Origin of the sequence: Pseudomonas sp. UYIF39, from assembly GCF_029963765.1 — a bacterium.
Taxonomy (GTDB): Bacteria; Pseudomonadota; Gammaproteobacteria; order Pseudomonadales; family Pseudomonadaceae; genus Aquipseudomonas.
In genome coordinates, this window is the sequence record NZ_JALBYU010000013.1 from 1 (window position 1) to 57,671 (window position 57,671).

The 57,671-nt window shown below is 56.3% G+C and carries 52 protein-coding genes and 1 pseudogene (1 of these 53 running past the window's edge); 31 read left to right on the plus strand and 22 right to left on the minus strand.

Features of this window, described 5'->3' with window-relative positions; genetic code table 11:
- Window positions 1-43 precede the first annotated feature (43 nt).
- From MO767_RS18090 to MO767_RS18105, 4 genes are all read right to left on the minus strand, one after another.
- The gene (locus MO767_RS18090) at window positions 44-862 is read right to left on the minus strand and encodes a relaxase/mobilization nuclease domain-containing protein (RefSeq protein ID WP_282481606.1); all 819 of its coding nucleotides are present in this window, start codon (window positions 860-862) and stop codon (window positions 44-46) included.
- Window positions 859-1,152, minus strand: a complete 294-nt coding sequence (locus MO767_RS18095) for a hypothetical protein (RefSeq protein ID WP_282481607.1) — start codon at window positions 1,150-1,152, stop codon at window positions 859-861. The genes MO767_RS18090 and MO767_RS18095 overlap by 4 nt, the downstream gene beginning before the upstream one ends.
- A gap of 357 nt (window positions 1,153-1,509) precedes the next feature.
- Window positions 1,510-3,375, minus strand: a complete 1,866-nt coding sequence (locus tag MO767_RS18100) for a hypothetical protein (protein ID WP_282481608.1) — start codon at window positions 3,373-3,375, stop codon at window positions 1,510-1,512.
- Window positions 3,376-3,741: 366 nt separating this feature from the next.
- Window positions 3,742-4,011 (minus strand): short-chain dehydrogenase, encoded by a 270-nt coding sequence (locus MO767_RS18105; RefSeq protein WP_149417122.1) that lies wholly within the window; start codon window positions 4,009-4,011, stop codon window positions 3,742-3,744.
- A 473-nt stretch (window positions 4,012-4,484) separates the two neighbouring features.
- Here MO767_RS18105 and MO767_RS18110 point away from each other — a divergent pair, with 473 nt between their 5' ends.
- Window positions 4,485-4,703: a hypothetical protein gene (locus MO767_RS18110; protein WP_282481609.1), complete on the plus strand. Its 219-nt coding sequence runs from the start codon at window positions 4,485-4,487 to the stop codon at window positions 4,701-4,703.
- A gap of 134 nt (window positions 4,704-4,837) precedes the next feature.
- On the opposite strand, the gene MO767_RS18115 is transcribed toward MO767_RS18110, so the two are convergent.
- The 8 genes from MO767_RS18115 to MO767_RS18150 all read right to left on the minus strand — a co-directional run bounded on the left by MO767_RS18115 (window position 4,838) and on the right by MO767_RS18150 (window position 11,533).
- Entirely contained in the window at window positions 4,838-5,623 is a 786-nt protein-coding gene (locus MO767_RS18115; protein ID WP_282481610.1) for a transporter substrate-binding domain-containing protein, read from the minus strand.
- An 84-nt stretch (window positions 5,624-5,707) separates the two neighbouring features.
- Window positions 5,708-5,977, minus strand: a complete 270-nt coding sequence (locus MO767_RS18120) for a heavy metal-associated domain-containing protein (RefSeq protein ID WP_282481611.1) — start codon at window positions 5,975-5,977, stop codon at window positions 5,708-5,710.
- A 100-nt stretch (window positions 5,978-6,077) separates the two neighbouring features.
- The gene (locus MO767_RS18125; protein ID WP_282481612.1) at window positions 6,078-6,470 is read right to left on the minus strand and encodes a hypothetical protein; all 393 of its coding nucleotides are present in this window, start codon (window positions 6,468-6,470) and stop codon (window positions 6,078-6,080) included.
- 287 nt (window positions 6,471-6,757) lie between these two features.
- Entirely contained in the window at window positions 6,758-7,693 is a 936-nt protein-coding gene (gene copD, locus MO767_RS18130) for a copper homeostasis membrane protein CopD (protein WP_282481613.1), read from the minus strand.
- Between the two features lie 3 nt (window positions 7,694-7,696).
- Complete coding sequence (gene copC, locus MO767_RS18135; RefSeq protein ID WP_282481614.1) at window positions 7,697-8,068, minus strand: copper homeostasis periplasmic binding protein CopC; 372 nt, start codon at window positions 8,066-8,068, stop codon at window positions 7,697-7,699.
- 55 nt (window positions 8,069-8,123) lie between these two features.
- Window positions 8,124-9,011, minus strand: coding sequence for a copper resistance protein B (locus tag MO767_RS18140; protein ID WP_282481615.1), 888 nt, complete (start codon window positions 9,009-9,011; stop codon window positions 8,124-8,126).
- An 11-nt stretch (window positions 9,012-9,022) separates the two neighbouring features.
- A complete protein-coding gene (locus MO767_RS18145) occupies window positions 9,023-10,720 on the minus strand; it encodes a copper resistance system multicopper oxidase (protein ID WP_282481616.1) in 1,698 nt (565 codons plus the stop codon).
- Between the two features lie 108 nt (window positions 10,721-10,828).
- Window positions 10,829-11,533 (minus strand): murein L,D-transpeptidase catalytic domain family protein, encoded by a 705-nt coding sequence (locus MO767_RS18150; RefSeq protein WP_282481617.1) that lies wholly within the window; start codon window positions 11,531-11,533, stop codon window positions 10,829-10,831.
- Window positions 11,534-11,614: 81 nt separating this feature from the next.
- On the opposite strand from MO767_RS18150, the gene MO767_RS18155 reads away from it, so the two are divergent.
- The 3 genes from MO767_RS18155 (at window position 11,615) to MO767_RS18165 (ending at window position 14,922) form a co-directional block, all read left to right on the plus strand.
- The gene (locus MO767_RS18155) at window positions 11,615-13,372 is read left to right on the plus strand and encodes a L,D-transpeptidase family protein (protein WP_282481618.1); all 1,758 of its coding nucleotides are present in this window, start codon (window positions 11,615-11,617) and stop codon (window positions 13,370-13,372) included.
- Window positions 13,373-13,571: 199 nt separating this feature from the next.
- Complete coding sequence (locus tag MO767_RS18160; protein WP_282481619.1) at window positions 13,572-14,360, plus strand: lipopolysaccharide biosynthesis protein; 789 nt, start codon at window positions 13,572-13,574, stop codon at window positions 14,358-14,360.
- A gap of 166 nt (window positions 14,361-14,526) precedes the next feature.
- Window positions 14,527-14,922: a hypothetical protein gene (locus MO767_RS18165; protein WP_282481620.1), complete on the plus strand. Its 396-nt coding sequence runs from the start codon at window positions 14,527-14,529 to the stop codon at window positions 14,920-14,922.
- A gap of 51 nt (window positions 14,923-14,973) precedes the next feature.
- Here the strand turns inward: MO767_RS18165 and MO767_RS18170 are convergent, their stop codons facing one another.
- Complete coding sequence (locus tag MO767_RS18170) at window positions 14,974-15,132, minus strand: hypothetical protein (protein ID WP_282481621.1); 159 nt, start codon at window positions 15,130-15,132, stop codon at window positions 14,974-14,976.
- Here MO767_RS18170 and MO767_RS18175 point away from each other — a divergent pair.
- From MO767_RS18175 to MO767_RS18185, 3 genes are all read left to right on the plus strand, one after another.
- Window positions 15,131-15,508, plus strand: coding sequence for a hypothetical protein (locus tag MO767_RS18175; RefSeq protein WP_282481622.1), 378 nt, complete (start codon window positions 15,131-15,133; stop codon window positions 15,506-15,508). The two genes, MO767_RS18170 and MO767_RS18175, sit on opposite strands and share 2 nt — an antisense overlap.
- Before the next feature lie 65 nt (window positions 15,509-15,573).
- The gene (locus MO767_RS18180; protein WP_282481623.1) at window positions 15,574-17,145 is read left to right on the plus strand and encodes a GGDEF domain-containing protein; all 1,572 of its coding nucleotides are present in this window, start codon (window positions 15,574-15,576) and stop codon (window positions 17,143-17,145) included.
- 144 nt (window positions 17,146-17,289) lie between these two features.
- Window positions 17,290-18,696: a DUF1254 domain-containing protein gene (locus MO767_RS18185; protein ID WP_282481624.1), complete on the plus strand. Its 1,407-nt coding sequence runs from the start codon at window positions 17,290-17,292 to the stop codon at window positions 18,694-18,696.
- Window positions 18,697-18,728: 32 nt separating this feature from the next.
- On the opposite strand, the gene MO767_RS18190 is transcribed toward MO767_RS18185, so the two are convergent.
- On the minus strand, window positions 18,729-19,067 hold the full coding sequence (locus tag MO767_RS18190; protein WP_282481625.1) for a hypothetical protein: 339 nt from the start codon (window positions 19,065-19,067) through the stop codon (window positions 18,729-18,731).
- A 242-nt stretch (window positions 19,068-19,309) separates the two neighbouring features.
- Between MO767_RS18190 and MO767_RS18195 the strand changes: the two genes are divergently transcribed.
- From MO767_RS18195 to MO767_RS18205, 3 genes are all read left to right on the plus strand, one after another.
- The gene (locus MO767_RS18195; RefSeq protein WP_282481626.1) at window positions 19,310-21,880 is read left to right on the plus strand and encodes an EAL domain-containing protein; all 2,571 of its coding nucleotides are present in this window, start codon (window positions 19,310-19,312) and stop codon (window positions 21,878-21,880) included.
- A 16-nt stretch (window positions 21,881-21,896) separates the two neighbouring features.
- Window positions 21,897-22,691, plus strand: a complete 795-nt coding sequence (locus MO767_RS18200; protein ID WP_282481627.1) for an exodeoxyribonuclease III — start codon at window positions 21,897-21,899, stop codon at window positions 22,689-22,691.
- 110 nt (window positions 22,692-22,801) lie between these two features.
- Entirely contained in the window at window positions 22,802-23,629 is an 828-nt protein-coding gene (locus MO767_RS18205; protein ID WP_282481628.1) for an arylamine N-acetyltransferase, read from the plus strand.
- A 21-nt stretch (window positions 23,630-23,650) separates the two neighbouring features.
- Here MO767_RS18205 and MO767_RS18210 read toward each other — a convergent pair whose 3' ends face one another.
- The 3 genes from MO767_RS18210 to MO767_RS18220 all read right to left on the minus strand — a co-directional run bounded on the left by MO767_RS18210 (window position 23,651) and on the right by MO767_RS18220 (window position 25,156).
- Window positions 23,651-24,130 carry a hypothetical protein gene (locus MO767_RS18210; RefSeq protein ID WP_282481629.1) on the minus strand — a complete coding sequence of 160 codons (480 nt, stop codon included), beginning with the start codon at window positions 24,128-24,130 and terminating at the stop codon, window positions 23,651-23,653.
- Between the two features lie 130 nt (window positions 24,131-24,260).
- On the minus strand, window positions 24,261-24,713 hold the full coding sequence (locus MO767_RS18215) for a hypothetical protein (RefSeq protein ID WP_282481630.1): 453 nt from the start codon (window positions 24,711-24,713) through the stop codon (window positions 24,261-24,263).
- Window positions 24,710-25,156, minus strand: a complete 447-nt coding sequence (locus MO767_RS18220) for a hypothetical protein (protein WP_282481631.1) — start codon at window positions 25,154-25,156, stop codon at window positions 24,710-24,712. The genes MO767_RS18215 and MO767_RS18220 overlap by 4 nt, the downstream gene beginning before the upstream one ends.
- A 201-nt stretch (window positions 25,157-25,357) precedes the next feature.
- Between MO767_RS18220 and MO767_RS18225 the strand changes: the two genes are divergently transcribed.
- From MO767_RS18225 to MO767_RS18260, 8 genes are all read left to right on the plus strand, one after another.
- Complete coding sequence (locus tag MO767_RS18225; protein WP_282481632.1) at window positions 25,358-26,875, plus strand: nucleobase:cation symporter-2 family protein; 1,518 nt, start codon at window positions 25,358-25,360, stop codon at window positions 26,873-26,875.
- 558 nt (window positions 26,876-27,433) lie between these two features.
- A complete protein-coding gene (locus MO767_RS18230; protein ID WP_282481633.1) occupies window positions 27,434-28,633 on the plus strand; it encodes a tyrosine-type recombinase/integrase in 1,200 nt (399 codons plus the stop codon).
- Between the two features lie 1,028 nt (window positions 28,634-29,661).
- Complete coding sequence (locus tag MO767_RS18235) at window positions 29,662-29,964, plus strand: hypothetical protein (protein WP_282481634.1); 303 nt, start codon at window positions 29,662-29,664, stop codon at window positions 29,962-29,964.
- A gap of 116 nt (window positions 29,965-30,080) precedes the next feature.
- A complete protein-coding gene (locus MO767_RS18240; RefSeq protein ID WP_282481635.1) occupies window positions 30,081-30,491 on the plus strand; it encodes a hypothetical protein in 411 nt (136 codons plus the stop codon).
- Window positions 30,492-30,665: 174 nt separating this feature from the next.
- The gene (locus MO767_RS18245) at window positions 30,666-30,851 is read left to right on the plus strand and encodes a helix-turn-helix domain-containing protein (RefSeq protein ID WP_282481636.1); all 186 of its coding nucleotides are present in this window, start codon (window positions 30,666-30,668) and stop codon (window positions 30,849-30,851) included.
- Window positions 30,836-31,354 (plus strand): hypothetical protein, encoded by a 519-nt coding sequence (locus tag MO767_RS18250; RefSeq protein WP_282481637.1) that lies wholly within the window; start codon window positions 30,836-30,838, stop codon window positions 31,352-31,354. Before MO767_RS18245 ends, MO767_RS18250 begins: the two co-directional genes overlap by 16 nt.
- Window positions 31,351-33,972, plus strand: coding sequence for a phage/plasmid primase, P4 family (locus MO767_RS18255; RefSeq protein ID WP_282481638.1), 2,622 nt, complete (start codon window positions 31,351-31,353; stop codon window positions 33,970-33,972). Before MO767_RS18250 ends, MO767_RS18255 begins: the two co-directional genes overlap by 4 nt.
- 307 nt (window positions 33,973-34,279) lie before the next feature.
- Window positions 34,280-34,801: a hypothetical protein gene (locus MO767_RS18260; protein ID WP_282481639.1), complete on the plus strand. Its 522-nt coding sequence runs from the start codon at window positions 34,280-34,282 to the stop codon at window positions 34,799-34,801.
- A gap of 269 nt (window positions 34,802-35,070) precedes the next feature.
- Here the strand turns inward: MO767_RS18260 and MO767_RS18265 are convergent, their stop codons facing one another.
- Window positions 35,071-35,877 (minus strand): class I SAM-dependent methyltransferase, encoded by an 807-nt coding sequence (locus tag MO767_RS18265; RefSeq protein ID WP_282481640.1) that lies wholly within the window; start codon window positions 35,875-35,877, stop codon window positions 35,071-35,073.
- Between the two features lie 438 nt (window positions 35,878-36,315).
- Window positions 36,316-37,440 (minus strand): sensor histidine kinase, encoded by a 1,125-nt coding sequence (locus MO767_RS18270; protein WP_282481641.1) that lies wholly within the window; start codon window positions 37,438-37,440, stop codon window positions 36,316-36,318.
- 183 nt (window positions 37,441-37,623) lie between these two features.
- Here MO767_RS18270 and MO767_RS18275 point away from each other — a divergent pair, with 183 nt between their 5' ends.
- The 5 genes from MO767_RS18275 to MO767_RS18295 all read left to right on the plus strand — a co-directional run bounded on the left by MO767_RS18275 (window position 37,624) and on the right by MO767_RS18295 (window position 43,346).
- Window positions 37,624-37,983, plus strand: a complete 360-nt coding sequence (locus tag MO767_RS18275; RefSeq protein ID WP_282481642.1) for a response regulator — start codon at window positions 37,624-37,626, stop codon at window positions 37,981-37,983.
- Window positions 37,984-38,200: 217 nt separating this feature from the next.
- A complete protein-coding gene (locus MO767_RS18280; protein ID WP_282481643.1) occupies window positions 38,201-40,408 on the plus strand; it encodes a type VI secretion system tip protein VgrG in 2,208 nt (735 codons plus the stop codon).
- Window positions 40,405-41,403: a hypothetical protein gene (locus MO767_RS18285; RefSeq protein ID WP_282481644.1), complete on the plus strand. Its 999-nt coding sequence runs from the start codon at window positions 40,405-40,407 to the stop codon at window positions 41,401-41,403. The genes MO767_RS18280 and MO767_RS18285 overlap by 4 nt, the downstream gene beginning before the upstream one ends.
- Window positions 41,400-42,290: a hypothetical protein gene (locus MO767_RS18290; protein WP_282481645.1), complete on the plus strand. Its 891-nt coding sequence runs from the start codon at window positions 41,400-41,402 to the stop codon at window positions 42,288-42,290. The genes MO767_RS18285 and MO767_RS18290 overlap by 4 nt, the downstream gene beginning before the upstream one ends.
- Before the next feature lie 495 nt (window positions 42,291-42,785).
- On the plus strand, window positions 42,786-43,346 hold the full coding sequence (locus MO767_RS18295; protein ID WP_282481646.1) for a recombinase family protein: 561 nt from the start codon (window positions 42,786-42,788) through the stop codon (window positions 43,344-43,346).
- Window positions 43,347-43,707: 361 nt separating this feature from the next.
- Here the strand turns inward: MO767_RS18295 and MO767_RS18300 are convergent, their stop codons facing one another.
- The 3 genes and pseudogenes from MO767_RS18300 to MO767_RS30845 form a co-directional block, all read right to left on the minus strand.
- Entirely contained in the window at window positions 43,708-44,115 is a 408-nt protein-coding gene (locus MO767_RS18300; RefSeq protein WP_282481647.1) for a hypothetical protein, read from the minus strand.
- A gap of 168 nt (window positions 44,116-44,283) precedes the next feature.
- Window positions 44,284-44,571, minus strand: a pseudogene (locus MO767_RS18305) (transposase); the annotation flags it as partial.
- A gap of 139 nt (window positions 44,572-44,710) precedes the next feature.
- On the minus strand, window positions 44,711-45,208 hold the full coding sequence (locus tag MO767_RS30845) for a YkgJ family cysteine cluster protein (protein ID WP_349016930.1): 498 nt from the start codon (window positions 45,206-45,208) through the stop codon (window positions 44,711-44,713).
- Between MO767_RS30845 and MO767_RS18315 the strand changes: the two genes are divergently transcribed.
- The 8 genes from MO767_RS18315 to MO767_RS18350 form a co-directional block, all read left to right on the plus strand.
- Window positions 45,120-46,337, plus strand: coding sequence for an MFS transporter (locus MO767_RS18315; protein ID WP_282481649.1), 1,218 nt, complete (start codon window positions 45,120-45,122; stop codon window positions 46,335-46,337). The genes MO767_RS30845 and MO767_RS18315 overlap by 89 nt on opposite strands.
- Before the next feature lie 53 nt (window positions 46,338-46,390).
- Window positions 46,391-47,860 (plus strand): carbohydrate porin, encoded by a 1,470-nt coding sequence (locus MO767_RS18320; protein WP_282481650.1) that lies wholly within the window; start codon window positions 46,391-46,393, stop codon window positions 47,858-47,860.
- A gap of 300 nt (window positions 47,861-48,160) precedes the next feature.
- Window positions 48,161-50,089, plus strand: a complete 1,929-nt coding sequence (locus MO767_RS18325) for a methyl-accepting chemotaxis protein (protein ID WP_282481651.1) — start codon at window positions 48,161-48,163, stop codon at window positions 50,087-50,089.
- A gap of 133 nt (window positions 50,090-50,222) precedes the next feature.
- Window positions 50,223-52,907, plus strand: coding sequence for an alpha-ketoglutarate dehydrogenase (gene mdeB / locus MO767_RS18330; RefSeq protein ID WP_282481652.1), 2,685 nt, complete (start codon window positions 50,223-50,225; stop codon window positions 52,905-52,907).
- 84 nt (window positions 52,908-52,991) lie between these two features.
- Window positions 52,992-54,299: a dihydrolipoyllysine-residue acetyltransferase gene (gene aceF / locus MO767_RS18335; protein WP_282481653.1), complete on the plus strand. Its 1,308-nt coding sequence runs from the start codon at window positions 52,992-52,994 to the stop codon at window positions 54,297-54,299.
- A gap of 10 nt (window positions 54,300-54,309) precedes the next feature.
- Complete coding sequence (lpdA, locus tag MO767_RS18340) at window positions 54,310-56,100, plus strand: dihydrolipoyl dehydrogenase (protein ID WP_282481654.1); 1,791 nt, start codon at window positions 54,310-54,312, stop codon at window positions 56,098-56,100.
- A gap of 66 nt (window positions 56,101-56,166) precedes the next feature.
- Entirely contained in the window at window positions 56,167-57,060 is an 894-nt protein-coding gene (locus MO767_RS18345) for an NmrA family NAD(P)-binding protein (protein WP_282481655.1), read from the plus strand.
- A gap of 92 nt (window positions 57,061-57,152) precedes the next feature.
- Window positions 57,153-57,671, plus strand: partial view of an aldo/keto reductase family oxidoreductase gene (locus MO767_RS18350; protein WP_282481656.1) — the 5' portion only. 372 nt of this gene lie beyond the right edge of the window; only the first 519 of its 891 coding nucleotides appear in the window; its start codon is at window positions 57,153-57,155; the stop codon falls past the right edge of the window.

The window sequence follows — 57,671 nt, forward strand, 5'->3', positions numbered from 1 at the left end:
AGTTTTCAGTCGGCAGAACAGCCTCTACTGGGTCAGTTTTCGGTCAGCGGCAACACCTGGTGCGTTTGAGCTGCCGCCCACTAATGTATTTGCCATCAAACTCGAAGCTGATGCCTTTCGGCTGGCCTTCTTCATTGAGTGTGAGGTGGATGTAGACCTTTTGCTTTCTTAGCAGCCTGGTGAACGTGAACATATCGCCATTGACCGCGTTGGTAGCCTCAATGGCCCCGGCAATTTTGGCGATCATGCGGTGTTTGAATGGCAGCTCGTCATCCTTCAAAGAGGCCTGGAGCTCTGCGTGTGTGATGGAGACGCCCCAGGTGTCCTTGGGCCTTGGAGCCTTCCACAGTCCGAACATATCTTCCAGGTCGGAGACAGAGTCCATGCTGATCGAACGCTCGTTGCTGTCCTTAACCATCGGGAATCCCTCGTCGAGAGAAATCCTGTTCGCAACGATATGGACGTGCTCGTGATCCTTGTCCCTGTGCATCACAGCAATGTATTTCGTATTTTCGTTGAAGCTGAGGTCATCTAAGTATTTGCGGACTGCCATGCGCCACTGTGGGCCTGTGAGTGACTCACCGGGACGAAGAGAGAGCATGGCGTGAAAGACCGGCTTTATCGCCTTCTCGGAGTCCAGAGACATGCGCCGAAGGATCTCCACCTGGTCGAATTCACGAACCATCTCAAGTACATCATCCTCTCTGCCTGCCAGGAGCGCCGGTAGTGGGTCGTTAGAAATGCAGTTTGAATCTATCGTGACGATCTGGCTGATCTCGTGGTCGTGCTTTGTGCAGCCGAAGATGTACCGAATTCTGCCTTTGAACGAACCTACTGACTTTGGGAAGATTTTTCCGATCATACAAGGCCACCCACATTGATCCTTGCGATGTGTTTAACCTTCTCAAGGAGCTGAGAGCCAGGCTTCTCCGCGTTGATCATTGAGGCCAAGCTCATCAATTCACGTGCGATATGAACCACGTCTGAGACAACCTTGGGCTTGACGCTATTGTTCGCCACGAAGTCCCTAATGAAGGCTCCTGCGGCCTTGTAGCCAGCCTCGGACATCTTGCTCTCAAGTGACTCCATCTCGGACTTACTCAGCCTTATAGTGATCCTGGTGTCCTTGTTTTGCTTCTCAATAGTTTTCATCTTGTCTCATCTTTTATTGTTATTTTAGGAGAGCCTTTAATACGCAACACCCGAAGGGGTGTGAGTAGCCGCTTAATTGTCTGACATAGACACAACTGGCTATAAACAAGCTCTAGACCTATTATACAAAAGGAGATTTAGATGGATCTAGTGAGTTTGTAAGTTATTTTGATTTGTTTGCTTGTATACCTAAACCTTCGCAAGGTGTGAATGCGAAATCGCAGCATGGGAGTGCGAAATTACTCTGGGTGAGTGCGGATTCGCTTTCATGCAGTGCGATTTCACAGTGAGCATAAGCGAAGTCACTATATATGAGTGCGACTTCGCAGTGAGTGCTTGCGAATTGGATTCTCTTGGTTAGAGCGTTAGGGCTCGGGTTGCGCTCGCAATGTGCGTTTCCCACCGCTTCAATAGTGGCCGACAGGTAATGTGATAAATTAGCCAGCATGCGTAGACGCACGATGGGTTAAAGCAATCACTTGCTGATGACTTTCCATGGGCCATTTCGTGCCTCAACATTGGCCCACCCTTAAGATTGAAAAGTAAATGCAGTATGTACGTTATGTCAACACCCAGCCTAGTCTCAAGCGCTTTCCTTTGGTTAGTATAGAGCTGGCTTAGCGACTGATCTTCTTGAGTAAGGTCGGAGTTGAGTTTTGCCGTGCTTGATCCATCATTAGCCAGTATGAAACGCAATGAGTTTTCAAGTTGAGGTACAAGAAGGTGGGCAGCTGATGTCATATCCCCTTGGATCATACGTGCGAACCCAAGTGCAAATATATGTTCGTGGCCGTAAGGTACGAAAGCGCTTTGAGTTACAATAGGTATCAGGTGCCGTTCATCTATTTGCTGGTGCCGAGCCATTGCGTGGAAAGCTGCTCTAATACTTCCTTCTGAAGCTACGTGGCAGTGAAAACTAACATCTGTCAAACTTTCATGATCAAACCATGTTTCCGATGGCGGCGATCCCTGCGGAGCTGAAGGGGAGTTAGCTATAACTTTTCCCTGAGAGTCAGTGAAGGCTTTACCTGCCATGGAGGAGAAAAAATATTGATCCCGTCTTTCTAGACATTTTTTGTGCAGTGCAATTTTCTGCGGCACGCTGTCAATTAGCGCTAGTTTGAGCAGCATTTCATGGACTTCTAAGTCTTCAAACTTCTCTCGTGTCAGGCGCCGTACATCCGAAAGATCAAGGGGCATGCTGAACTCGGCGAGATCATCAAGTGATTGATCTTCAAGTGTCAGAAGCTCCGCCCTCAACTTTAGGATTTCTTCAGCCATGCCCTTGATGGATCTGTACTCTCCGATTGCGAGCTTAGTCCAGTAGGCTTTTGCAGAAGACTGGCTAACGCTTTCTCTCATTCGAAGCGTTTGATCAACAGCAGAGATTTTACATCGTCGAGCCGAATCTTTATCTCCTAGTTTGGTATAAGCGTGAGCGGCAAGGCCCCAAATTTTTTTAACCGCTTCCGCATACTGCGTGTTGCTGTTCTGTAACGCGAGCGATTCGGCTTCACTAGCGATTAAGTTCCACTCGCTCAACTTATAACTTTGAGAAAGTAGGGAGAGGTCATTAAATGCGACAAGGTTGCTATTCTCTTTTGCTGTCTCTTGAGCTAGCAGGAGTGTGTCTCTGGCTATTTGAGGTATGGCATTGCGCTTGCCGATCAAGGCGTAGATCGAAAATGCCCTGTCAATAAGTTCAGTTATTTTTGAGGGTACTTTGAAATCTGATTCATACTGATGAAGTAGCTTTTTACTGAAAAAATCCTGCACGGCCAGGAGATAGGATTCGGTAGCAAGCATCGCAATCTCGTGCAGTTTCCTGTTCATATACCAGCAAACGTCTGCGATCCTAGCACGCAGCAAAGGGTGGTCAAACTTTCTGACAATTTGCACGAGAATCTTGAGTTGTTTCTCTACGAAATCGCTAGGTATCAGCGTTCTCTTTCCACCCATGATCATCTGCGGTGTGAAGGCATCTGCTCGGTCAGGGTTGAAATGATAGCTGCAGATAACCGCAAGTACGTTATATGCCCTGACCGCTGCCTCATCACTGCTTGCCTTGGCAGCTTGAGACGCTTCCTGGAAGGTGCTCTCTAGCGTGTGAAAATGCAGGGAGTTGCTCATGGCCAGGATCGCGGACGGGTCAATGTGCACAAAATCAGCCAACGTTGCTACATCCATCAGCGTTTGTTTTTCGCTTACTTCCTTATGTGCCACGTCCTAAACCCCCGCCATTTTAGTGGACTCAGCTTATCTCATATCACTGTGATGGCCACGACCCTGTGTTGGAGGTAGGCGAGACCTTTCCAGTCGGTAGTGCCACGGTTGGAGGCACTGGCGCACAGCGTAAAGTCCAATCGATCTGTCCAATATTTTCTGTGTCCGGGTACGAAGGTGGTATCGATGTCCGCACACAGAATGTACACGACCTTGGGATAGATCAATGAATTCAGACTTTGGTGATCCAATCCATCATCGGTGCGACGGAGAAGCGGCGGGAGAGCGGGGCGGGTGTGGCGGTGATTGGGGGCATTGGCGGTTCTGAGATGGGTGGGGCGTCCGGGTGGGCGCCCCGTTGTGACGTCAGGACGGTTGCGCATCCATACGTCGCGCAATGACATCCAGCACATCGCAGCCATCACGCAAGGGTATGCAGCAAAGCATTGCGAAGTCGCTGAGTATCACCGAGTCCGTGGTGATATCGCCGCGCATCGCGAGGTTTTCCAGGATCTGTGTTACCGCGCCAATTCGGTAGCGTGCGGTGCTAAGCAGTGAGTGCAGCGGTTGGGTGGTATTTACATACAGCGAGGGAAGGTCGTCGGCGTTGCTGGTTAAAGCCATAAATTCTTTCATGTGAAGCTCCATTAATTTGAGAAGAACTACTACTCAATCGTCGCCAAACGAATGGGTGGTAGCCGTACGCGGGTTGGCGAACCGGGCAATGGAGAAACCGGCAGACCCTAGGGTCTCCCGCGCACAGCCACCATAAAACAGGCAGCTAAGTGCGTTCCGAACGCTTCGAAAATAGTCGAAGGATTCAGTTCAATTGCCATCGAGTCGCCAAACCCGACACGCCATTTTGACGTTGGGTGGACTATAGGCCTCGTGACAAAAGCGCAGCAATGCGCAAGTGTACGGACAATTCCCAGAGTCGTGTAGGACGCTGCTCTTTTAACAGTTTGTCTGGGGAACCCCCCTTTTTGCCTCAAGCAATCAGTACCTGAACCAACGCTGTCGCCCAGCAAAGTTTCATAATTCCCGGCGGGCTTGCGGCATAGGATGACTACCTAAGGTCACCGCGCTTCCAACCCACAGGGAACTGAAAAATGATCTCGAAACTCTTCAAAGTCGCTTTGATCGCCGGTGCATTGCTATTGAGCGCCTGTTCGGGTGCAAGCACCCATAGCGAATATTCGGAAGCCACCCTGCCGTCTGCCGGTTTTGGTCCGGGGCCTACCAACAACCCCAATAAGATGAATTTCCATGGCAGTGCGCTCGGCAACAGCTTCGGCGAGTACAGTTCGGGGTTGTTGCACGACGATTAACGGCGGAAGTGTTTCCGCCGTTTTGCGTTTTGCGTTTTGCCTGATGTGCCGCGTGCTTTGGGTTGGCGACTGCTGCGCAGCCGGACGCAGGCTTGGGCGAGTCCATCCAATTACAGGGGTTGTGTTCGTGGCCGCTATTTGGGCTCGGGTGTCGCTATCCATTGGCCCAGAACTTTTTGGTAGTTGCCTGTGACTTTGGCCAGGTGCAACCACTGATCGACATACAACTTCCAGGTGATGTCATCCCGGGGCAGCAAGTAAGCCTTTTCGCCGTACTGCATGAATTGCTTCGGGTTCACCGCGCACAGACCGGGTTTTAGTTTCTGTTGATACAGCGCTTCCGATGCATCGGTGATCATCACGTCAGCCTTCTTGTCCAGCAGCTCCTGGAAGATGGTCACGTTGTCGTGAAGCCGTAATTGCGCCTTGGGTAGAAAGGCGTGGACAAAGGCTTCGTTGGTGCCGCCGGCCGGTTCGACCAAGCGAACCGAAGGCTGATTGATTTGCTCGACGGTCTGGTACATCGCTTGATCTTCGCAGCGCACCAGCGGGATTTTGCCGTCGACGTCCAGCGTGGTGCTGAAGAAGGCTTTTTTCTGGCGTTCCAGCGTGACCGAGATACCGCCGACGCCGATGTCGCATTTACCCGCGAGCATGTCGGGCATCAGGGTTTTCCAGGTGGTCTGCACCCACTCGACCTTGACGCCGAGGCTGTCGGCCAGCGAACGGGCCATGGCGATGTCGATGCCCGAGTATTCGCCGTCTTCGGCTTTGACGGTATAGGGTTTGTAGTCGCCCGTCGTACACACGCGCAGTTGGCCTTGTTGGATGACGTTGTCCAGATGCGATTGCTCTGCCTGGGCGCCAAACGATAGAGCGAGCAGGCCACCGAGCATCATTGTGCTTTTTAGGTTGTTCATTGTTTTCCGGCTTCCATGATGGAGTGGGGCAGAGAGTACTTACTTTCTGCTGCACCGCTCAACATCATCCTCGCCGGGGCGGACTCAGTGACAGCAGCAACTCGAACCGCCGCAGCCAGACTTTTTCTTTACGCCTTCATGCTTGTCTTCTGTCAGTACGCTTGCTGGATACCCTGCCTCCTTCAGTGCCGATAACAGAACATCGCTCTCTGCATCCCCGGTCACCTTGACCCGACCGGACGCCAGATCGACAGTCACTTCACCCACTCCGGCGAGCGGCTGTAACGCGGCGTTGATGTGTTTGACGCAACTCCCGCAGCTCATGCCTTCGACTTGCAGTTCAGTACTGTTCATTACGTAAACCTCTTTTACTGTGAGTGGCCGTTGGCGTGATGGCCGTGGAACGATGGTTGACCTTGCCACGATGGCAAGGTCAAGCGCTTCTTTAAAAACGTTAGTTGCTCATCGGCATCTTCATCATGCTCGACTGCTCATCCATCATTTTCATCATCATGCCCATCATCTGGTCTGAGCGGTCCTTGCCGCCGGACATGCCTTTGCCCATTCCCATGCCTTGGCAATGGTTGTGCATCATGCCCATGCCGTCCTTCATCGTGGCCATGCCTTCCTGCATGGAGGCCTGGCGTTCTACCGGGGTTTTGGCAGCGATCATTTTTTTGTGGGCCGCCTGCATTTTTTCCATCTGTTCGCCCATGGCCTTGTCTTGCGTGGTGGCGGTGGCCGCTGCGGTTGGCGGTGTGTCGGGGTGATGTTCTTCGACAGCTAGAGCAACCAATGGGCTACTGATGAGCAGTGCGGCGACGAGTGCTTTGAAGTGCATATGCATGGCAATCTCCAGTGAGTCAGGGACGTACAGGAAGTATTGGGCCGCGTTAACGAGGCGAAGCCAAAGGGGGGGCGGCCGGAGTTCCGGGCGCTCGGAGGACGGTTTTAATTGTTGAGCCGAACGAAGTGCAGGCGTGCTGGCGGCCACAGTGCGAGCACGTGGCGGATCAGCAGCGGTAGGTGAGTGCGGAACCAGAGCATAGTGTGTACCCGATTCGAGGGATTATCTTGAGCTTAGTCCCGAGCAAGAGGCCGTCATTGATCCATATCAAGTGATGCGCCTTTAAGTTACTCCGCGCTCATTTCCATCTCTGGACTCAACGTCCCCAACCAAGCCACCAACCCCACAATCAACACTGCCGCCACCAACTCCACGACCACGCTGCGCCGCAATGCATTCGCTGCTACCCGGTATTGCTTGTCCCGCAGCGACCGTTCCAACAGTGGCCCAAGGTGAAACCGATTCAACGCGGCGAGCACCAGCATCCCGGCAAACAGCGCGATTTTGATGGACAGCAAAATCCCGTAGGTACTGAGCAATACGTCATCGAGTTTAGGGCCGACGATGAACAGGTAGTTGACGATTCCCGTCACGGTGATCACGAGCACAATCACCGCGCCCACCCATTCAAATCGGCTGACAGCCCGAGCCAGCAATTTGATGCGTTCTTCGGTTTGCAGATCGTTGATCTTTGCCATCAAGGCAAGCGCGACCAGCGCACCGAGCCAGGCCGCCGAAGCCAGCAGATGCGAGATGTCAGTGATGAAATGCCAGAAACGACGATCACCTTCATCCATCGCCCCATGACCGCTCCAGGCCAGGCTGGCCAAGGCGATAGCGCCGGCAAAAGACGCAATCAGCAGACTGAATCCGGGCGCACGTTGATTGAGTATCACCGTCAAACTGGCGAAAACCAGCGCGATGATGCGCACGACCCAGGCCAATCCTACGTCTGTCTCAAACACCATCATCTCGATATGCGGACGCAGTTCGGCAAAGTCCGACTCACCGCTCATGGCGCTGGCCATCATCACCATGCTGGCAGCGGAAAGCAGCACACCCAGCACCGCCGTCCCCGCCACCATCGACCGATACGGCAGCGCCACCCCTGACACCCGTTCCCGTTCTTTCAGGCTGTACAGCCCAAACAGCGCCAGCCCGAACAACAGCATCAAATCCACATACAACCCAAAGCGCAGTGCAATGCTGACCAAGTCGCTCATTAATCACTTCACTTTGAAGGTGACGTTACCCGTGATCGGGTGAGTGTCCGACGACACCGCGCGCCATTCGACTTTGTAGCTGCCGGTAGGCAGTGGCGAAAGCGGTGTGATGACCATGGTTTTCGGATCGCTACCACCAGAGACTTTGGCTTTCATGGGCATCGGGGAGTGCGCCATGCCGGGCATTTCCGTCATGACCAGTTTTGCCCCGGAAAACTGGGTCATCAGGTTTTCTGAGAAGTGCAGCTCGATTTTGCCGGGTGCTGCGCCATCCGCACCTTCCGCCGGAGTGGAGGAGAGCAACTTCGGGTGCGCTTGAGCGAGCGCGCTCATGAGCAGCCCAATGGCAACAGCGGTCGTTTTAATCATGCGCATGCAAGGCCTCTTACCGCTTTAAGCGGTTGTTTTTTTGGTTGTTGAGTTATTGCGTTTAGAACCACAGGCGAACGCCGAGGACGAGGCGAGCTTCGCTGCGATCCTCACCTTCATCGTTCGCGTAGTCGGCGGTTTTGCCGTAGGTCCGGTTCCAGGTCACGCCGATGTAGGGCGCGACTTCCCGGCGGATTTCGTAGCGCAGCCGCAGGCCGGCTTCGGTATTGGACAACCCGGAGCCGATCCCCCGTTGTGGGTCGTTTTTGCCGTAGACATTGAGCTCGGCGGTCGGCTGCAGAATCAGTCGGTTGGTGAGCAGGATGTCGTAGTCGCCCTTAAGTCGTGCAGCGGTTTGGCCGCCTTCGCCGATGAAGGCGGTGGCTTCGGTTTCGAAGTTGTACAGCGCCATGCCTTGCACGCCAAACGCGGCCCAGGTTTGCGGGTCGCCAGGTTTGAAATCCTGACGAATGCCGGTCACCACGTCCCACGACGGGGAGATCGCGTGGCCCCATAGGGCCTGAATTTCGGCGTCTTTGGTTTTGCCGTTGGTGCGCTCACCTTCGGAACGCAGCCACAGGCGATCGATGTCGCCGCCAATCCAGCCGGAGAGATCCCAGGCCAGGGTGCTGCCGTTGTCAGCGTCCTGCCATTCGAGTTTGTCGGCGAGGAAGTAGTAGTTGAGCGTGGTGTCATGCACGCCGTGGCCGGTCGGGCTGGCGTACACAGCGGCGCGGTCGGCATCGGTCAGCGCCGGGATCGGCGTGCGGCTTTCGGTTGGCGCGGCGGGCTGCATCTGGCCCTCGTCCATGCTTTGCATTTGGCTATGGTCCATGCCCGGCATCTGGCTGTGATCCATGTTCTGCATGTCGTCGGTGGCGGCCATCGCCGAAGAGAGTGTCAGGCTCGCGGTCACGAGTGCCAATGAGATTGGAGTGAGTCTGGTCATGGGTAGGCGCCTCATTCTTCCACGCGAACTTCACGGAACATGCCCATTTCCATGTGGTACAGGAGATGGCAGTGATAGGCCCAACGGCCGAGCGCATCGGCGGTGACCCGATAGCTGCGTCGGGAGCCGGGCGGCATGTCGATGGTGTGTTTGCGCACCATGAACTCGCCGTTCTCGTCTTCGAGGTCGCTCCACATGCCGTGCAGATGGATGGGGTGAGTCATCATCGTGTCGTTGACCAGCACCACACGAACCCGCTCGCCATATTTGAGGCGCACAGGTTCGGCATCGGAGAACTTCACGCCGTTGAACGACCAGGCGAATTTCTCCATGTGGCCGGTGAGGTGCAGTTCGATCGTACGGCTGGGCTCGCGACCGTCCGGGTCTTCGAAGGTGCTGCGCAGGTCGGAATAGGTCAGGACGCGGCGGCCGTTGTTGCGCAGGCCCAGGCCGGGATCGTCGAGTTTCGGGGTGGTGGTCATGGCTTGCATGTCCACCAGCGGGTTGTCTTTTTCCGTCTCGGGATGGGACTGCATGCCGGGCATGGCCATGGCGCTGTGATCCATGCCCGCCATGCTGCCGTGATCCATCCCGCCCATGCCCATGTCATCCATGGTCACCAGCGGTCGAGGGTCCAGCGGCGGTACTGGCGCAGACAAGCCGACCTTTGCTACGAGGGTGCCGCGCGCATAGCCGGTTCTGTCCATCGATTGGGCGAAGAGGGTGTAAGCCACTTGCGTTGGCTCGACGATCACGTCGAACGTCTCCGCCACCGCGATGCGAAATTCATCGACGCTCACCGGTTTGACATGCAGGCCATCCGCAGCGACCACCGTCATTTTCAACCCGGGAATGCGCACGTCGAAATACGTCATGGCGGAACCATTGATGAAGCGCAGGCGCAATTTCTCGCCCGGACGGAACACGCCCGTCCAGTTCGAGTTCGGCGCCTGGCCGTTCATCAAGTAGGTGTAAGTCGCGCCGCTGACATCGGCCAGGTCCGTGGGATTCATCTTCATCTCGGCCCACATCTTTCGATCGACGACCGTGGAACCCCAACCTTTCTCGCTCACGTCGTGGATGAAATCACCCACGGTGCGCTTGTTGTAGTTGTAGTAATCCGATTGCTTTTTCAGCGTCTTCATCAGGTCGACGGCGTTTTCGTCGGTCCAGTCGGTCAGCATCACCACGTAGTCGCGGTCGTACTGGAAAGGCTCCGGTTCCTTCGCATCGATCACCAACGGCCCGTAAACGCCGGACTGTTCCTGTAAGCCTGAATGGCTGTGGTACCAGTAAGTGCCGTTCTGCCGAACCTTGAATTGATAGACGTACATCCCACCCGGTTCGATGCCGTGAAAGCTCAGCCCCGGCACACCGTCCATATTGGCCGGCAGTAAAATACCGTGCCAGTGAATGGAGGTGTCAGCGTTGAGTTTGTTCTTCACCCGCAATGTAACCGTGTCGCCTTCTCGCCAACGCAGCAGGGGGCCGGGAATGCCGCCGTTGATGGTCATCGCGGTGCGCGGGTTGCCGGTGATGTTGACCGGGGTTTCGCCGATGAACAGGTCGAAGTCGGTGCCCGCCAGCACCTGAGGCTCGCCAGGGCTGGTGACCGCCCAGACAGGCGTGCGCCATAACCCGAGGCCGCCGAGGAGCCCGCCCACGGCTAGCCCCTTCACGAAGGTGCGTCTTGATGTGTTGGAATGCATTCCGTTTTCCCGGTCCGTCAGCGTGGAGAGGTTGATGACTACGCTACCGGGCGATGCCTTTCAGCAGGCTGAGGCGAAGATTACAATTTTGACAGGTTCAAGCCGTATCTATTGGCGTGAATTGGGCGTTGACGCTGCGGCGACTGTGCCACCACCGCAATTGATATACGAAGATGACTTCAACCAGCGTTGATCCGGATAGTAAGAAAACAACAACTGCCCATCTTTCATCGAATCAATCAACTTATGCGCAATCGCCGGCCGTACAGCTGGACACCCCAGGCTTCTACCGATCCGGCCATTGGCTCGGGCAAGAACCGGACTGACATAGGGCGCCCCGTGAATAACGATCGCCCGCTCAAATGCGTTGTCATTGAAACCTGGCTCCAGTCCCTCCATGCGCAAGGAATAACCGTTCTGCCCGACATAACTCGATTGGGTGCGGTACAAACCAAGGCTGGTGGCAAAGCTCTCATTCTGGTTGGAGAACTTGACCGCCATGTTCTCGCCGCTGTTGCGACCATGGGCAACCAGTTCATGGAACAGTAATTTACGTTTCTTCAGATCGAACACCCACAACCGTTGTTCGGTCGAAGGCAGTGAGTAATCGATGATGGCCAGTCTTTGGACAGGTGCTTTACCTTGGGCCAAGCTGCATTGGGTAGCGCGTACGGCCAGCCCGATGACTTTGGCGTTGGCGCTTGGTGCTGCTTTGAGCAGCGCGGCTTCAAGCGAATCGGCGTAGGCTGCCGGTACCGAAACTAACGTCAGCAGCAGGGCCGTGAATAGGAAATCAAAGCGGTCTAGCGCCATATGTAAGTCTCACATTAATGTTTCGAGTCTAGCAGTGTGCAGGATGCTAGCCGTTGAATACGGGGCGATTAAGGATTATCCATGGGGCAGTTAACAAGATTATTCGTCATAAGCCGCATCTTTTTTATGGGCTTTCTGATCAGCGGCGCAGCGATTGCAGAAACTTCGCCGATTGAGGCGGTATCTGCAGTTATTAGCAGGACTGGCGCTGCACCTGACGATTTCGTCGCTCAAACGATTCAGGTGGCACTGGAGCCATTGAGTTCAGCTTTTCCACCCTTGCTCACTTCCCGTGGCTATCAACGGGTGGATCCGAGTCGCGTGGTCATGGATTTTTACATGCATCGTGGTTATCGCTCGGCCTGGGCGAACGACAGCGATGTCATCCAGTTATTGAAAAGCCTGAGCGAGACCCAGGCCGATGGTTTGGACCCTGCGGACTTTCATATTGATGAGTTGGCGAACGCCAGAGCGTCGATGCAGGCAGCAGAGCCGACGGTGGCGCAACGGGCGGCGTTTGATATCGCGGCGACCCGGACCTTTATCACGGCGCTGCTGCAATTACGGCGCGGCAAGGTTGACCCTTCGCGTCTGGACATCCATTGGAATTTCGACCCTGTGGGCGCCGATCCTCGTGGAGACATGAATAACTTGTTCGCCGCGCTCGATGCTCATGACGTGGCGCGCGCTTTCGCCGAAGCACCGCCACAAGAGGCGGTTTACCGCAGCCTGCGCGTAGGTCTGGCGCAACTGCGTAAGGTTCGGGACGCTGGCGGCTGGCCGAAGATTGCCGAAGGGCAATCGCTCAAGCCAGGCATGGATGACGCCTTTGTCGCGCAGTTGCGAGCACGGCTAGTGGTGGGGGGGTATCTTGCCCCATCAAATAAGCAACGCACTGATTACGACGACAGCGTCGCCGCGGCGGTGAAAAAGTATCAAGCCGAGCAATACCTGGGGGCGGATGGCGTGGCGGGGGCCGCGACACTGGCTGCGTTGAATGTGCCCGTAGAGGCGCGGATAGACCAGGTTCGGGTGAACATGGAGCGCGCGCGTTGGTTGCTGTACAAACTTCAGGGCACTTTTGTCATCGTTGATATTGCGGGTTACAAGGTGGCGCTTTATCGCGACGGTAAGGCGATATGGCGTTCCCGGGTTCAAGTCGGCAAGCCGTTTCGCAGTACGCCTGTGTTTCAAGCCGAGATCACTTATGTAACCTTCAACCCCACCTGGACCGTGCCACCGACGATCCTCGTCAAAGACATGCTACCCAAGATTCAAAGAGATCCCGGCTACCTAGCCGCTAACCGTATAAGAGCCCTTGATCGAGAGGGGAATGTGCTCGATCCGTCGACCGTCGACTGGGGTAACGCGCGCGGCATCACGCTGCGACAGGATGCCGGGCCGGATAATTCGCTGGGGCAGGTGGTCATTAGGTTTCCCAATGACTATTCGATTTACCTCCACGACACGCCGCATCGCGAGTTGTTTGCGCAATCGCGCCGTGCCACCAGTTCAGGCTGCATACGGGTGGAGAACCCGTTGCAGTTGGTAGAGCTGCTGTTCAACGACCCGGTGCGTTGGAACAGCGCCGGGATACAGGCTCAACTGGCGAACGGCAAGACCGAAAACATCAGGCTTCCCGTCAAGGTGCCGGTGCTGTTGGCTTACTGGACGGTGGACCTGAGTAACGATGGTCGAGTGATATTCAAACCCGATGTCTACGGGTACGACTCCTCGGTACTACGGGGGTTGAACCTGCCTTCGGAGCTACCCATTCTGGATGTGCGACGAGCAGGAACTTCTTCTGTCGCGACGGGGCAAAACCGGCAATGGCCGTAAAGGAAGCGGTACTTGCTATCCATAAGTAACGGGCAGGTCATCGATGCACCAATGATGCAAGTGTTCTGCGTCTACCTTTGCGCTCCGTCGCAGATTCAGGGGTTGGCTAAGCCAAAAGGTTGGCTCACCCGTTGAAAACTATCACAATGCAAAACTAGTCACTGATCATCGATGTGAATGGATAGGAGATTGAAGATGGATGTTGCGCAAAAAAAAATCGTCACTCATCACGGGTATGCTTGATGTGCATGACCTTGATGAGTGCCGCAACATCAAAAAAGGTGCCGTGTTTATCGTCGCCTCGGGGGCGTCCGCTAAAGATTTTCCACTGGAAAAGTTTGCAGACGTTCCGATGATCACGATGAACGGTGCCATTTCCATGTTCTCCGGGACGGGTATCAAGCCGTTCTTTTATGCCTGTACGGATCAAGGCTTTTCCCGACAGCAACCCGAATTGTTTTCAGAGGCCATGCGCATCAGTCAGCGGGTTGCATTGTGGGAGGAGCACATCTGGCATACGACGGTAGCGCCTGAGGGCGAACTGTATTTACTCGGCCGAGCACCCAAACTCTCCTGGACGGACCTGGTTTTCAGGGCTGATAAAGAGCTCGTCAGAAGTCGCAAGCTCGGAAATGGCCGCAATAGAACCCTCGGTTTCAGCAAGAACCTTAAACGCGGCTTTTTTGATGCTCGTACGGTGGCCTATCTGGCTGTGCAGATTGCCTATCACGTGGGCTTTACCAAGGTGTTTCTGGTAGGCGTCGACTTGAATCAGTCGGTGAGCCGTTTTTACGAAGGGACCGACACATTAGCGTCGCCATGCCTGCTCGATCAGCATTTTTATACGAGAATCCTGCCGTCGTTCGAGATATTGTCGAGGTACGTCGTGGATGATGATTTTCAGGTCTACAACCTGTCCAGTGATTCAAGGATTCCAGGTGAACTTATTCCCCGAGTGACGCTGGATGAGATCGACAAGATGATCTAAAGATTGTTCGTGCTTTACAGAAATGGGCGCCTTCGGGACGCCCATTTTTTTGTTCGCAATTTATCGACCGTCAACCGCTCGGCACCTGCGTCGGATCGGCAAATAAGTGTCGCCTAAGCTTTGATTTATCCGGACATTCTTCCGGTACTTACAAGGAAGGTGTGGCATGACTTTATTAAAGTTCGGCGCGTCGATCCTGATGGTCTGTCTGGCAGGCTGCGCAACCAGCAATAGCTATGAACCTCCACCGGTTCCGGCCTCAGCGATGACGCTAGACGATGGGCAAATTCATAGCACGCTAGTGGGTAAGAAGTTTTATGGAACCACCCGGCAGGGCAGTCACCCCTACTCGATCAGTTTTTTACCCAATGATATTGATGTGTTCGAGATGGCGCCCAACGCGCCGGAAAAAGAACGATGGACTCTGAAAGACGGTGTTGTTTGCGTCATACCTAATGGATACCCAACCGAATGCAGCCAAGTGAAGGTTGCCAATAATGAGTACTGGTTCGTTGACCCAAAGAATGGGAGAGTCAACGCACACCTGAAGCTAGCGCCTTGATGGTGATTCTCGTGAAGGAATGGGCGTTCGTGGTATGCCCATTCTTTGTGATCATGCCTGGCACAGCTCGTTGCGCAAAAACTCCACCAACGCCCGTTGTAATCCGGTCAGCGCGCCCTCCCGGCTGATCAGCGCCAACTCCGTCGGCGGCAATTCGGGCAGGTCGTGCCCTTGTTCACATCCCTTGGCTGGTAAACACGGAGTCGCCATGGCACACACCCTTGCAGGCAGTTCCCGTCCCTCGCGTTACGCCGATCTGAGTCTCGAATCGGAGGCCGCCATCACCGCTCGCACGGAATTGGCGGCGTGCCTTCAATTGGCGGCGCTGCACGGTTTGGAGGAGGGCATCTGTAACCATTTTTCCGCCATGGTGCCGGGGCGGGACGATCTGTATTACCTGGAACGTGCCGCCCAAGTGCAGTTGATGGCGATGGCGACCCCGCGCGAACTCAAGCCAGTGCCCCATGAGATTGTCCTGCGGGCCAATGAACAAACGCGCCAGGGGGATGCCGAAAGTGCTCGGGCGCATTCGCACAGTGCAATGCGGCGGCTAGCCAAAGGGCATTTGCCCCATACCCCTCCGTAGACTAAGCTCACAAAAAATAAGGGTTTTGGGGTGTTGCCCATGCCTTACCCTTACAGGACGAGCTTTTGCCTATCCCTCTTCACGATCCGCTCAACGCCACCGGCGTCACGTTGAAACGGTTACCTCTGCGCAAAGCAGCGGTACTGTTTATTGCGGTCGTGTGCCTGAGCCTGTGCGGTTTGCTGTACCTGCAACTGGATCAGTCGCGCCGACATGACCTGGCATTGGCGCAAGTGGCGTCATCAAACCTGACGCGGGCCATGGCGCAGCAGGCCGAAGACACTTTCATGCAAGCCGATCTGGTGCTGGCCAGTCTGACCGACTGGATTCAGACTGACGGTTTCGGTGCGCCCCAAAAGGCTCGCTTGCAGAAAGTGTTCGCCCGGCGGGTGCAGGCGCTGAATCAATTGCACGGGATATTTCTGTTCGACCAGAAGGGGCAGTGGGTCGTTACCTCTTTCGACGAACTGCCACGCGGACCAGGTGTGGGGGATCGCGATTATTTCAAGTTCCACCAGCAGAACGTCTCCTCCCAGGCACACATCGGAGCGGCGATTCGCAGTCGGGAAAATGGCGAGTGGATCATCCCGATATCCAAACGTGTGAATGACAAAAATGGCAATTTCCAGGGCGTCTTGTTGGCCGGTATCAAGATGGCGTACTTCGATCAGTTCTTCAAAAGCTTCAGCATTGATGACAACGGTTCGATGTTTTTGGGACTGACCGACGGAACGCTGCTGGCGCGACGGCCGTTTGTGGAATCGCTGATTGGCACATCACTGGCCAGGAGCGAGATTTTCGAGAAATTTCTGCCCAACGCGCCTTCCGGTAACGCGATGTTCCGCTCGCTGGTCGATGGTGTTGTGCGGTTGTATGGCTACCGTCAGCTCGACACTTATCCGCTGGTCGTGTCGGCCGCCTCGTCCAGGGATTCGATTCTCAAGGATTGGTACGACACGGCATTTCGCTCCTCAGTCATCGTTGCCCTGGTGGTGTTGGGCGTGGGGCTGTTCGGTTGGATGTTCCTTTATCAGGTGCGTGTCGGCGAACAGGTCGAGGCGGATTTGCGCAAGGCAAAGGAAGCGCTGAAGCTGATCGCGACCCACGACAGCCTGACCGGCCTGGGCAATCGCCGGTTGTTCGAGGGGGCGCTGGATATCGAGTTCGGCCGAGGTGCCCGGCAGTCGAGTTCGCTGAGCCTGATCATGCTCGATATCGATTATTTCAAGCGCTACAACGACGCTTACGGCCACGTGGCGGGGGATCATTGCCTGGCTGAAGTGGCGCGGGCGCTGAAGGGGTGCTGCCATCGAAAAGCCGATTTGGCCGTGCGGTACGGCGGTGAGGAGTTTGCGGTATTGCTGCCCGACACCGACATTCACGGTGCGATGGTGATTGCCGAGCAGATCCGCCGCAGCGTCATGGACAAGAACATCATCCACAGCGGTTCACCCTCGGGCTTCGTGACGGTCAGTCTGGGTTGTTATTCGTTTGTGCCGACGGGGCGGGACAGCATGGAAGTGTTTATCGAACGTGCGGATGCGGCGCTGTATCAAGCCAAGCATTCGGGGCGAAACCGCTCGGCGGTGCTGTCGATGGAGGGCGGTGTCGAGGCACTGCTGCGTTCGGATCGTTGAGGTGTCTCTCGATGGTGTTTCACCCGCGCAACAACTCTGCCAGCCGGCTGTCTGCCTGTCAGATCCTCTTCAATTGATCGTCTAGAGTTGCGGTAACGCTGCCGATCCCGGCAGGTCTCCCCCACCGCACGGATGATCGTCAGAATGTTGATTACTCAAGCATTGACAGCCGTTGCTCTAACCGTTGCAGCCTGCGCCATCTTTCCGCTCGCGAGCCACGCTCAATCGAAAGTCACAGCCGAAGAAGCACACGCCATCGGTGTGGATGCCTATGTGTATTTTTATCCGCTGTTGACCATGGACATCACCCGCAAACAATTCACCAACATCGAGTCGGGCAAGGAATTCGGTAAAGGTCCGATGAATATGTTTGTCAGCGTGCCGCAGTATCCACCTGCCGATTTCAAAGGGGTGGTGCGCTCGAACTTCGACACCTTGTATTCCATTGCCTGGCTGGACTTGACCAAAGAACCGCTGGTGATTGCAGCGCCCGATACGGCCGGGCGTTTTTACCTGCTGCCGATGCTCGACATGTGGACCGATGTGTTCGCCTCACCGGGCTGGCGCACCACGGGCACCCAAGCGGGGCAGTTTCTGGTGACACCACCGGGCTGGACCGGGACGGTGCCTGCCGGACTGAACCATCTGCCGGCGCCCACGCCCTTTGTCTGGGTCATTGGCCGCACCAAGACCGACGGCGCTGCGGACTACGCGGTGGTGCACAAGATTCAGGCCGGCTACACAGTGACGCCGTTGTCCCGCCTGGGCAAAAGCCCTGAGCCGGTCAGCGTGAACGTCGACCCGGCCGTGGACATGACGACCCCGCCGAAGATCCAGGTCGACACAATGTCGGCAGCCAACTACTTTGCCTACGCCGCCGAACTGCTCAAAGTGCACCCCGCGCACATCACTGATCAGCCGATCCTGGCGCAGATGAAGCGTATCGGTATCGAACCCGGAAAATCGTTCGACATGGATGCGCTGGACCCTGAAATCAAAGCAGCGCTTCAGACCGTGCCCGAGGACGCGCAGACGCTGATGACGTGGAAGGTGCCAACCCTCGCTCGCGTGGTCAACGGCTGGTCGATGAACACCGACACCATGGGCGTCTACGGCAACTACTACCTCAAGCGAGCGATCGTCACGCAACTCGGGCTCGGCGCCAACTTGCCCGAAGATGCGATTTATCCGCTGAACATCGGCGATGTCGAAGGCAAGCCACTCGATGGAGCGAACAAGTACGTGCTGCATTTCGACAAGGGTGAAATGCCGCCGGTAAACGCTTTCTGGTCGATCACCTTGTACGACCCTGAAGGATTCCAGGTCGGTAATGCGCTCAACCGTTTTGCATTCAGTAGTTGGATGCCGTTCAAGACGAACGCCGACGGTTCGCTGGACATCTACTTCCAACACGAAAACCCGGGCAAGGACCTTGAAGCCAATTGGCTGCCGGCGCCGAAGGGCGGGTTCAACCTGACCATGCGTTTGTATGGGCCCAAGCCCGAGGTACTGAACGGCAAGTGGAATCCGCCGCCGGTCAAACGAGCCTAGTAGCGGGTATCAGACCAAAAAGCAGCCGCCGATTATCGGCTGCTTTTACGCGTCCAGCTGCCCGTCCCGCCGCCGGCGCCGCCCGTTCCACCACCCGCCGCGCCCGTGCCACCCCCCGCGCCAGAGCCGCTGTTCCCGGCATTGCCACCATTTCCGCCACCCGACGAGCCCGATCCGCTATTGCCGCCGTTAGCGTTATGGTCGCTCGAGGGTTGGCCAGGGTTATTGTTGGGCGCAATTATCGAGCCGCCGATTGAACCCGATTGGGTACCGGTCGCATCAGCGCCATCGCCTGAGGCTTTAAAAATGCCGACGGACATGGCGGACAGCACTCCAGCCAGTAATAGCGAAGTCATTTTGATGGTCATCATGGTGCGTCTCCTAGATGAGTCGTTACCTGATGTTGGTGTGAAGGGCAGTACAGTGCCGACATCGCGGCCGTCCATTGGCAATGATTGTGTCAACGGTTCTTCAATTGCTGCAATGGCTTGCGTTATCCAGGCGCCAGGGCCCAGCATGGCTGCTATGGTCAGTGAACGTTCGGCCAGTGCCCTGGTAAAAAAGCATCGCGAGCGTCGCATCCCGATCAGGCAAACGATTGACAGGAAAGTGTATGGATATGACTGCCGTTACTACCGTCACCGCTCCCCGTCATACGCCGATAACCCGTAACCTGGTGTTTGTCGTCGGCTTGCTGTTTGTTCTGGGTGTGCTGATCGCCCTGTTGGCCTTGTTCAACATTGCCTGGAGGCTGGACGCCCAGGAGCTGGCCAAGACCACTTTCTACACCCAGCGTGCGCTGGAAAACCGCATCACCGCCTCGAAAAGCTACGTCGCCAGTTATGCAAACTGGACGACCGCCTACGACCATTTGAACGGCCAGGTCGATGTGCAATGGGCCTACATCGAGCAGAACCTGGGCAAAACCTTGTTCAGCATCGATCACTACGATGGCGTCTTCGTGGTCGATTATCAGCAAACCAAATACGCAGTGGTGCGCGGGCTTCAGGTGCAGGAGGCTGCGACCACCTATCTTTCGGCATCGATGGCGACGCTGATAGAGGCAGTCCGGAGTCAGAAAAGCCTCATTGATCCCGTCAGCCAGTTCACGCTGTTCGAGGGCAAACCGGCATTGTTGACGGCTGCCGCGATTGTCCCCAATGACGAAAGGCCGGCGGTCGATCCGCAAAGCACCTCGGTGCTGGTGTTCGTTGACCAATTAAGCCCTGACAAGCTCAGCGCCCTGAGCGCCGATTACGGTTTGCATGATTTGAACCTGGCGCCTGATAACGCTATCTCGCCCGACAAGCCAGCCGTGGCACTGGCGGACACCGGCTACAGCCTGGTTTCCCGACTTGAGCAACCGGGTCACCAGTTACTCTGGTCGCTGCTGCCGCCATTGGGCGGTGCGCTGTTGGTGCTGGCGTTGTTAACGGCTTATTTTTTCCGGTATGTCTTACGCACGTCCGGGCACGTGGATGCCAGCTACACCAGTCTCGATTTATCGAACCAGGCGCTGGAGGCCAGTGAAGAGCGTTTTCGTGCCGTGGCTGAGGCCGCTTCCGACTGGATCTGGGAAATCGACGACAAACATTGCATCTCTTATCTGTCAGGACGTTTCGCCACCGTCACCGGTTTTTCCGATCAGCAATGGATCGGGCAGGACATCGGGCAACTGCTCAATTGCGATACGATCCCCTTGTCGCTGTGGCTGCATAAGCTCAATGAAGAACTGCCTGTCAGCCATTTGCGCTGCTCCTATCGCGATCAGTCGGGACAACAGCGTATTTGCCGGGTTTCGGCACGACCGATCCATCGCAAGGGTGCGGTGCTGGGTTATCGCGGAACGGCCAGCGACATCACCGATGAAGTCGCCGCCCATGCCCAGATCCAGCATCTTTCGTTGCACGATGCCCTGACGGGGCTGCCGAATCGCAACAAACTGGCGCGTTTCCTCGACGAGGCCCTGGCGCAGAAAGAGCATTCGGCAGCGCTGGCGCTGTTGATGATCGATCTGGATAACTTCAAGCCGATCAACGATTCCCTCGGCCACCCGGCCGGCGACGCCGTGCTGCTGGAAGTGGCCACTCGATTGCGCGAGTGCACGCGGGACATTGATCTGGTCGCCCGGATCGGTGGTGATGAGTTTGTGCTGGTGCTCAACGGCATGGACAGCCACGCCGAAATCGACCGGTTCTGCGAGCGTTTGCTCGAGAGCCTGCAAAAGCCGATTCATTACGAACATCACACGCTGCACATCGGGGCGAGCATCGGTGTCGCCTTGAGTCGGCGTCAGGGGCACATTCCCAATGAGCTGATCCGGTGTGCCGACATTGCGCTGTATCAAGCTAAATCCGACGGCAAGAAGACCTGGTGCTACTTTGCGCCGCACATGAACGATCAGATCCAGCACCGCCGACAATTGGAAAACGACCTGCGCCGGGCGATCAATAACAACGAGTTCGTGATCCATTACCAGCCGCGCTACAACATGGGCGGGAAGCAGGTGGTTTCGGTGGAAGCGTTGCTGCGCTGGCAGCATCCGGAACAGGGGCTGCTGAGCCCCGACGAGTTTATCCCTTTGGCCGAGCAGACTGACCTGATTGTGCCTTTGGGGCGCTGGGTGTTGCGCGAAGCCTGTGAAACGGCCCTGACCTGGCCCGGTGCGTTGATGGTGTCGGTCAATTTGTCGCCTGTTCAATTTGCCCGCAGTGATGTGGTGGAAGACGTCAGGGAGGCATTGATCCAGACCCGATTACCGGCCAGTCGCCTGGAGCTGGAAATCACCGAAAACGTGATGCTCATCGATGTGGATGGCGCGTTGGCGACCATGAATGCGCTCAAGGAACTGGGCGTGCGGTTGAACATGGACGATTTCGGTACCGGCTATTCGTCCCTGGGTTACTTGCGCACGTACCCGTTCGACGGGATCAAGATCGACAAGCGTTTCATCTCGTCCATGAGCGGCGGCGGCAATGACCGCGCCGTGGTACAGGCGATCATCAACCTGGGCAAAGCCATGGGCTTGACCGTGACGGCAGAGGGCGTCGAGACCCTGGAGCAACTGGATTTCCTGGTCTCGGACCAGTGCAATGAGGTGCAGGGTTTCTACTTGAGTCGGCCTATGGAAAAGCAGGCGCTACTGCCATTGCTCAAGGCGTCGCATGACGAGTTCCCAGTGTAGGGGCGAGCGTTGGAACATGAAGAACCTGAAAATCGCGACATTCAACGTCAACGGCATGCGCGCTCGACTGCCCAACTTGCTGGCCTGGCTTGAGCGAGAGCAGCCGGACATCGCGTGTTTGCAGGAGCTCAAGTCGGTCGACAGTGCTTTCCCCGCCGCCGAGCTTGAGGCCGCTGGCTATGGCGCGATCTGGCAAGGTCAGTCTTCGTGGAACGGCGTGGCGATTCTGGCGCGGGATGCTCAGCCGCTGGAGAGTCGCCGAGGCCTGCCGGGTGATGACAGCGACACCCATAGCCGGTATCTGGAGGCCGCCGTGCACGGGATTCTGGTGGGCTGTCTGTACCTGCCCAACGGCAACCCGCAGCCGGGGCCGAAGTTCGATTACAAGCTGGCGTGGTTCGAACGACTGATCCACTACGCGCAGACGCTTCAGGCCAGTGAGCATCCCGTGGTCCTGGCCGGTGACTACAACGTGGTGCCCACCGACCTGGACATCTACAACCCGCGATCCTGGCTGAAGGATGCATTGCTGCAACCTGAAAGCCGCGAGTGTTATCAGCGCCTGCTGGCCCAAGGCTGGACCGACTCCTTGCGCCATCTGTATCCGGAGGATCGGCTCTATACCTTCTGGGATTATTTTCGCCAGCACTGGCAGAAAAACTCCGGGCTGCGAATCGATCATCTGTTGCTTAACCCGGCGCTGAGTCTTTATCTGCAGGAGGCCGGAGTCGATGCCTGGGTTCGCAACGAGCCCCACGCGAGTGATCATGCGCCGACGTGGATTCGGTTGAGTTCGCGCAAGCGGCGTTGATCTTTACGTGTGCCCCGATTGGCTAAATCAATTGTCAGTTAAACCGCTTTTTCCCTTATACATGGCGCCCATCGGCGGAGAAATCCGGCCCCATGCAAAAGGACTGAGCAATGAGCGAGCCACACCTGAGCAATCTTGCGTTGTACCTGCAGCGCCTGGGCTTCAACGCGCCTCCGGCGCCGACCCTGGAGACCCTGCGCCAACTTCAACTGCGCCACACCGGCGCCTTCCCGTTCGAAAACCTCAGCACGTTGTCGGGCCAGCCGGTGCTCATCGACCTGCCGTCAATCGAGCAAAAGGTCCTGCACGATGGCCGTGGTGGTTACTGCTACGAACTCAACAACCTGTTCCTGGCCTTGCTCCAGGCGCTGGGCTTTGAAGTTCGCGGCATCTCCGGCCGAGTGGTCATGGGCCAGCCCGAAGGCGCATGGACCGCCCGTACACACCGCTTGAGCCTGGTAACCCTGGACGGCGTGCGCTACATCACCGACGTCGGCTTCGGCGGCATGGTGCCCACCGCACCGCTGATGCTCGATACCCCGGCCGAACAGCTTACGCCCCACGAACCCTATCGCATCGAACAGCACGAGGATGGCTACACCCTGCGCGCCAACGTCGCCGGCGAATGGCGGGCTATGTACATTTTCGATTTGCAGCGCCAGGAAGACATTGATTACGCCGTTGGCAACTGGTATGTCTCGACCCACCCCGAATCGTCGTTTGCCAGGCAACTGATGGTGGCGCGCACCGGCGAAGGGTGGCGCCGCACGCTGAACAACGGCAGTTATGCGATTCATCGGATCGGCAGTGAGACTGAGCGGCGGCAGGTGACCGATGTGGATGAATTGATGGGTTTGTTGCGCAGTGAGTTCGGTATTCGGGTGCCGCGGGAGGCGGCGTTGCGCCGGGTTATTGAAGGGCTGATTCAACAACCCTGAGCCACATTTCGCCCCTGAACCTCACAGCTGCAGCCCCTCCTGCACCACCGAAAGCAGAGTGTCTTCGGTCATGGCGATCGCATCCGGTTGTTGCCCGGATTGATCGATCGCCTGCAGCCACCACTGTGTCTCGCCGTGTTCGCTCACGGTTCGCAACAGTGCCTTTCCCAGGGAGCGGATCTCGACCCGCCCGGCACCATCCTCAGTGAAACGAGCGATGGGGTCGAAGCTGATGCTGTGGTGATTGCCTTCAATCAGTAACTGGTCGATGGCGTAGTCGTAGGTCGCACCGTCAGGATGACGCTCGAAGACGTGCGTAGGCACTCGCCGGATGTTCAGCCCGGCTTCGCTGAGCGGCGCCAGCCAGGTTTCGATGAGGTGGTACAGCTCGTAAACCTGCGCAGGCCAGCCGTCTATCTGCTGATCGGCGCAGAGTGTCGCGTCGGCGCTGGACTGCTGGGTTTGCTTCAGTTTCGCGGCGAGTTGGTCAGCCTTGCTCATGTCGATTTCCTATCGTGGTCTCAGTGCGAGCGTACCTCTATCAAGGTAGTGCACGTCTTGCCTTGCGTCATGTTGCCGGGAGGTTTTGGCTTCAAGGAGCTGCCGACTAAGAGTCTCGCAGTCTCGCGTTTTAACGAATATCCCGCCGCCACGTTCCGCTCTTGGGATGAAATCGCCTGCACGCCATTCCCAATCTCGGGTACATCCAGGGGATGCCGAACCGGCGAACCGTGAAGTAAAACCGATAATCGGCCAGGCCCGCGAAGGTCGCGAAAAAGTGCGACTCGTCCAGCCATACCAGCTCCTCCAGATAGTACGAGCTGTACAGGCACCCGACGACGTGTTCGCTCAATACGCTTTGAAGGTCTTTACTGATCAGCGAAAAGCACACGGCTTCTTCAAAGGGGCAGTCGAAGTCGCTCACCAACAGGTAGCCGGAAGCGGTTTCATATTGGCGCAGCAGCGTGCGACCAGAAATGACCAGCGCTGAGCGGTGGCCGTCAATGATCACCGGTGATGTGTCGGGGCCCGGGTCGTCGGGGTCTTCAGGCCGCCACAGGGCAAATCGCTCCAGGGTGTTCATGGTCGTGAGAGGGTCCGGGATGTTGCGGCACTTTGGATCTTCTGGACCCGGCACCACGCCCAGTGGGTGATCAGCCCGACTGCCGCGCCATCGATCAGCCAGAACGACCACAGCAGCCGCCATTTCGGGTGAAGACAGACCAGCCCGGCGATCGCCACACCAGCCAACACGCCAGTCGCCCAGTTGGCATAGCCCTTGGCGCTGAGCCAGGCGTACAGCGGCGTGAAGCCCACGAGCAGGGGCACCACGCCGAACAATACGCCACCGACCAAAAAAAGCATGAAGACGCCGACACCAACCCAGAGGCCAACTTCAAGGTCAGAGGAACCCATGGCATAGGGCACGGCAATGGCCAGGGCTTGCACGGCGACCACGGTGCAAAACGCGCCAAAGGTCAGGGGCAGAATCTGGGCAAGGTGTTCGAGTGCTGAGCGGTCATTCAAGGAGGCGGCTTCCATGTCCGTAATTGTCCGCCAGAGCTGCGGAGCGGCAGAGTTTATCAGGGAAGGAGCGGCGCAAGTCTCTTGGTATGAAATGGCCATGTGTCCATCATCTGACTGATGAGTTGTATACAACTCTATAGACATTTGTCCTGAGTCTTGCATACAGTGTGCGCATAACAAAAACCAGGGAACCCCCCAACCATGAAAACGCCCCATGTTTCACACCAACGGCCTGAGGACGAAAATCTCGGGATCGGCGCGAATATGGCTTACGGCCTGCAACACGTTCTGACCATGTACGGCGGCATCGTCGCGGTGCCTTTGATCATCGGCCAGGCGGCCGGGCTCTCACCGGCGGACATCGGTTTGTTGATTGCTGCTTCATTGTTTGCAGGGGGGCTGGCGACTTTGCTGCAAACCCTGGGCTTACCGTTTTTCGGCTGCCAATTGCCGCTGGTACAGGGCGTGTCGTTCTCTGGTGTCGCGACGATGGTGGCGATTGTCAGCAGTGGCGGGGAGGGCGGGTTTCAATCGATTCTCGGGGCGGTGATTGCCGCGTCGTTGATCGGCCTGCTGATCACGCCGGTGTTCTCGCGAATCACCAAGTTTTTCCCGCCGCTGGTCACGGGCATTGTGATCACCACCATCGGCCTGACGCTGATGCCAGTGGCTGCACGCTGGGCCATGGGCGGCAACAGCCATGCCCCGGACTTCGGCAGCATGGCGAACATCGGTCTGGCGGCGGTGACGCTGGTGCTGGTTTTGCTGTTGAGCAAGATTGGCAGCGCGACCATCTCTCGTTTGTCGATCCTGTTGGCCATGGTTATCGGCACGGTGATCGCGGTGTTCCTTGGCATGGCGGATTTCTCGTCCGTCGCTCAAGGCCCGATGTTTGGCTTCCCGACGCCGTTCCACTTTGGCATGCCGACCTTCCACTTCGCCGCGATCCTGTCGATGTGCATTGTGGTCATGGTGACCCTGGTGGAAACCTCGGCTGACATTCTGGCGGTGGGTGAAATCATCGGCACCAAGGTCGATTCCAAACGACTGGGCAACGGCCTGCGCGCCGACATGCTGTCGAGCATGATCGCGCCGATCTTCGGCTCCTTCACCCAAAGTGCCTTCGCCCAGAACGTCGGGCTGGTGGCAGTGACCGGGATCAAGAGCCGCTTCGTGGTGGCTACCGGCGGTTTGTTTCTGGTAATCCTCGGTTTGCTGCCGTTTATGGGGCGCGTCATCGCCGCTGTACCGACTTCTGTCCTCGGCGGCGCCGGTATCGTGCTGTTCGGCACCGTGGCGGCCAGCGGCATTCGTACGCTGTCCAAGGTCGACTACCGCAACAACGTCAACCTGATCATCGTCGCCACCTCCATCGGCTTCGGCATGATCCCCATCGCTGCGCCGAATTTCTACGACCACTTCCCAAGCTGGTTCGCCACGATCTTCCACTCGGGCATCAGCTCCTCGGCGATCATGGCCATCGTGCTGAACCTGACCTTCAACCACCTCACTGCCGGTAACTCCGATCAGCAGTCGGTGTTCGCGGCCGGTACCGAGCGCGTTCTGCGTTATCAGGATCTGGCAGCGTTGCGCGAAGGGGATTATTTCAGCGAAGGCAAACTGCGTGACTGCGACGGGAATGAGATTCCAGTGGTGGAGGCGGGCCATGAGTCGAGCGAGCATCGAGCGGCTCATGCCAAAAGCAGTGAGCATGTCTGACAGTTGTATTCGCTTAAAAGGCTGGTAGATCAAAAAATCGCAGCCTCGTTTCACTCGACAGCTCCTACAGTGGAACGCAATTCTCTGTAGGAGCTGTCGAGTGAAACGAGGCTGCGATCTTTTGGCCACAAAAAAGCCCCTGAACCTTTCGATTCAGGGGCTTTTCGATATTGCTGTCTGGCTCCACGACCTGGACTCGAACCAGGGACCCAGTGATTAACAGAGACTTGTTCTGATATTTCATGACCGTTCTGGGTAATTCAATGTCCCTGTTTTTAAAGGGCTTGCAAGGCTTGTAAGCTCTTGAAATATCAAAATGTCCGCTGGACTTTCATCCATTCGTTGAGCAAAGTGTTGAGCAATTATCAACTGCTCAACAATGGATGGTGCCATGGGTTACAGCGATACAGCACTGCGCGGCTGGCGTAAGACGGGCGTGATCAGGAAGCAGGGTCAGGAAGTCGTAGCGAAAACACTTTCTGAGCCAGCTGGACCTAAAGGTGCAGGAAGCCTGCTGTTAGAGCGTAGGAGCGCGGAAGCGGTCGAGGTCTACCTGGCATGCGGATTGGGGGCACTCAACGGCGAATCAAGCTTGGAGGTCTTTTCGATATTGGGGTCGGCGGGCGAGATTTAGGCATTGCTTACTGGCGGGAGGAAGTCGCGAGAGTATCGGGTGAGGTCCGCCAGCATGGTGATATAGACCGCTACGAGGAGCACCTTCGCCAGAGCAAAATAACAGAACAAAAGCGCGCCGATGCCGAGGCTGCTCGGGCCTCACTAGCGGATCTTTTTGCAGATTACATTGAGGATCGCCGCGATAAAGTATCTGCAGATCAGTTGGCGAAGTTCGAGCGATTTTTGGAAGTCGATCTGCAGGAGCGTAGCGCCTCAATATCTGGACTGAAAGCGCGTGATGTTCTTCCCGGGCATGTGCTGGAAATATTGAGAAAGGCATGGGATCGTGGTGCAAAAGGGCTTGCAGATAAGCAGCGTGCTTGGCTTCATGCGGCATTTGCCTTCGGTCTGAAAGCGGAGCATTCGCTCGCTCGCGCAAGCGCCAAAACTTTCGGACTGACGTCTAATCCGGTTGCTCTCCTACCCAAGGAGTACGTACCCACACCAGGTACTCGTACGCTGACAGATCAGGAGTTGCAACATTTCTGGGGAACCATCACCGAGATATCGACAGTTGGGCCGGTCATGGCTCGACTCTTCCAGTTCATCATCGCGCTGGGCGGGCAGCGCGTCGATCAAGTGACGCGAGAACCGTGGGAGAGCTACGACTTCGAGGCTCGAACCCTTCGCTTAATCGACGCAAAAGGGAGGGGAGGGGTACGGCGCGTGCACCTGGTCCCGTTGACCGAGCGAGCTCTTGCTATTTTGGCCGAGGTTAGAGAAATAACTGGCAAGCACAAATGGCCTTGGACGACCACTGGCCGGTCTCCAATTAACGTGAGTAGCCCAGTCCATGCCATTTCAGCTTGGTTGGATACTGAGCACGGCAAGCTGGATGACAAGCAAGTTGAGAGATTTGGACCACGCGATTTACGCCGGACCTGTAGTCAAATTATGCAGCGGAATGGTGTTGAGGATCGGCTAAGCGATCTGCTTCAGTCGCATGGTGTGAGCGGGGTGGTAGCGGCACATTATAGAAATAACCCAGAAGGTTACCTACCTGAGAAACGTCGAGCAGTTGAACAGTTTGAGCGGGCACTTTCGAAAATTCTGGTCACAGACAAGGCTTCTGAAAAAAAATAACTACCGTTCTTACGAAGTCCGCTTGATCAAATATGATCAAGCGGATTTTTTTATGGGGCGACTGGTGTGATCGGGAACTCTCTAAGGATTTGGTCATGAACTAGCCTTCATGAGGCGGCTAGGTATGCTCAAAAAAATCATGTCCGAACTACTAAGTATGCCTACAGCCCGCATACATCTTGATCTGGCAGTTTTTAGGTTGTGTGAAAGTTTCCTTTTTGGACTTTTGTTGGGTCCAACACTGTGGTGAGCCTTTTTAGATTTTTCATTGATCATATTTGATCAATCGAAAAAGTCATCGCTGTTTTCATTGGTTAAGTGTGCGTTGAAGACGGCGTGTAGTCTCCGAGTAGTGTGCTTGACTAAAGATTAAGGTGACTGACAGAATACGTCACAAGGCACCTGCAGGAGTTTTATCTAACTTCAGTTCTTGTCTTACGTCGATGTTCGGTCACTCAGAGGGCTTTTATGAAAACACAACTAATTGAAGAGTGGCGTCCCGCTGCTTTTTTCCATGGTCGGTATCAGGTCAGCGCTACCACCTGGTGGCGTTTGAGCAAGGTCGAAGCCTTTCCTGCACCGATTCGCATTGGTCGACGGGTGCGTTGGAGCGTTTCTGAGTGCGACGCCTTCATCTTAACTAACCGTGGATAGTTGAGCCTCAGCTTGCAAACTTCTGATGATTAATCTTAGTCCATCAGTGGCGCCATTGATCATTTATGATCAATCGATCTAAAAGGTCAGATGCTCATTGCTCGTATTTGATTAAGCGGAAATTTTTTTTGCCTTCGATAACCGAAGTATGGCTAAAAGGGCGAGCATACTCTGTTCAAAAAACCATTAAACAAAAAAGCCTGGCAGCACTACCTGGCAGGAGCTTTTACTAACTTCAGCACCTGATGAGAAATTCAGATGAGCACATCAAATTTGATCAATCTACATCGTGATAATGTCACCACCACCCTGGATGCACAAACGATCTTGACTCCGCAGGTCGTTCTAAAATTGGCGCTGTACGGGAGTGACAAATGAGCGACGACAAACTCCAACAGATCGTGGATGCGGGAGCTCGTGGAGACTGGGACGAGTACGACCGCCTGCTGACCGAACAGGAAAATGCAGACTGGGCGCCTGAGCTTCTGAATCGGGCTGTGGACGTAGCTACAAAGTATGGCTGCATGCTGGAGCGATCGGCCGATGGTCTTGGCACTGGGCCAAATAACATGGGCGGGATCCGGATCACCGAGCGCGAGACAGGCCGTATCGTGGCTGGCCGGCAATACGAACTGCAACCTGTTGGCGTTCTTGCGCATTTCAGGATCGAACTCTGAATGCCTTGGCGGCCCAGCCGGGTTCCTGTGTCCCCGGTTGACCAAGCAGCGTACGGCTCGCCGCCTTTATTGCTTGGTCGCAACAGCGTTAGCCCAACAGACAAATGGTGACTATCATGCAAACCGCTCAAATCATTCCATTCCGCTTTGAACCCCGCGAAGTCGGTCCCTCGCACTCCGCAGTCTTTCGCAGCCGCATCATCGTCATCAGCAGCCGCACGCTGGGCGAAATGCTGGACTGCCACAACGAAACCTACACCTTCCTGCGCGCTACCGGAGCTGTCGAGCACCGCGCGGGGGATGGTGTGCTGCTTGCTATCAGCATCAACGGCAAACACTACATGGATCGTCTGATCGATCCGGTGCCCGTTCGACCTGGTGCTGTCAGTACATCGCGACGCAGGGTCGAAGCCCTCCCGCGCACGATCTGCCATAAGGAGGGCACAAAAAAAACGCTTTTAAGGCGTCGTGCGCCGATGTCTATCCGGGCGACCAAACCCGATCAGCGAATTTGCGGTGACGAGTGAACAGTAACCACCGAACGATAAGGCGCCAACCTTGAGCACGAACAAATGGATTTTCCGAATACTCGGCGTTATTCCCAGGGTGGTTCCTCGCCTGAATTGCAACATCGCAGAACGTCGTGACGGACAAAATGCGACAGCTGATGAATCGACATTGAGCCCGCATGAGGATCCGCAATGAACCAATTTATTCGTACCGAGGAGGTCGCCACGATGCTTGGCGTATCTCGAAGAACGCTAGAGCGCATGGTCGCCGCCGGTAGCTTCATGAAACCGATCAAGCTGACAGCTCGCACATTGGGCTGGGAAAAGGAAACGCTGGAAAAATATCTGAAGGAGCGCTCGAAATGCGCCCAACAATAATTTCAGGCAAAAAAAACCCGGCTGGCCGGCCGGGTTCTTTACTATCCACCACGAAGACATCCGAAGTGAAAAAACTGCAAAAACGAGACGCACATAGTGACAATGTCGATGCACATGCGCAAGCCATTTTAGCCCCAATCGTTAGCACCATTAATTATTTTTGCACCGCTCAGAACCTTGATGGTGTGCGCCGCGAACCCGAAGAATTCGGCTGCACCGACAGCGAACTCCTACGTGATGTTATCAAATTTTTCGGCGGCCAGAAGCTGGCGCTTTGCGATGTTCTTGGTTCCGATAGACATTACCTTCAAGTCGCCGGGTCATCATACGGCCTGACAAAGGCGCTCAGGGACAAGCGCTCCGATGGCTTGGACACTGGTCTGCCAGTAGTGTGGATCTGCACGGTAACAGGGCGCGCATTTCCGATCAGCACGCTCATGCACCTTTTGGATGTGGTCGGCCTCTACGCACGTCGCGGCACTCGCAAGGCGGCGTCCATATGAGTATTAATGCTGCCACTGCTATTGAAGACTTCATGAAATCCATGCAGGCGGAAGGCATTGACGTCGATGACGAGATCATCGCTGACGGCAAGCTGCATCGCTACCACGCGATTGGCGACAAAGCCGGCAGCAAAAATGCTTGGGGTGTTCTTCATCTGGATAAGCGCCCTGCCGGCCAGTTCGGCTGTTTAAAGCGGTTTGGCGAACGTAAATTCTCATGGCGTGCCGACTACGACACGAAACCGATGTCCGCTGCCGACCTGAAAGCGCAGCGCGAAGACTGGGCACGCCGCAAGGCTGAACAGGCCGCTGCTGCCAACAAGCGCCACGCTGATGCAGCTCAGCGCGCCCAGACACTCTGGAACGCAGCACAGCCAGCCCCAGACAATCACCCGTACCTGGTTCGCAAGGGCGTCAAAGCCCACGGCCTGCGCATGGGCGTGTGGGAAATGATCAATAAAGACACTGGCGAAGTCTGGCCCCTGACCCAAAAGGCGCTGTATGTACCGCTGTGCGACAAGACGCGCGCGGTGCACAGCCTGCAGGGCATTTTCCCCGGCAAGATCCTGGGCAAAGGCGAAGGCGCGCGCGACAAGGACTATCTAAAGGACGGCGCTAAGCGCGGGCTGTTCCACGCGATTGGCAAGCCGCAGAAGTTCGAAGGCCGGCCGGTGTTCATCATCTGCGAAGGCTACGCTACTGGTGCCAGCATCCATGAAGTGACCAATCATTTGGTCCTGGTGGCGTTTGACACCAGCAACCTGCTGGCTGTCGGTGAAGCGATCCGCGAAAGCAAGCCTGACGCGATTATCCTGTTTGCCGCTGATAACGATCAGTGGACCACTGCGCCCGTCGCCAACCCAGGGCTAACGCATGCCAAAGCGGCGGCCAAGTCTGTCGCTGGACTTGTTGCACTGCCGCCGTTCGCCTATGCCGATGGCAAGCAGGATGCTGATGGCAAATGGTCGGGGCCGACCGACTTCAACGATGCGGTGATATGGATGGGGGCTAAGGCGGTCAGTGAGATCTTCGAAGAGATAATTAGGAACGGCGACGTTTCTCAGGATGAGCGTGGCGTACCTTTCGCGGAGGCGCGCGAGTCGGTTGCTGATGACATGGTGATGCCTGACTACATCGACGAGGTTGCGTTGTCGGTTGATAGAGGCGAAGTCGCAGTACGCGGTACTGGGCAGCAAGGTTTACCAAGCCATCCATTGCAGAAAGCGAGCGCAATGCCGATTGGTGCAGATGCCCGCGACGGCGTTACTGGCACGTTCCCACTGACAGAGGTCGGCAATTGCTACCGCGTAGTAGCGACGCATGGCAGCAATATCCGCTTCGTTCCAGAACTGAAAGCCTGGCTGCACTGGTCAGGCGAAAATTGGTTGTGGGACATGGACGGCTCTAGGCTGCGTGGAATGGTGTGTGATCTTGCGAGGGTCATCTATGACGAAGGATCAGGCCAGATGGAACAAGCCCAGTTTTTCCTCCGATGGGCTCGCGAGTCTCAAAAAGCAAGGACTATCAAGAATGCGGCAACGCTTCTTGAGGACGTCACTGCGCTGCGCCTGCAGCTCTCCACGATCGACGGCGATCCGATGCTTGTCGGGCTCGATCGTGCGCGAAAGGTGCTCGACATGGGGACAGGCTTATGTCGGGAGGCGCGGCGCGAGGACTATGTCACACGCTCCCTTGGCCCCAATGAAATAGGCGACTCCAGCAAGGCAGTTGGCTGGAAGAAGTTCGTCGACGAGATCTTCATGGGAGATATCGCTCTGATCGCATGGGTTAAACGCTATATCGGCTACACCCTGACAGGGCGCTATAACGAGCAAATATTTGTTTTTGCTCATGGCAGCGGCTCTAACGGCAAAAGCGTGTTGATTAAAACCTTGCAGCAGCTGTCTGGGGAGTATTCCAGGACAGTAGCTTCGACGACTCTGATGGAGCAGAGGCGCGGCGCGAGTGACGCAAGTCCGGATGTTGCCGCCTTAGCAGGTGCTCGCCTTCTGCTTTCCAGTGAAACATCTGCCGGATCCGTCTTCGACGAGGAGTTTTTGAAGGGTTGGACTGGTGGCGACACGCAGAACGCACGCCACCTCTACCGTGACACCTTCTCGTTTGAACCGGTTGGTAAACTGTTCATCGCCGGCAACTATCGGCCGCGGATCAGCGGTACCGACCACGCCATCTGGCGTCGAGTTCGTCTATTGCCTTTTCAGCGTAAGTTCAGCGACGAGGAAAAGGACACAGCACTGCCAGAGAAGCTTGCCGCCGAGTTGCCGCACATCCTAGCGTGGGCTATGGAGGGTTGCTTGGATTGGCAGCGCGAGGGTTTGAGCTCCCTGCCCAAGGTTATGAACGACGCGAGCAAACAGTATGCGGCTGAGCAGGATATCCTCGGTGAATTCCTCGCTGAATCCACTACTGAAGGCCCGGTTCACGAGTGCACCAGCCAGGAACTGTTCGACGCTTATCGAGAATGGATGTCGGACTGCAATCTGAGGCCGTCCAGTCGGCAGGCGTTCGGCCGTCAGCTAGGGGAGCGCGGCTTCAAGGCTCGACACACCAATAAAGGGAACGTCTACAGGGGGCTGATGCTTTCCTCTCCCCTGTAAGCAACGCGATGTCAGCGCGCAAGTGACGCAAGTGACGCAAGTTGGGCTGTTTTGGAAAAGTCTTCCTAGAGAGGGCTCCTTGTAAAAGTTTGTCAAAACAGGGCGGGAAGCGTCACTAGCGTCACTTTTGAGCTTGAGGCAAGTGAAACCCGCAGCCCAGGTGGGGAGACAATTTTCGCGCTGATGCCAGCCATATGGACACCAGCGGCCCCCTCCACAGAAGTTTTTCGGGTGACAAGGTGCCAGCGTTCCCTGGCGTGACGCTACGATCGTTGGACACCCACCATAGGCCCGCGAGGCCGTAGCCATGACCGCCGAAACGTCTGACCCAACCCAGCCAATCCAGATCCGCCGCGAGGCCGCACGGACTCTTTACGTAACGACACCAATGACACTGGCAGAGATAGCGGCCCAAGTCGATTGCAGTGAACGCACGATGAAGCGCTGGAGCGCTGCTGATGGCGGTTGGAAGAAGGCTGGCGGGCCGAAGTTGACCGAGCGAGCCCATGGGATCGCCGACCGCATGACAAAGGCTGCAGCGGAGTTGGAGGCCGCCCAGGTGCCGGCTGAGGATCGCCCAGCTGCCATGGCAGAGGCACGGGAGGATATAGCTGCCGATGATCGTGCTCAGTTGCTCGTGGCGCACCGAAATCAGCTTAAAGTCGTGGACGGCCTACTAAGCGAGGCGGTTCGATCCAGGAGTGATAACGGAGCTCGGCTGGCCTGGCGAGTGGCCCAGACGCTCGCTATCAAACAACGAGCCGAGCGCTTGGCCTGGGGTCTGGATAATGGCGAGCAGGACCACACCATTGTGATCGAGCGCAGCTGACAGCAACGAACTTCAATGATCCAAGACGATGTGGCCATCAGCGTTTTACACACGCTGGGCTGGTTGCCGTCCTTCGCGACAGGCAAAAAACAACCCACAGCTGACGTTGGCGACAGGCAGAAATCGGCCAAAAGCGGACATTATCCAATTTTAGTCAGTGTCCAATCACGCCAGAGTAAGCATGCTGGGAGTCCTGTTGATTGGCTTATTAGCCCGCTGCGTAGGCACACTCCCTATGAGATTATTTACTGTCTCCGATCCAGAGATCATCAAACCTTTAAAGCATGTATTCGAACCGAATCGTATTTGTAGTTCGAAGACGCGATAGCGGTTCGCAATAAAAGGCCCCAGCTTTGTCTCTTCAACCACGAGCTTGAATATTCTGGATTCTGGACCGCCTTATGGATAGCGTCCATGTCATGTATCCACGACGAACTAAATTGTCGCGTAAATCCAGTCCAAAGCACTGTTGATATTTGAAATCCGGCCGCCTCAAGAAATTTCGTGAGCGAATTCTGCGAAAAAAAATGTAGATGCCTAGGGACATCCGCCCACGGCCAAGCGGGTCCAAATTCTTTGAACCCGGCAGCTTCACAATTTGGAACTTCAACAATTAACTTACCTCCTTTGGACAGTAAACCGTGAGCACGCTCCAGCGCCTTTGTGGGCGAAATGGTGTGTTCAAGGACGTGTGACAAAAGGACGTAATCGTATTCGCCGCCAACCTCTACAGGTGGCGCCTCAGCTGTCCCTGAATAAACGGCACCAAACTGAGCGGCTACATGGCGAGCATTGGGATCTGGTTCTACTCCAACGACGTTAAATCCCGCAGCTTTCAGTTTCGACATATTGCTTCCGCTTCCACAGCCTATATCAAGCAATCGCCCTGACCGACCGACCTCTGCGGGTGAAAAGCCACAGCCCTTGTCGAATCGCCAGGCGGCATGGTTTCGGACACGTTCTAAAAAGCTGTGCGGGCTCGTTGAAGTATTAGGAGCGCCATGAGTGTAATACTCAATATCGTAGAACCGAGCGACTTGCTCTGGAACAAATTCGGCAGCGATTTTTCCATACATGCAACGCATGCACCATACGACAGCATAAATCGCTGAGTGATTCGGACGCCGGTAATCGTTCGTTTTAAATAAATGCCGCATACCGCCCTGGCAAATTGAACAGTGTGGCAAAACAGTAGATTCGATTGTTGTCGACATTGCTAAGCCGTCCCTTTCAGTGGGCTAACTGTATGTGTGAATTACATACCTTGTCCTCTCATCTACCCCTGATGAGGCCAGACACTGTGACAGTCGAGTGGACCGCCGAAGTGCTACACACCCATTCTGCTCGATCCATTGAGGCATCAAACGAGCATAGCTACTCATTTGCCATTGCTCCATGCACCGTCCGCTATGGGTCGGGTATCGCCGGTCGCGACAGACAAAAGTCGACCCATAACAGCCATTCACCATGAGCTCTACAGATTCGGCGGTACTTGAACGTCCGAACCATGGATATTAGCGAATGGGCAAATTCACACGGAAAGTTGTGCCCTGCTCCAGCGTCGACTCGACCTCTATCTTTCCTCCATGGCCCTCGACAATCTGAGCCGCTATGAATAATCCCAGCCCGAGGCCAGACGATGCTCCTTGTTCTCCCTCGGAGTACTTGGAGAAACGCCTGTTCGGATTAAAGAGAGAGGCGAGTGCGTTGGGAGGAGTAGGCTCTCCGTAATTATGCACGCCAAAGCAGGCGGTGGTGCCATCCCCGCTCAGGGTGACTTTAATTGGACTCTGAGCTTTGCCGTGTCGCACGGCGTTGCCAATGAGATTCGAGAAAGCCTGTGCCATGCGTGATGGGTCGTACTGGCCGGTTACCGTTCCCGAGTCGGTGAAAATGATTTGTGCTTTTGGGTGCGCGGTGGTGAGCTCATCCACGACTGACTGACAAACAGACGTCAGGTCAGTTTTTTCCGGTCGTACCGGGATTCCAGTTCCCAGGTTGCAGCGTGCCAGGTCAAGCAGGTCATTCACCATCTGGTTGGCGCTTTGAGCGCTGGTAGTAATTTGCGCAATTATTCTTTGTCCACGAGCGCCCAACTCTTCCGTTTGCCTCAGCAAATCGGCACCCAGCGTCACAGCACCCAATGGTGTGCGAAGGTCGTGTCCTAGCACTCCCAAGACTGTTTTTCGAGTCATCTCCACCGCTTGTCCATACGCTGCTATGGACTCGACAAGCGCCTGATCGATTGCCTCGTTGAATCTGATCATGTCCTCAATTTGATGGTCTTCCCCTGAATATCCTTGGGTCAGCCAGAGCCTGAGTACGCTCGACCTGAGGGCGCGATATTCTGAAACCATTTGATCTAGGGTGAACCCCGCCATGAGGCGCGTAATGGCATGACTTTGAGCGGCCGATTCATCCTCCGTTACAGGCCCTAGCCCATGGGATTTGTCGATCTGTTCTTGAGGGGATTGAGAGGTGCACATATCGAGTGCCACACTCCTCAAAATGTACTCGGCATGGTCTCTGAGACCTAGCGGCCCCATGGCGGGCATCGGAGTATCTACAGACCTGGCGAATTCCTCCCACGCTTGCAGAATAGACTCTTGGTTTTGGAGGATGAAATCTGAAAGTCGCATGGCAATCCTATCGAGCGTCCTATTGATGATGAAGGCACCAGCCAGAAAAATTTGGTCGATAGAATCAGGCTAGCGGAATGCCGAAGATCGGCAATAGATCCGGCGCGAAATACCGCTCGTCAGGTGTCCGAAACGATTACTTTCCGTGACAACACTAATGGTGAAGGTTTAGGAGTCTTAACCATGTCTCCCACAGTGCTCGTCGTAGAAGATGATGAAATATTACGTTCACTGACAGGAGACGCGATTTCACTGCTAGGTATCTCTGTGATTGGTTGCGCATCAGCAGATGATGCTCTTTCCAAGCTGGAAGGCTCGTCTTCAATAGTCTTAGTAATGACTGACATCTGCATGCCGGGCAGTATGGATGGACTGGAATTGGCTCAAGTGATCTGGTCGCGTTGGCCTTTATTGCCAGTCATCCTCACATCAGGCGATAGATCAATACCTGATGGGATGATACCTCCTCACTCTTTTTTCCTGCGTAAGCCGTGGACGCTGGATGCACTTTATCAAGCGGTTAGGACGTATCTGACTGCCTAATACAAACAACGATGCTTGTCATTGCTTGTTAGTGAGTGAGTGAGTGAGTGAGTGAGTGAGTGAGTGACAGCTTTTGGCCGATTTCTGCCTGTCTCGATGGACGGCGAGCCCCAATTACTGGACTCACTGCGCAGTCCGCTATTGATATCACCTTGAAGGCCTTGCTGTATTCCTGCACCATCCGCCCCCTGCTTATTCGAAGGACGGAATTCAAGGCATGCTGGACGCAAACGCAATCCATATTTCTCTCACGCTGGAAGGCGTTTCCACCGACCTTCAGGTACTCAGTTTCGTCGGTCGTGAAGCCCTCAATCAGCCGTTCTGTTTCGACATCGAACTGGTCAGCAGCCGCCCCGACCTCAAGCTCGAAAAGTTGCTGCACAAACCCGGCCGCCTGTCCTTTGGCGCCACCGGCAAAGGCATGATCCACGGCCTGGTGTACCGCAGCGAGCAAGGGGATTCCGGCAAAAACCTGACCCGCTACAGCATCAGCCTCGTCCCGCAACTGGCCTACCTGCGGCACAACCATGACCAGCAGATTTTCCAGCACCTCACTGTGCCGAAGATCATCGCTCAGGTCCTGGAGGCACGCGGCATTCTGGCCGACGCCTACAGTTTCCAGCTCGGCGCGACCTACCCGGAACGCGATTACTGTGTGCAGTACAACGAATCGGACCTGCATTTCATCCAGCGCCTGTGCGAAGAAGAAGGCATTCACTTCCACTTCCAGCACAGCGCCAGCGGCCACAAACTGGTGTTCGGTGATGACCAGACGGTGTTCCGCAAACTGGCGCCGGTGAGCTACCAGCAAGACTCCGGCATGGCCGCCGAGAAACCGGTAATCAAGCGCTTCAACCTGCGCCTGGAAACCCGTACCACCCGCGTCAGCCGCCGTGATTACGACTTCGAAAAACCGCGCCTGCTGCCCGAAGGCGCCGCCAAAAGCGCGTTCGCCCCGGACCTCGAAGACTACGACTACCCCGGCCGCTTCACCGACCGCGAACGCGGCAAACAGCTGGCGACTCGCGCCCTGGAACGCCATCGCGCCGACTACACGCTGGTTGAAGGCAAAAGCGACGAGCCAAGCCTTGCCAGCGGCCACTTCCTCACGCTGGCAGAACACCCGTGCGCCGAGTGGAACGACCTGTGGCTATTGCTGGAAGTCATTCACGAAGGCAAACAGCCGCAAGTGCTGGGCGAAAACACCACCAGCGACGTTACCGATAACAAAGACGACTTCCACCAGGGCTACCGCAACCGCTTCCTCGCCACGCCATGGGATGCCCATTACCGCCCAGCCTTGGAACACCCAAAAACCAAGGTGATGGGCAGCCAGACCGCCATCGTAACGGGGCCAAAGGGCGAAGAAATCCACTGCGACCAGTACGGTCGCGTCAAAGTGCAGTTTTTCTGGGACCGCGAAGGCCAAGGCGACGATAACACCACCTGCTGGCTACGCGTCGCCACCGGCTGGGCCGGCAACGCCTACGGCGGTATCGCCATCCCGCGCATCGGCATGGAGGTGCTGGTGTCCTTTATGGAAGGCGACCCGGACCAACCACTGATTACTGGCTGCCTGTATCACAAGGAAAACGTCGTTCCCTACGACCTACCAGCAAACAAAACCCGAAGCACCTTCAAGACGCTCAGCTCTCCGGGCGGCAAGGGCTACAACGAGTTTCGTGTCGAAGACAAAAAAGGCGCAGAACAGATCTACCTGCACGCCCAGCGCGATTGGGATGAAAACATCGAGCACGACCAGAAAGTTCGCATTGGTAATGAACGGCATGACACCGTTGAGGCCAATGTTTTAAGCGAGTTCAAGGTTGAAGAGCATCGAATCACTCATCTAGATCGCAAGACTGAGACCCGGGCTAATGATCACCTGACAGTTACCGTTACTCAGCATGTGAAGGTGGGGACGGCGCAGTTTGTTGAGGCTGGGACAGAGATCCACTACAACGCCGGGGAAAAGGTTGTGGTTGAGGGCGGCATGGAGCTGACGGCCAAGGCTGGTGGGAGTTTTATTAAAGTTGATGCCGGGGGCGTAACGATCAGTGGGGCGCAGGTCAAGACCAACTCGGGCGGTGCTCCAGGTGCTGGCACGGCGATTGGTATACTTGCACCGCTTATTCCTGTCATCGTGGATCAAGCTCGGGCAGGTGGCTTGCTCAAATCGAAAGTCAGCGAACGCTATGACGAACAGCTCAAGTTCGTCACTCGCCGTGGGCAACCTGTCAAATCCGTCAAAACGGCCCTGATCGTGCCCTCCGAAACAGCCCCTCAAATATCAAAAAGCGATGCCAGCGGCCTTCATCCTCGCGTGCAAACCGACCTCGAAGAGCCGGTAAAGGCCCATCTGGTTTGGGATGAACTGATTGTGCCTTCCGGGGCTGATGACTATGAGGCGAGCAGAAAGAAATGAGCGCTCAACCGATTACCACCTTCAAGACTAATGATAAAGCCTGCTCCGTCCACGAAGTTGTCCTGGGTTGTGACAAGTTGTGGGCCATGGGACAAGAAGAAGCCATACGCCGTTTAAGCAAAAAGCGCTCATCGGCTTCGAGCAAATACGAGCTGATTTCCGACTTCAGCGCCCGCGCCGCACGGATTGCCGCTGCCTATGGGGGTTTCTACCTGGAGCAGGGCGAAGACGGGAAGCCCGAACTCAAGGGCCGGTTTTACTGGATGGGATTGGCGGCGTTTGCCAGCAAACAAGTCAAATGCGGCCTGGACTTTATTCCCAATGATCCTTATCTGATACTGACGCCGCCCATCGTGCAACCGCCGTTGCGTATTGGCAAAAACTCCTTGGGCAAGGGCAACTTCTGGCTATTCCAGGATATTTTTGTCTGGCACTGGTTTTACAGCAAATACCCGGAACAGTTCGATGAGTGCGCGCCGGAGCGTGATGCGCGTAGTTGTGAGGGGCAGATACAGACCAACATTGATAGTTTGCCTTGGGCGGATGATGCGTTGCCTATATTGAATAACTTGCAGGTTACTGAAGACATTAAGTCAGGATTTATTGCCATTCAGAAAACGGAGAAATTGCCAGCTGGCAAGGCAAGAGGCGAAATGCAATTTGTTTCACTAATGGCGATAGCCAATCATGAACAGCGTAAAATCCTTCAGCCTTTAATTTACGAAAGCAAGCCCTTTCGAGCGACACTGAAGATGCAAGCCGGTTTCGAGTGGGCACCATTTGTTCCTGTGAGAGTGGCTGCGTTCAGTACGGCCTGCGACGTGAAACAACCGGAGCTGAGAGTTCAGATGGAAAATGGCGACCTCTACGATGAAACAGATAGAATGGTATTCATCACAGATATTGCTATGCAGTACCACCATTTAATGGGAGCCGAGAAAGATTATATGGAAGGAGAGATAAGAACGATCTCCACATGGTCTAACCAGCAATGAAAGTATTTCTCCTTACTATATTTTTTATTCTCGCTGGCTGCAATGAAAGCCAAAGCGCGCTAGAGCACCCTTCTATGACAAACCAATCTCAAACAATTGAAGTAAAATTTCTTGCCCCGCTAAAAAATACAACTACTACCTCTCCTACCCCCTTCACTGAAAGCTGCTTGAGCCAAGTGGATGTTTGCTGGTACAAGATACAAAAATCGGCAAATGACAAGAATCTACCAACTCTGAACGTAACCGTTAACGAGCGCGCCTTAACTCTTGAGCAGGCTGTAAACACCTCAATTGTAGTTGATAAAAAAAAATCAGAAAACATCGAAACATTGAACGTAATACTTCGCGGCCTACCGAAGGGGAGCACTCATGAAGAATATAGAGAGTTAATATTCAACCTCGTCGACAAAATAAAAGACGCCGGCTGGTCTCATTTTTTCTTGCCAGAAGATCCGAGAATATCTGGATCTCAAGCTAATAAAATCAATAGTCCTGACAGTGTACTTGGGCAGTCTGTCAGCAGCCATCCTTGGCTCGACCCAGACTATCAAGTTGACCTGAAACGTTGGCTTCAGATAGGCCCTATGTATAATTGGTACTTTTACAATACTGGCGCCTACCTTCATCTGAAAGCCTGGAAGCAAAATGATGAAGAAGCACCAACCGCAAAAGCAACTTATTTGATAATTCTAGAATTCCAATCAGAGAAGGAGTTCTGGCTGTCTGGCATCACCGATGAGAAAGAAAGATCTCACTGGAAAGAACTCCTGCCTAAGAGACTGGAGGGTTATCATGCGGCAAGATTAGCACTTGAAGAAAAGGCACGTGCCGCAGGCATTGATATAGACGAAACTTATCAAGACCCGCCTATCAAAGCTCTTGAATAGTTACCTTCGGACATCCGTTGGACTCTCCCCCGCGGGTGTCAATCCCCCTACGTTTCGCAGAGTCTCCGAACGACTGCTTTTGGCCGACTCTGTTGAAAAAGTCGGTTTTTTCAAATTGCCAGGAATCTGATCGGTGAAGAGGCCTGGTTTGCGCATTGCTACGTGAAATCTGATTCCGAATGCCTGTGAGGCGATTCAAGATTTCAATCTCATGCGCTTACTTTTCTGCCGAGAAAACCGCGTCCGACTTTTTCAACAGAATCGGCCGTTCTCTGCCGGTCACGGCCACGAAGCGTGGTGGTCAAATTTTATGCAAATGGCTGGTCAGGTCGAATGCAAATGAATGGACAAGTCTGGGCAATTATCTAGCTCAAAAGGTACACCCTACGACCCATGGACCATATGATGCAATGTGGTTGGCTCAAAGGTGTTGATTGAATTTGAGCTATGCCGTACCTTGTGAGCTATATATTATGAGCTAGGGAAGGGCGCAGCATGGCGGTCATCGGGTACGTTAGGGTTAGCACTGGTGATCAGAGCGTCGAGGCTCAGCGTCACAGCATTGAGCAACTGCACAAAGTTGAGGTGTGGTTTGAGGACGATGGCGTGTCTGGTGCGGTGAGGACTGCTGAGCGGCAAGGGTTCGCCAAACTACTCAGCTACGTGCGCGACGGCGACACCCTGATTGTCGGTGCTGTCGATCGCCTGGGTCGCGATACGCTAGACGTGCTGGCCACCGTCCAGGCGCTACGGTCGAAGGGTGTTGCGATTATTAGCCTGCGCGAGGGGTTCGACCTTTCAACACCAATCGGTAAAGCCATGCTGACTATGCTGGCGGCTGTCGCCGAGTTGGAGCGCTCCAACATCAAAGCCCGGCAGATGGCCGGCATTCAGCGGGCAAAATCCGAGGGTAAGGCGCTGGGTCGAGAGAAGACCATTGACGACGCCACGGTTGCCGCTTGGCGCAAGAGTAGCGCAGCTAGTATCGCTGTGACGGCTGCACACTTCGGTATCTCAACCGCGAGCGTAAAGAGAGCGTGTCGTGCTTTTAGTTAGTGCTAGCGATGTACGAGCATGAGTGATTCTACACAATCCGACATGCGGTTTTATTGAGCGGGAGAATTCCATGGGAAAGGAGTATTTAATTAAGCGGTAGTTTTTTTTGCCGGGGCAAGGCTTTGATTTATTAGATCTTTTTGGAGCTCAGAAATGTCATCACATTCTTTGGCGCAGAATTGAATGTCGCGAGTAAATTCGTTTTCCAAATTTCCGAATCTATAGACCTGACCATTTCCTATCTGGGTCTGGAGTGCTATGGAGTCCATTTCATAAAAGTCACCCAAGCAAATCCAGGTATTTTTGGGGAAGCAACAGCATCCCTGTACAAGCAAGAAAGAGTAGATTTTGATCTGCCTCACTAACGCCCCTTCGTGAGGCGCAGGGCGATCATTCCTAGAGCTCCCGATTGCACGGCGAGCAGCACCAAGCTGCTCCAGCCGTGGTTATGTCGCTCGCACCGGTAGAGCGCATGTACGAACCGCCGGATTTCGGCCATCGGCAGGCCATCCAGCTGCTTCTCCGGCCTGGCGTTGATGGCTTCGAAGTCAAAACCATCGGCCGATTGGTCGCTTCCTACAAACCCTCTGTCATAGGCCTGCTCCAATAGCTCGTTGTATTCAGGCAGCTCGTAGACCTTGGTTGCGTTCTCGATGCAGCCAGAACTCCAACGCTCTCGCTCAATTGCTTGCTCAAGCCGCTTGATCCCAGCTGCGAACTCCCGCGCCTGCTCGTTGTTCGGTGGGCTGTTGGTCGTCGAACTTTTCATTTTCCACCCTCGTCACTGTCGTGACGCAATGATTTTAATACCGGGACTTAACAGGAAAATAAACGGTTAGGTAACGGTAAGAGGCTTCAAATTCATACTAAAACGAGGTTCCAACCGTGTCGACGATCGCTCAACTGATTTCGCTAGCCGAACCTGCATCGCGTCGACTAGCCACATCAACTCGACGTTGCGCTCGGCCTCACGCTCAAGCCGGCGGCTGGAATGAATCCGATTGAGATAGCCGTAGATATAGATCTTCAGCAACACCGCTGGGTGATAGGCCGGACGCCCAGTTGCGGCAGGATCGACGCCCTCAAAACCAAGTGCGCCCAGGTCGAGTTCATCGACGAAAACATCGACCACTCGCACTTGATTTTCTTCAGCTACGTAATCATCCAAGCACTCAGGCAGCAACGTGACTTGCGTCCGAGCCTCACCTTCAATGAGTCGCTTCATGATCGCCCCCGATACGATCTAGACGATCGGAAGGTTAGACAATCACTGGCGTTTTCACACAGCCTGGGTCGATTGCTGCCTGTCGCGAAGGGCTGTAAGCGACCCGGATTTTCAGCACGTCTAAGCGATCTGTGGCGAACTATCCGTCCTCCTGACTTTGCAGTAGCCGACAAACCTCGACATTCACTTCCACGAACGCCTCCCAGCTGAATCGCTGCGCATAGTGCATCCGGTACTGCCGGTCCACCCGGCAGATATCCGGCCGCGTCTCGTAGATCAGGCAGTGCTTGTTGGCATCACTGTAGTGCCGACAAGCCCCGTCCCCCCGATCCAGATAGCCATCATCTCGTCCAGCGCCTGCTCGAGAGCGGAGACCACACCGCCGTGTGGTCGCTTTCGTTGCCTTCTTGTGATCGGCCCTTCGTCTAATCATCTCAACTGCTGTTGATATAATCGCCGGCGGGACGTAGGCTCGTGAAAAACGGCTAATCGGCCTGCATGCTCCAAACGCTCGTTCGTGTGCCAATACAATAATAAGGACGCAAGACATGAAACGCTGGTCTGTACTTGTTGGATGCTTTCTCGGGATGAGCATTGCGCCGCCCGCCATTCTGCTGATCCCGCTGGGCCTGTTCATGAAGTCGGTCACCGGCGAGTTCGGTTGGTCCCGTACCGATTTCTCCATCATCATTTCCGCCGCAGCCATCTGTAACGCGCTGGTGATGCCGCTGGCCGGCTTCCTCGTAGATCGCTTTGGCGCACGCCGGGTCGCGCTGGTCGGCACGGTGTTGGGGTGTGGCAGTTACATGTGCCTGTCGCTTACACACTCCTTCGGCGCTTTTGTCGCGATCACCGCGTTGAGTGTGGCCTTTGGCAATCTGGCGAGTTATCCAGCCTTCCTGTATTTGACTCAGCGCTGGTTCGACAAGCACTTGGGGCTTGCCTTCGCCATTACCTCCTCGGGACTCGCGGTCGGCACTGGCGGGTTTTCCTATCTCATTTCGCAAAACATCGTACTGCACGGCTGGCGGGAGGCTTTTGTGGTGGCTGGGGCAATTGCTCTGGTCATTGGCCTGGTCAATCTCGCCGTGTTTGTCCGTGACAATAAAGGGACGATGCCCGAGGCAGAACGCCGCAGTGAGAAAACGCAATCTGGTCAGGACGGCCTGACCCTGCGTAGTGCCATGGCGACGCGGGATTTCTGGTTGTATTCGCTGGCATTTATACTGGTGCTTTTTGGCGCTGTCGGCGCAAGCTTTCACCTGCCAGCGATGCTGTCGGATTGGGGCGTATCCGCCGCTCAGATTGCCGGCATCGTTGCGGCGGGTTCTGTCGGCTCACTGGTGGGGCGACTGTTCGGCGGTGCCTTGCTGGATCATCTGCACACCCGCACCGTGGCCGGGATTTTTCTCGCCTGCCAGCTTGTCGGTTTCCTGATGCTGATTGAGGGGCCGAACTGGGCGCTGGCTGCCAGCTTTCTGATCGGCGCCACTCAGGGGGCCGAGATCGATATTCTGGGTTACCTGATTGCCCGTCGATTTGGCCGACTGGCCTACGCGCGGATCTTTGGCAGCGCCTTTTCGGTCACCCTTCTGGGAGCCATTATCGGACCTATCGTATTGGGCATGGTTTTCGATAAAAGCGGCTCCTACAGCCTGGGCTTGATGCTCTTTCCGGCACTGCCGATTCTTGCGTTCGGCTTGTTGTGCATGTCCGCCAAGTCGCCGCAACAGGCCTGGATTTCCTCCGCGGCCAACGCGACATAGTGTGGTTCTACAACGTAGTCTTCTGAATACAACAAAAATAATAAGGTAATAGTATGCGGCCCAACTCAATCGGGATTAACCGAATCCGTAGGCGTGCGCCTGAGTTTATACGGATTACGCTGGCGGCATCCCTGGCAATATGGGCAGCTCACACGCTGAATGCTCGTGCTGAAACAACACCGACTCAGCAATATTTAGCAGGGCAGGTTGCCCCGGAGCTGAAACTACCGGTTGCGGCGCTTGACGCGGCGGCCGGGGAAAAATCACTGCCCGACAGTCAATTGCTCGCCCATATTCTCGAGCGTAAAAAGCAATTCGCGAAAATCGATGCTCTGGTTGAACATGGCCAACTGACTGAGTTGCCACCACCGTCCGAAAGTATCCTCGGCGACGCAGGTGGATTGCGTAGCGATCTCGCTGATCACGGAATCGGCTTCAACATTTTGAACATGTCCAACTTTACCAATAATTACCTGGATCACGACCGGCACAACCCGCAAGCCTATAGCGGCGAGCGTCCCACTTATTCGTCGAACCTGGTGGCAGGATTGACCTATGACCTGGGGCAAGTCGGCCTGAAGAATGGCCAATTTATCTTTGGGGTGGGAAGTTATTACTCCAGCTGGGATGAAGTGAATCCGTCATCGAAATTCAGCTACACGCGTATTACTTACTACCAGAGTCTTTGGGATAAGACCGTCGAACTCAAAATCGGTGTCTTCCCCAACGATCTGGAATACATCGGTCCGTTCACTGGCGGAACGCTAGTGGGTGGCACCCAGGGTCTGCAGGCGCTTATCCCCTATCAGGTTGGCTTGAGTCACGCGCCCATTTCCAGCCCAGCCGCCAATGTGACCTTGAACCTCGGCAACTTCTACAACAAGTTCGGTGTGCAACGCAGCATCAGTCCTGACGGCATGGGTGCGGAAATTGACCGCCATCTGGGTGAGCTTGACCTTCACGTCGATCATGCCGGCGCGCTGTACATTGATGAGCTCGGATTTAAACGTAATGCGACCCCGGGCACCCCGTATGCATGGCTACGTGCCGGTTATATCTACAACCGGTCGGACTATACCCAGTTCCTGAGTAACGAGCGCAGTGATGACAACTACGCGGGCTACGTGCTTGGCGATTACCAGTTCTACCAGTTCAACAGCGCCATCGCCTCGCGCGGTCTGTATGCCGGCTTTACCTGGATGTCTGCACCCGAAGACCGCAATTTGTTTGACCTGTATTACGGGCTTCGCGTGTTCGCAAAAGGGCCATTGGACTCGCGCCCGTTCGACATGTTGACGCTGGAGTACGGTTACACCAGCTACAGCGATGATGCCAACGCCAAGCTCGACAAGCTTAATGTGTCGAACGCCGACGACTCAAAGTCCACAACGCTTGCTTACAACATGCGCCTTGCTGCCGGCACGTACTTACGCACGGGGCTTAGTTATGTCGAACACCCCTCATTCAGTCCAGATGTCAAAGACGCACTTAACATGCAAGTCGGCATTACGTTGTTCTTCTGATGCAAGATTGACTGATTGAAACCGGACCGGGCCTCCCATTCCTGGTCAGTGAGCCGCACGTGCAAGGCGGCGGCTCAGCAGCATCCTCCAGCACTATCAGCTTTTCAGCTAACTCGCATCGTTATTGACCATTGGGCGAGCCTCACGCATCCGCGATAGCCTCTGAACGCTAGCGACGTAGAACGTCGCACATCGAAGAACAACAAGAAGAATTCATATGCCCAGCGCGACTCAGGCCTTCATTTGCCACGATCTCTCTGCGCCTTGCACCGCTCTTTCATTGAGCAAAGGGCGGTCCCTGTGATTGCTCGTGTGCTGGGCAACCTGTCAGTGGGCACCAAGCTTTCACTGGGTTTCGGCTTGGTCCTGGTATCGACGCTAGGCGTTGCAGCGACAGCGTTCTACGCGCTCAACGTGCTCGAAGCACGGGCCGAGAAGATGAACGACGTCGCCTCTGTCGAGTCGCTGTTGCTGCAAGCGCAGGTATCGGTAAAGGCGTTTGCTCTGGACCTGGCTGAGGAGGAGGCCCACAAGGTTGCCGGTATCACCGGTGAGCTTGTCTTGTTGCTGGAAACATCCCAGGGCGGGCAGGGCGATTCCACAAACGCGGCAAAAATCTATCTCGCCCAGTTCGAGCGTTACGCTCAAGCCCAGCGTGATGCCCGCCAGGCTCGCCTGCGCATGCAGCAATTGGCCCAAGTGGTTGGCGAGCGATTCACCGTGGTCATGCTCGATCAGCTCGACGCGGTCAACCTGTTGGCCTCGCGGACTCAGCCCGCTGACTCAGTGCGCATGCTGCAGCTTGAGCAAGCCTCCACGCTGCGTGACAAGTTGGCAAACCTGCGTGACAGCGAACTCTATTTCACGCTGCAAGGCAGTTCCGAAGTGCGCAATGCCTGGGAGGCGCGGGTTATCGAGCTGCGCTCTTACATGGAAAACCTGGAGCTGCGTCTCGAAGGTTCTGAGCGGGAGTCGTTGACCCAGGCGCGTACGGCGTTGGATGAATACCGCGATGCATTCAACGGCTACGCCGCCAGTCGTGATCAGGCCAGCGATAGCCAGGCCGCGATGAATGTCACCGCGGACAAGGTCAGCGCACTGCTTGTCGCGGCCCGCGATGCCCAGGTGCAGGCCTCGCAGGTGATGAGTCAGCGGGTATCGCGCCTGCTCGGGGGGATTGTGCTGCTGGCCCTCAGCTTTGGCATTGGCGCCAGCCTGTTGATTCGCCACTTGATCCTGCAGCCATTGCGTCAGGCGGTTGAGCTGACCCGGCGCGTGGCTTCGGGCGATCTCAGCGCCCAGATCGATGCTGCGGGACGCCGTGATGAGCTGGGGCAGTTGCTCGGCAGCGTCGGGCTCATGCTTGCCAGCCTGCGTGGGCTGATCGGCCGGATTGGCGAGGGTGTCGGGCAGTTGAATCAGTCCGCCAATGGGTTGGTGCAGGTGACGGAGCGTACTCGTGAGGGTGTTGATTCTCAGCGCGAGGAGACCGAATTGGCGGCCACCGCCATGCAACAGATGGCGGCGACCGCTCAGGACGTCGCGCGCAATACCAGCCAGACCCGCAACGCCGTTGAGCAGGCCAATAGTCAGGCGCGCAAAGGCGAGGATCTGGTACGACAGGCGACCACCAAGATCGGTCACCTGGCCGAAGAAATGAGTGGGTGTTCCGAGGCCATGGGCTTGCTGCTCACTGAGAGCACGGCCATCGGCAAGGTGCTCGATGTGATCAAGGCCCTGGCCGAACAGACCAATCTGCTGGCCCTGAATGCGGCGATTGAAGCGGCACGTGCCGGCGAAAACGGTCGTGGCTTCGCGGTGGTGGCCGACGAGGTACGCAACCTCGCGCGGCGTACCCAGGCCTCCACCGACAGCATCGCCACCATCATCCAGCAACTGCGCGCCGTCGCCGAGCAGGCGGACAGTCGCCTGCAGGGCAGCCAGGTGTTGACCGGCGAAAGCGTAGTGCTTGCCGCGCAGGCCTCCCAGGCGCTGCAGGAAATCGCCGCGGCAGTGTCGACCGTGGAACAGATGAGTCAACAGATTGCCGCGGCGGCCGAGCAGCAGAGCGCGGTGGCGGAGCAGGTGGGCAAAAGCATGGAGCGGGTACGGGCGGTTTCGGAGCAGAGCAGCGCTGCCAGCGGGCTGCTGGAAGAGTCGGTGCGCGGGCTCAAACAGGTGGGCGGCGCGCTCAACGCGGCGGTGGGAGATTTCCGCACGTCGACCTGATACGGGCTCTTTTTTCTCGATCAATCAAGTTTCAGGTACTCAACAGTACTGAAACCCAAGTAATGAAGCTTAGTACGGCGGCACGTTCTGTCGGTTCATCTCTAAGCAGACAACAATAAGAGTGGAGGCAGACATGAGTTCGCTAAATGAAAGCTCCGGGTCAATGGCATCGCTGGATATTGATCGGGATGAAACACAGGAGTGGCTGGAATCGCTGGAGGCCGTCGTCCGTGATGGCGGTTCCGAGCGTGGCCAGTTCCTGCTCAAACAGTTGGAGCAACACGCACGAGCACTTGGCATCACCTCGCATGTGCACCCGTACTCGGCGTATCGGAACACAATTCCGATTGAAAGGCAGGGTCCCTACCCAGGGGACCTTGCTGTCGAGGAACGGATCACGTCGATCATTCGCTGGAATGCATTGGCCATGGTGGTGCGCGCAAACCAGGCCTACGGAGATCTGGGCGGGCACATCGCAAGTTACGCGTCTGCCGCCGAGATCTTCGAGGTTGGCTTTAACCATTTCTTCCGTGCCCGAGATGAACATCACGGCGGCGACCTGGTGTTTTATCAGCCGCATTCGGCACCGGGCGTCTATGCCCGTGCGTTCCTTGAAGGGCGGCTGTCAGAAGAGCAATTGGCCAATTACCGTCAGGAAGTGGGCGGCAATGGGCTGAGCTCCTACCCGCACCCCTGGTTGATGCCTGATTTCTGGCAGTTCCCTACCGGGTCGATGGGCATTGGCCCGATCAGTGCGGTCTATCAGGCGCGTTACATGCGCTACCTCGAGCATCGCAATCTTGCCGAAACTGCCGAGCGTCATGTCTGGGGTGTGTTTGGTGACGGCGAAATGGATGAGCCAGAATCCATTGCAGGTCTCACCCTCGCTGCGCGGGAAAAACTCGATAACCTTACCTTTATCGTCAACTGCAACCTGCAGCGCCTGGATGGTCCGGTGCGTGGCAACGGCCAGGTCATTCAAGAACTCGAGGCACTGTTTACCGGCGCCGGCTGGAATGTGGTCAAGGTCATCTGGGGATCGGACTGGGACCCGTTGTTTTCACGGGACACCAACAATGCCCTGTTACAGCGGTTTGCCCAGACCGTTGATGGCCAATACCAGACGCTCGGCTCCAAGGACGGTGCCTACAACCTGCTGCACTTCTTCCAGCAGGATCCAGAGGTCAAGGAACTGGTCTCGCACATGTCCGATGCCGAGATTGATGCCCTCAAGCGTGGCGGTCACGACTTCCGCAAGCTGCACGCGGCTTTCGCCGCTGCCAAGGCGCACAAGGGACGGCCGACCGTCATCCTCGCCAAAACCAAGAAAGGTTATGGCATGGGCGGTGCGGGCGAGTCGCGCATGACATCGCACCAGGCGAAGAAGCTGGATATCGACGCACTCAAGGCGTTCCGCGATCGCTTCGCGCTGCCACTGTCGGATGACGATGTCGCGCAATTGCGCTTCTATCGCCCGGCCGAAGACAGCCAGGAGATGCGTTATCTGCGCGAGCGCAGGACCGCGTTGGGCGGCTACATGCCTTCGCGGCAGAAGGGTAAGGAACACGTTGCCATACCCGCCATGGCGGACTACGCGCGTTTCGCCTTCGAAGCCGACGGCAAAGAAATGTCCACCACCATGGCGGTGGTGCGGATGCTCGGCGGTTTGCTCAAGGATAAGGAACTGGGGCCGCGTGTCGTGCCTATCGTCGCGGACGAAGCGCGCACATTCGGTATGGCCAACCTGTTTCGCCAGATCGGAATCTACTCGCCGCTGGGGCAGCTTTACGAGCCGGAAGATGCAGGCTCCATGCTGTATTACCGTGAAGCCCGTGACGGTCAGCTGCTGGAGGAGGGCATTACGGAAGCGGGTGCACTGTCTTCCTGGGTGGCAGCTGCCACCTCCTACAGCGCCCACGGCAAACCGATGCTGCCGTTCTATATCTACTACTCGATGTTCGGCTTCCAACGCGTCGGCGATTTGATCTGGGCAGCGGCTGATCAGCGCGCCCGCGGCTTCTTGCTGGGCGCCACCGCAGGGCGTACGACCCTGGGTGGAGAAGGGCTGCAGCACCAGGATGGTAGCAGCCACGTGGTGGCGGCCACCGTGCCGAACTGCCGCGCCTACGATCCGGCTTTTGCTGGCGAGCTGGCGGTGATTGTCGACCATGGCATGCGCCAGATGATGGAACGCGATGTCGATGAGTTCTATTACATCACCGTGATGAACGAGAACTACGCGCAGCCTTCTTTGCCGGCAGGCGTTGAAGATCAAGTCATTCGCGGCATGTATCGCTACGCCGTGACGGATGCAGCGCCATCCCGTGGTTCGGTCCGACTGCTGGGCAGCGGCACCATCCTGCGGGAAGTGATCGCGGCGTCCGAACTGCTGGCGGCCGACTGGCAAGTATCGAGCGAAGTGTGGAGCGTCACCAGTTTCAGCGAGCTGGCTCGTGAAGCGCGGGCAGTGGAGCGACACAATCGCCTGAATCCGTCCGATCCCGAGCAGGTGAGCCACCTTTGCGCCTCCCTCGTCGGTGATGCGCCAGTGATTGTCGCTTCCGACTACGTTCGTGCCTGGCCGCAACTGATCGCCAGCTATGTCGATGCGCGCTTCATTGCCCTGGGTACCGACGGGTTTGGTCGCAGTGATACCCGCGCCGCCTTGCGCAGCTTCTTTGAAGTCGATCGTCATCAGGTCGTCCTCGCAGCGCTGGATGGTCTGGTGCGTGACGGCAAGTTGCCGCGTCAGGTGTTGGCCGAAGCCATCGAGCGATACGGCCTGGACGGTAACCGCCCGGCTCCCTGGACTCGCTAACGGTTTTCTCTTCGTACGCGCTCGATGAGCGCTCCATCCGTTGCGTGAACCCGCAACGGATCTATTTCTTGGCGGCGGTATGTCATGAGTGAAATCAGAGAAATTCAGGTCCCTGACATCGGGGACTTCAAAGACCTTCCGGTGATCGAAGTGTTGGTCAAGCCGGGCGATACGGTAGCGTTCGATGATCCATTGCTGACCCTGGAATCGGACAAGGCCTCCATGGATGTCCCAAGCCCTGGCGCTGGCACCGTTGTGGCGGTGACCATCAAGGAGGGCGATCGGGTTTCCAAAGGCAGTGCCATCCTCACGTTGCGGATGGCCGCCGATGCGGCGCTAGCCACTCAGAATCAAGTCAATGGCACTGCGGTGGCTGATGCCGTGGTGAGTGCCGTTGGGCCACCTGTCGTGGCAACGCCTGCAGCCGCTGTGGTGTCGGCGGTCGCGCCAGTGGTGACTGCCTCTGGCCCGAAACCCCACGCCAGCCCTTCAGTGCGCAGTTATGCACGCAAACTGGGGGTGGACGTCTCGAAAGTGGCGGCCACCGGCAAGGGCGGGCGAATGCTTCGCGAGGATATCGAAGGCTTCGTCAAGGACGCCCTGGTTCGCCTCAACAGCTCCAAGCCAGGCGCCGATCACTCCGCTGGGCTCAACCTGCTCCCCTGGCCGGACGTGGATTTCAGCAAGTTCGGCACTGTCGAGAAAGTCGCACTGTCGCGTATCAAGAAAATCTCCGGCGCCAACCTTTCGCGCAACTGGGTGATGATTCCCCACGTTACCAACAACGAAGAAGCGGATATCACCGGGCTTGAAGCGTTTCGCGTGCAGCTCAACACCGAAGGCGGCAAAGACGCGATCAAGTACACCCTGCTGGCTTTCCTGATCAAGGCCGCGGTCGCCACCCTGAAAGCCTTCCCGCAGTTCAACAGTTCGTTGGGCAACGAAGACGGCGAACCGATCCTGATCCTCAAGCAGTACTACCACATTGGTTTTGCGGCCGACACGCCGAACGGGCTGGTGGTGCCGGTGATTCGCGACGCCGATCAGAAAGGCATCGGCCAGATCGCCACCGAGTGCGGCGAACTGGCGAGAAAGGCACGGGACGGCAAGTTGGGCCCTGCCGACATGACCGGCGGCACCTTTACCGTTTCCAGCCTGGGTGGGATCGGAGGTACAGGTTTCACTCCCATTATCAACGCGCCGGAAGTGGCGATCCTCGGCGTTACCCGCGCGCAGACCCGGCCGGTCTGGGAGGGTAACGGCTTTGCGCCACGGCTGATTCTGCCCCTGGCACTGTCATGGGATCACCGCGTCGTGGATGGCGCGGCCGCGGCACGCTTCCTCCAGCATCTGGCAGCTCTGTTGGCTGATTTCCGTCGAATTGCACTTTGAGGGGCAGCCCATGAGTCAGGTTATTGAAGTGAAGATGCCAGGTATCGGCGATGCGGTCGCGATGCCGGTGATCGAGGTGCTGGTCAAGGTCGGCGATCGGGTTGCAGTCGATGACGCCATCTGCGTGCTTGAGTCGGATAAGGCCACCATGGATGTGCCGTCTTCGGCCGCCGGGGTGGTCAAGGAAGTGCGGGTCAAAATCGGTGACAAGGTGGCGGAAGGCGTTGTGTTGTTGACGCTGGAGTCGAATGACGCGGCAGCCCCTTCAGGTGCGCCAGTACCACCTGCCAGCGCGCAGTCGCCAAGGCCCTCAGCCGCATCAACTGCCACCCACGGCGGCAGTGCTGATCGGGAGTGCGACGTGCTTGTCCTGGGTGGCGGCCCTGGCGGTTACTCCGCCGCCTTTCGCTCGGCGGATCTGGGGCAGAAAACCCTAGTGGTAGAGCGCTATGCATCGCTCGGGGGCGTGTGCCTCAACGTCGGTTGCATCCCTTCCAAGGCGTTACTGCATATCGCCTCGGTGATGGAAGAAGTACCGCATCTGGCTGCACTGGGGATCGACTTCAGCGCCAGCCAGGTGGATATCGACAAGCTGCGCGCGCACAAGGAGTCGGTGGTCAGCAAGCTGACGAGCGGGCTCGCCGGGATGGCCAAGGGGCGCAATGTCGAAGTCGTGCGTGGCTTCGGTCGCTTTCTCGATGCGCACCATATCGAAGTTTCACTCTGTTCAGGTTCCGGCCAGGCGCAGACGGGCGAGAAGCAGGTCATTCGCTTTAAACAGTGCGTGATTGCCGCGGGCAGCCAGGCCGTCAAGCTGCCTTTTATGCCGCAAGACCCGCGCATCGTCGACTCCACCGGGGCTCTGGAACTCAGGGCGGTGCCCAAGCGCATGCTGGTGGTGGGCGGCGGCATTATCGGGCTGGAGATGGCCACCGTGTATTCCGCCCTTGGTGCGCGTATCGACGTGGTCGAGATGCTGGACGGCTTGATGCAGGGGCCTGACCGCGATCTGGTCAAGGTCTGGGAAAAACACAACAGCCACCGTTTCGATCAGGTGATGTTGAAAACCCGAACGGTGAATGCCGAGGCCAGTGAGCAGGGCATCTGGGTGACGTTCGAAGGTGAAAAGGCACCTTCAGAGCCGCAATGCTATGACCTGGTACTGGTTTCTGTAGGCCGAAGACCCAATGGCGACAAGATCGACGCCGACAAGGCGGGTATCAACGTGGGTGAGCGCGGATTCATTGCCGTGGACCAGCAGATGCGCACCAACGTGCCGCACATCTTCGCGATCGGCGACATCGTTGGCCAACCCATGCTTGCGCACAAGGCGGTACACGAGGGGCACGTCGCCGCTGAAGTGGCGGCAGGCGAGGCCACCCACAATGCCGAATTGGCCCGCAGCCGCTTTGATCCGTTGCAGATTCCGGGGGTTGCCTACACCAATCCAGAGGTGGCCTGGGCCGGTCTTACTCAGCAGGAAGCCAAGGACAAAGGCATCAAGGTCGAATCCGCGGTGTTCCCGTGGGCAGCGTCGGGACGGGCGATTGCCAACGGTCGCGATGAAGGTTTCACCAAGCTGTTGTTCGATGCACAAACCCATAGGGTGGTCGGCGGCGGCATCGTAGGCACCGGGGCGGGCGACCTGATCAGCGAGGTGTGCCTGGCCATCGAAATGGGCGCCGATGCGGTGGATATCGGCAAGACCATCCACCCCCATCCGACCTTGGGTGAGACCGTGGGGATGGCGGCGGAAGTCGCCCATGGCAGTTGCACCGACCTGCCGGCGGTCCGTCGCTAAACACTAATGAGCGGGGCGCGTCTGCAGCGCCTCGCCTTGCTATCGACCAGATCGGGATTTTCATCCATGACCAGTGTTCCAGCTACGATTCTCGTCACATCGGCCAACGGCAACCAGGGTAAGCGCCTTATTCCCCGGTTGCTCGCCGCAGGACATCGTGTGCGTGCCTGCGTACGCAGCAAGGGCTCAGCCGACACCCTGAATGAACTGGGTGTGCAGGAAGTGCTGGTGGGTGATCTGGCTGATCCGTCATTCATTCGTGAAGCGGTGGGGGGCATTGCGACTATCTATCACATCGGCCCGACCCTGCATCCGGATGAACGAGCGATCGGCTTCGATATCGTTGATGCAGCACGGGAAGCGGGAGTAGGGCATTTCGTCTTCAGCTCGGTGCTTCATGCCATCACGACTGACCTGCTCCAGCATGAAATCAAGCGCGACATCGAGGAGCATCTGCTGTCTTCCGGGCTCGAATTCACCATCCTCCAACCGGCGAATTACATGCTGGCGGCACGCATGAAGCCGGTCTTCGAGGAAGGCGTATTCCGCTTGTCCTGGGCGTTGGATCGTTATCAATCCATGGTCGATCTGGACGATGTGACCGAGGTGGCAGCGAAGGTGCTCGCACAGCCGACACTCCATCGCGCAGCCACCTACGAGCTGGTGGGGCCTGGACGTTTCACGGCGCACGATATCGGGCGGGTGCTATCAGGCGTACTCGGTCACGAGATTCGGGTCGAGCGCATTGACATGGCGTCGTTCATCCGAGCCCGGTTTGGCAATGGCGACCCCGTCACGTTTGCGCATCAAGCCCGGGTGAGCGATTCGATCGAGAAGCGCTACAGCCACCACGATTTCCTCGGTAATCCAAACGTCCTCTCGTGGTTGCTGGGTCGCTCACCGACCCGCTTCGAAGACTTCGTGCGCAAGGAATATGCAGCCTACAAGGCGCAGAGATAGATGTCCGGCCTGGTTTTGAAAGGGCAGACAAAAAGCGTCTTGCCGTTGGTAAACCGGGATCAACCCATGATCACACGAGATGGAGAATAGAGATGATCGAAAACGCCGGCACATTCTCTCTTGGCGGCCGCACCGTGAAACGGCTCGGTTACGGCGCCATGCAGCTCGCAGGTCCCGGTGCGTTCGGGCCCTCGCGCGACAAGGCCAGTGCACTGGCAACTTTGCGTGAGGCGCTGGCGGCGGGCGTCAACCACATCGACACCAGCGACTACTACGGTCCGCAGGTCGTCAATCAACTGATTCGCGAAGCGCTGGCGCCTTATCCCGAAGATTTGCTGATCGTCACCAAGGTCGGTGCGCGCCGCGGAACGGCGGGTGAGTGGTTTCCTGCCTGCCAGCCGGACGAGCTTGTGCAAGCGGTCGAGGGAAATCTGCGTAATCTCGGACTGGACGCGCTCGACGTCGTGAATTTTCGCGTCATGTTCAGCCCCCAGGGGCCGGCGCAAGGCTCAATCGCCGCACCGCTTGAAGCGCTCGCTGAACTGCAACGACGAGGGCTGGTGCGCCATATCGGCCTTAGCAACGTAACGGCTGAGCAGGTCTGGGAGGGG

Excerpts from the sequence above, each read along its gene's own strand:
- MO767_RS18090 (WP_282481606.1), bottom strand. The coding sequence starts at position 862 with ATGATCGGAAAAATCTTCCCAAAGTCAGTAGGTTCGTTCAAAGGCAGA.
- MO767_RS18095 (WP_282481607.1), bottom strand. The coding sequence starts at position 1,152 with ATGAAAACTATTGAGAAGCAAAACAAGGACACCAGGATCACTATAAGG.
- MO767_RS18105 (WP_149417122.1), bottom strand. The coding sequence starts at position 4,011 with ATGAAAGAATTTATGGCTTTAACCAGCAACGCCGACGACCTTCCCTCG.
- MO767_RS18110 (WP_282481609.1), top strand. The coding sequence starts at position 4,485 with ATGATCTCGAAACTCTTCAAAGTCGCTTTGATCGCCGGTGCATTGCTA.
- MO767_RS18115 (WP_282481610.1), bottom strand. The coding sequence starts at position 5,623 with ATGAACAACCTAAAAAGCACAATGATGCTCGGTGGCCTGCTCGCTCTA.
- MO767_RS18120 (WP_282481611.1), bottom strand. The coding sequence starts at position 5,977 with ATGAACAGTACTGAACTGCAAGTCGAAGGCATGAGCTGCGGGAGTTGC.
- MO767_RS18125 (WP_282481612.1), bottom strand. The coding sequence starts at position 6,470 with ATGCATATGCACTTCAAAGCACTCGTCGCCGCACTGCTCATCAGTAGC.
- copD (WP_282481613.1), bottom strand. The coding sequence starts at position 7,693 with ATGAGCGACTTGGTCAGCATTGCACTGCGCTTTGGGTTGTATGTGGAT.
- copC (WP_282481614.1), bottom strand. The coding sequence starts at position 8,068 with ATGCGCATGATTAAAACGACCGCTGTTGCCATTGGGCTGCTCATGAGC.
- MO767_RS18140 (WP_282481615.1), bottom strand. The coding sequence starts at position 9,011 with ATGACCAGACTCACTCCAATCTCATTGGCACTCGTGACCGCGAGCCTG.
- MO767_RS18145 (WP_282481616.1), bottom strand. The coding sequence starts at position 10,720 with ATGCATTCCAACACATCAAGACGCACCTTCGTGAAGGGGCTAGCCGTG.
- MO767_RS18150 (WP_282481617.1), bottom strand. The coding sequence starts at position 11,533 with ATGGCGCTAGACCGCTTTGATTTCCTATTCACGGCCCTGCTGCTGACG.
- MO767_RS18155 (WP_282481618.1), top strand. The coding sequence starts at position 11,615 with ATGGGGCAGTTAACAAGATTATTCGTCATAAGCCGCATCTTTTTTATG.
- MO767_RS18160 (WP_282481619.1), top strand. The coding sequence starts at position 13,572 with ATGTTGCGCAAAAAAAAATCGTCACTCATCACGGGTATGCTTGATGTG.
- MO767_RS18165 (WP_282481620.1), top strand. The coding sequence starts at position 14,527 with ATGACTTTATTAAAGTTCGGCGCGTCGATCCTGATGGTCTGTCTGGCA.
- MO767_RS18175 (WP_282481622.1), top strand. The coding sequence starts at position 15,131 with ATGGCACACACCCTTGCAGGCAGTTCCCGTCCCTCGCGTTACGCCGAT.
- MO767_RS18170 (WP_282481621.1), bottom strand. The coding sequence starts at position 15,132 with ATGGCGACTCCGTGTTTACCAGCCAAGGGATGTGAACAAGGGCACGAC.
- MO767_RS18185 (WP_282481624.1), top strand. The coding sequence starts at position 17,290 with ATGTTGATTACTCAAGCATTGACAGCCGTTGCTCTAACCGTTGCAGCC.
- MO767_RS18190 (WP_282481625.1), bottom strand. The coding sequence starts at position 19,067 with ATGATGACCATCAAAATGACTTCGCTATTACTGGCTGGAGTGCTGTCC.
- MO767_RS18195 (WP_282481626.1), top strand. The coding sequence starts at position 19,310 with ATGGATATGACTGCCGTTACTACCGTCACCGCTCCCCGTCATACGCCG.
- MO767_RS18200 (WP_282481627.1), top strand. The coding sequence starts at position 21,897 with ATGAAGAACCTGAAAATCGCGACATTCAACGTCAACGGCATGCGCGCT.
- MO767_RS18205 (WP_282481628.1), top strand. The coding sequence starts at position 22,802 with ATGAGCGAGCCACACCTGAGCAATCTTGCGTTGTACCTGCAGCGCCTG.
- MO767_RS18210 (WP_282481629.1), bottom strand. The coding sequence starts at position 24,130 with ATGAGCAAGGCTGACCAACTCGCCGCGAAACTGAAGCAAACCCAGCAG.
- MO767_RS18215 (WP_282481630.1), bottom strand. The coding sequence starts at position 24,713 with ATGAACACCCTGGAGCGATTTGCCCTGTGGCGGCCTGAAGACCCCGAC.
- MO767_RS18225 (WP_282481632.1), top strand. The coding sequence starts at position 25,358 with ATGAAAACGCCCCATGTTTCACACCAACGGCCTGAGGACGAAAATCTC.
- MO767_RS18230 (WP_282481633.1), top strand. The coding sequence starts at position 27,434 with ATGCGGATTGGGGGCACTCAACGGCGAATCAAGCTTGGAGGTCTTTTC.
- MO767_RS18235 (WP_282481634.1), top strand. The coding sequence starts at position 29,662 with ATGAGCGACGACAAACTCCAACAGATCGTGGATGCGGGAGCTCGTGGA.
- MO767_RS18240 (WP_282481635.1), top strand. The coding sequence starts at position 30,081 with ATGCAAACCGCTCAAATCATTCCATTCCGCTTTGAACCCCGCGAAGTC.
- MO767_RS18245 (WP_282481636.1), top strand. The coding sequence starts at position 30,666 with ATGAACCAATTTATTCGTACCGAGGAGGTCGCCACGATGCTTGGCGTA.
- MO767_RS18250 (WP_282481637.1), top strand. The coding sequence starts at position 30,836 with ATGCGCCCAACAATAATTTCAGGCAAAAAAAACCCGGCTGGCCGGCCG.
- MO767_RS18255 (WP_282481638.1), top strand. The coding sequence starts at position 31,351 with ATGAGTATTAATGCTGCCACTGCTATTGAAGACTTCATGAAATCCATG.
- MO767_RS18260 (WP_282481639.1), top strand. The coding sequence starts at position 34,280 with ATGACCGCCGAAACGTCTGACCCAACCCAGCCAATCCAGATCCGCCGC.
- MO767_RS18265 (WP_282481640.1), bottom strand. The coding sequence starts at position 35,877 with ATGTATGGAAAAATCGCTGCCGAATTTGTTCCAGAGCAAGTCGCTCGG.
- MO767_RS18270 (WP_282481641.1), bottom strand. The coding sequence starts at position 37,440 with ATGCGACTTTCAGATTTCATCCTCCAAAACCAAGAGTCTATTCTGCAA.
- MO767_RS18275 (WP_282481642.1), top strand. The coding sequence starts at position 37,624 with ATGTCTCCCACAGTGCTCGTCGTAGAAGATGATGAAATATTACGTTCA.
- MO767_RS18280 (WP_282481643.1), top strand. The coding sequence starts at position 38,201 with ATGCTGGACGCAAACGCAATCCATATTTCTCTCACGCTGGAAGGCGTT.
- MO767_RS18285 (WP_282481644.1), top strand. The coding sequence starts at position 40,405 with ATGAGCGCTCAACCGATTACCACCTTCAAGACTAATGATAAAGCCTGC.
- MO767_RS18290 (WP_282481645.1), top strand. The coding sequence starts at position 41,400 with ATGAAAGTATTTCTCCTTACTATATTTTTTATTCTCGCTGGCTGCAAT.
- MO767_RS18295 (WP_282481646.1), top strand. The coding sequence starts at position 42,786 with ATGGCGGTCATCGGGTACGTTAGGGTTAGCACTGGTGATCAGAGCGTC.
- MO767_RS18300 (WP_282481647.1), bottom strand. The coding sequence starts at position 44,115 with ATGAAAAGTTCGACGACCAACAGCCCACCGAACAACGAGCAGGCGCGG.
- MO767_RS18315 (WP_282481649.1), top strand. The coding sequence starts at position 45,120 with ATGAAACGCTGGTCTGTACTTGTTGGATGCTTTCTCGGGATGAGCATT.
- MO767_RS30845 (WP_349016930.1), bottom strand. The coding sequence starts at position 45,208 with ATGAACAGGCCCAGCGGGATCAGCAGAATGGCGGGCGGCGCAATGCTC.
- MO767_RS18320 (WP_282481650.1), top strand. The coding sequence starts at position 46,391 with ATGCGGCCCAACTCAATCGGGATTAACCGAATCCGTAGGCGTGCGCCT.
- mdeB (WP_282481652.1), top strand. The coding sequence starts at position 50,223 with ATGAGTTCGCTAAATGAAAGCTCCGGGTCAATGGCATCGCTGGATATT.
- aceF (WP_282481653.1), top strand. The coding sequence starts at position 52,992 with ATGAGTGAAATCAGAGAAATTCAGGTCCCTGACATCGGGGACTTCAAA.
- lpdA (WP_282481654.1), top strand. The coding sequence starts at position 54,310 with ATGAGTCAGGTTATTGAAGTGAAGATGCCAGGTATCGGCGATGCGGTC.
- MO767_RS18345 (WP_282481655.1), top strand. The coding sequence starts at position 56,167 with ATGACCAGTGTTCCAGCTACGATTCTCGTCACATCGGCCAACGGCAAC.